This window comes from Pseudomonas aylmerensis, from assembly GCF_001702265.1.
Classification (GTDB): domain Bacteria; phylum Pseudomonadota; class Gammaproteobacteria; order Pseudomonadales; family Pseudomonadaceae; genus Aquipseudomonas; species Aquipseudomonas aylmerensis.
This window is the reverse complement of the sequence record NZ_MAUE01000005.1, coordinates 1-57,671: the sequence shown is the minus strand read 5'-3', so window position 1 is coordinate 57,671 and position 57,671 is coordinate 1. Positions and strand designations below refer to the sequence as shown.

Annotated in this window: 46 protein-coding genes, 1 tRNA gene, 1 rRNA gene and 2 pseudogenes (1 of these 50 running past the window's edge); 21 read left to right on the top strand and 29 right to left on the bottom strand. The window is 62.2% G+C overall.

Annotated elements, in window-relative coordinates:
• The 8 genes in view from sctR to BBG20_RS03990 are tightly spaced (at most 34 nt apart) and all read right to left on the bottom strand, a layout consistent with a single transcriptional unit that may run on beyond the window.
• A protein-coding gene (gene sctR, locus BBG20_RS04025; protein ID WP_065900470.1) for a type III secretion system export apparatus subunit SctR crosses the window boundary here: on the bottom strand, window positions 1-368 show its 5' portion. 286 nt of this gene lie to the left of the window's left edge; only the first 368 of its 654 coding nucleotides appear in the window; it begins with the start codon at window positions 366-368; its stop codon lies off the left edge, out of view.
• Window positions 365-1,378 (bottom strand): FliM/FliN family flagellar motor switch protein, encoded by a 1,014-nt coding sequence (locus tag BBG20_RS04020; protein ID WP_065900468.1) that lies wholly within the window; start codon window positions 1,376-1,378, stop codon window positions 365-367. The genes sctR and BBG20_RS04020 overlap by 4 nt, the downstream gene beginning before the upstream one ends.
• Window positions 1,372-1,833, bottom strand: a complete 462-nt coding sequence (locus BBG20_RS04015; RefSeq protein ID WP_065900466.1) for a type III secretion system HrpP C-terminal domain-containing protein — start codon at window positions 1,831-1,833, stop codon at window positions 1,372-1,374. The genes BBG20_RS04020 and BBG20_RS04015 overlap by 7 nt, the downstream gene beginning before the upstream one ends.
• The gene (sctO, locus tag BBG20_RS04010) at window positions 1,830-2,258 is read right to left on the bottom strand and encodes a type III secretion system stalk subunit SctO (protein WP_065900464.1); all 429 of its coding nucleotides are present in this window, start codon (window positions 2,256-2,258) and stop codon (window positions 1,830-1,832) included. Before sctO ends, BBG20_RS04015 begins: the two co-directional genes overlap by 4 nt.
• Window positions 2,245-3,603, bottom strand: a complete 1,359-nt coding sequence (locus BBG20_RS04005; protein WP_065900462.1) for a FliI/YscN family ATPase — start codon at window positions 3,601-3,603, stop codon at window positions 2,245-2,247. The genes sctO and BBG20_RS04005 overlap by 14 nt, the downstream gene beginning before the upstream one ends.
• A complete protein-coding gene (locus BBG20_RS04000) occupies window positions 3,600-4,499 on the bottom strand; it encodes an FHA domain-containing protein (RefSeq protein WP_065900895.1) in 900 nt (299 codons plus the stop codon). Before BBG20_RS04000 ends, BBG20_RS04005 begins: the two co-directional genes overlap by 4 nt.
• A 34-nt stretch (window positions 4,500-4,533) precedes the next feature.
• Window positions 4,534-6,627, bottom strand: coding sequence for a type III secretion system export apparatus subunit SctV (gene sctV, locus BBG20_RS03995; RefSeq protein WP_065900460.1), 2,094 nt, complete (start codon window positions 6,625-6,627; stop codon window positions 4,534-4,536).
• On the bottom strand, window positions 6,624-7,688 hold the full coding sequence (locus BBG20_RS03990) for a TyeA family type III secretion system gatekeeper subunit (protein WP_065900898.1): 1,065 nt from the start codon (window positions 7,686-7,688) through the stop codon (window positions 6,624-6,626). The genes sctV and BBG20_RS03990 overlap by 4 nt, the downstream gene beginning before the upstream one ends.
• 271 nt (window positions 7,689-7,959) lie before the next feature.
• On the opposite strand from BBG20_RS03990, the gene BBG20_RS03985 reads away from it, so the two are divergent.
• Window positions 7,960-8,511, top strand: a complete 552-nt coding sequence (locus tag BBG20_RS03985) for an RNA polymerase sigma factor (RefSeq protein ID WP_065900458.1) — start codon at window positions 7,960-7,962, stop codon at window positions 8,509-8,511.
• 43 nt (window positions 8,512-8,554) lie between these two features.
• On the opposite strand, the gene BBG20_RS03980 is transcribed toward BBG20_RS03985, so the two are convergent.
• Window positions 8,555-9,751 carry an MFS transporter gene (locus BBG20_RS03980; protein ID WP_065900456.1) on the bottom strand — a complete coding sequence of 399 codons (1,197 nt, stop codon included), beginning with the start codon at window positions 9,749-9,751 and terminating at the stop codon, window positions 8,555-8,557.
• A gap of 271 nt (window positions 9,752-10,022) precedes the next feature.
• Between BBG20_RS03980 and BBG20_RS03975 the strand changes: the two genes are divergently transcribed.
• The 4 genes from BBG20_RS03975 to BBG20_RS03960 all read left to right on the top strand — a co-directional run bounded on the left by BBG20_RS03975 (window position 10,023) and on the right by BBG20_RS03960 (window position 12,306).
• A tRNA-Met gene (locus BBG20_RS03975) sits at window positions 10,023-10,099 on the top strand.
• A gap of 111 nt (window positions 10,100-10,210) precedes the next feature.
• Complete coding sequence (locus tag BBG20_RS03970; RefSeq protein WP_065900454.1) at window positions 10,211-10,537, top strand: DUF2388 domain-containing protein; 327 nt, start codon at window positions 10,211-10,213, stop codon at window positions 10,535-10,537.
• Window positions 10,538-10,596: 59 nt separating this feature from the next.
• Window positions 10,597-11,430, top strand: coding sequence for an EamA family transporter (locus tag BBG20_RS03965; protein WP_065900452.1), 834 nt, complete (start codon window positions 10,597-10,599; stop codon window positions 11,428-11,430).
• Between the two features lie 96 nt (window positions 11,431-11,526).
• Window positions 11,527-12,306 carry a PhzF family phenazine biosynthesis protein gene (locus BBG20_RS03960; RefSeq protein ID WP_065900450.1) on the top strand — a complete coding sequence of 260 codons (780 nt, stop codon included), beginning with the start codon at window positions 11,527-11,529 and terminating at the stop codon, window positions 12,304-12,306.
• Between the two features lie 52 nt (window positions 12,307-12,358).
• Here BBG20_RS03960 and BBG20_RS03955 read toward each other — a convergent pair whose 3' ends face one another.
• The gene (locus tag BBG20_RS03955) at window positions 12,359-16,696 is read right to left on the bottom strand and encodes an AvrE-family type 3 secretion system effector (protein WP_065900448.1); all 4,338 of its coding nucleotides are present in this window, start codon (window positions 16,694-16,696) and stop codon (window positions 12,359-12,361) included.
• A 236-nt stretch (window positions 16,697-16,932) separates the two neighbouring features.
• On the opposite strand from BBG20_RS03955, the gene ggt reads away from it, so the two are divergent.
• Entirely contained in the window at window positions 16,933-18,762 is a 1,830-nt protein-coding gene (gene ggt, locus BBG20_RS03950; protein ID WP_065900446.1) for a gamma-glutamyltransferase, read from the top strand.
• Window positions 18,763-18,784: 22 nt separating this feature from the next.
• Window positions 18,785-19,507, top strand: a complete 723-nt coding sequence (gene pgeF, locus BBG20_RS03945; RefSeq protein WP_065900445.1) for a peptidoglycan editing factor PgeF — start codon at window positions 18,785-18,787, stop codon at window positions 19,505-19,507.
• Window positions 19,508-19,528: 21 nt separating this feature from the next.
• Here the strand turns inward: pgeF and ddlA are convergent, their stop codons facing one another.
• Window positions 19,529-20,623, bottom strand: coding sequence for a D-alanine--D-alanine ligase (gene ddlA, locus BBG20_RS03940; RefSeq protein WP_065900443.1), 1,095 nt, complete (start codon window positions 20,621-20,623; stop codon window positions 19,529-19,531).
• A gap of 44 nt (window positions 20,624-20,667) precedes the next feature.
• Complete coding sequence (locus BBG20_RS03935; protein ID WP_065900441.1) at window positions 20,668-21,306, bottom strand: LysE family transporter; 639 nt, start codon at window positions 21,304-21,306, stop codon at window positions 20,668-20,670.
• A gap of 139 nt (window positions 21,307-21,445) precedes the next feature.
• Here BBG20_RS03935 and BBG20_RS03930 point away from each other — a divergent pair, with 139 nt between their 5' ends.
• Complete coding sequence (locus tag BBG20_RS03930) at window positions 21,446-22,255, top strand: AraC family transcriptional regulator (protein ID WP_065900440.1); 810 nt, start codon at window positions 21,446-21,448, stop codon at window positions 22,253-22,255.
• A 36-nt stretch (window positions 22,256-22,291) separates the two neighbouring features.
• Here the strand turns inward: BBG20_RS03930 and BBG20_RS03925 are convergent, their stop codons facing one another.
• Entirely contained in the window at window positions 22,292-23,650 is a 1,359-nt protein-coding gene (locus tag BBG20_RS03925) for an MFS transporter (protein ID WP_107338956.1), read from the bottom strand.
• A 122-nt stretch (window positions 23,651-23,772) separates the two neighbouring features.
• On the opposite strand from BBG20_RS03925, the gene BBG20_RS03920 reads away from it, so the two are divergent.
• Window positions 23,773-24,657, top strand: a complete 885-nt coding sequence (locus BBG20_RS03920; RefSeq protein WP_065900436.1) for a LysR family transcriptional regulator — start codon at window positions 23,773-23,775, stop codon at window positions 24,655-24,657.
• Between the two features lie 40 nt (window positions 24,658-24,697).
• Here the strand turns inward: BBG20_RS03920 and BBG20_RS03915 are convergent, their stop codons facing one another.
• From BBG20_RS03915 to BBG20_RS03905, 4 genes and pseudogenes are all read right to left on the bottom strand, one after another.
• Window positions 24,698-25,276, bottom strand: a complete 579-nt coding sequence (locus BBG20_RS03915) for a flavin reductase family protein (RefSeq protein ID WP_065900434.1) — start codon at window positions 25,274-25,276, stop codon at window positions 24,698-24,700.
• 59 nt (window positions 25,277-25,335) lie between these two features.
• A pseudogene (locus BBG20_RS33445) lies at window positions 25,336-25,764 on the bottom strand (methyl-accepting chemotaxis protein); the annotation flags it as partial.
• A gap of 111 nt (window positions 25,765-25,875) precedes the next feature.
• Window positions 25,876-26,562 (bottom strand): annotated as a pseudogene (locus BBG20_RS33440) (PAS domain-containing protein); the annotation flags it as partial.
• A gap of 194 nt (window positions 26,563-26,756) precedes the next feature.
• The gene (locus BBG20_RS03905) at window positions 26,757-27,089 is read right to left on the bottom strand and encodes a DUF2790 domain-containing protein (protein WP_065900430.1); all 333 of its coding nucleotides are present in this window, start codon (window positions 27,087-27,089) and stop codon (window positions 26,757-26,759) included.
• 225 nt (window positions 27,090-27,314) lie between these two features.
• Here BBG20_RS03905 and BBG20_RS03900 point away from each other — a divergent pair, with 225 nt between their 5' ends.
• From BBG20_RS03900 to BBG20_RS03890, 3 genes are all read left to right on the top strand, one after another.
• Window positions 27,315-28,634: an OprD family porin gene (locus BBG20_RS03900; protein ID WP_065900893.1), complete on the top strand. Its 1,320-nt coding sequence runs from the start codon at window positions 27,315-27,317 to the stop codon at window positions 28,632-28,634.
• A 341-nt stretch (window positions 28,635-28,975) separates the two neighbouring features.
• Entirely contained in the window at window positions 28,976-29,650 is a 675-nt protein-coding gene (locus tag BBG20_RS03895) for a heavy metal response regulator transcription factor (protein WP_065900428.1), read from the top strand.
• Window positions 29,647-31,083, top strand: coding sequence for a heavy metal sensor histidine kinase (locus BBG20_RS03890; protein WP_065900426.1), 1,437 nt, complete (start codon window positions 29,647-29,649; stop codon window positions 31,081-31,083). Before BBG20_RS03895 ends, BBG20_RS03890 begins: the two co-directional genes overlap by 4 nt.
• Here BBG20_RS03890 and BBG20_RS03885 read toward each other — a convergent pair.
• The 4 genes from BBG20_RS03885 to BBG20_RS03870 all read right to left on the bottom strand — a co-directional run bounded on the left by BBG20_RS03885 (window position 30,998) and on the right by BBG20_RS03870 (window position 37,533).
• The gene (locus BBG20_RS03885; protein WP_065900425.1) at window positions 30,998-34,153 is read right to left on the bottom strand and encodes a CusA/CzcA family heavy metal efflux RND transporter; all 3,156 of its coding nucleotides are present in this window, start codon (window positions 34,151-34,153) and stop codon (window positions 30,998-31,000) included. The genes BBG20_RS03890 and BBG20_RS03885 overlap by 86 nt on opposite strands.
• 18 nt (window positions 34,154-34,171) lie before the next feature.
• Entirely contained in the window at window positions 34,172-35,278 is a 1,107-nt protein-coding gene (locus tag BBG20_RS03880) for an efflux RND transporter periplasmic adaptor subunit (protein WP_065900424.1), read from the bottom strand.
• Window positions 35,279-35,296: 18 nt separating this feature from the next.
• Window positions 35,297-36,517 carry a TolC family protein gene (locus BBG20_RS03875; protein ID WP_065900423.1) on the bottom strand — a complete coding sequence of 407 codons (1,221 nt, stop codon included), beginning with the start codon at window positions 36,515-36,517 and terminating at the stop codon, window positions 35,297-35,299.
• Between the two features lie 110 nt (window positions 36,518-36,627).
• Window positions 36,628-37,533 carry a cation diffusion facilitator family transporter gene (locus tag BBG20_RS03870; RefSeq protein WP_065900422.1) on the bottom strand — a complete coding sequence of 302 codons (906 nt, stop codon included), beginning with the start codon at window positions 37,531-37,533 and terminating at the stop codon, window positions 36,628-36,630.
• A gap of 253 nt (window positions 37,534-37,786) precedes the next feature.
• Between BBG20_RS03870 and BBG20_RS03865 the strand changes: the two genes are divergently transcribed.
• Window positions 37,787-39,157, top strand: coding sequence for a GntT/GntP/DsdX family permease (locus BBG20_RS03865; protein ID WP_065900421.1), 1,371 nt, complete (start codon window positions 37,787-37,789; stop codon window positions 39,155-39,157).
• A 3-nt stretch (window positions 39,158-39,160) separates the two neighbouring features.
• Here the strand turns inward: BBG20_RS03865 and BBG20_RS03860 are convergent, their stop codons facing one another.
• Window positions 39,161-40,450: an MFS transporter gene (locus BBG20_RS03860; RefSeq protein WP_065900419.1), complete on the bottom strand. Its 1,290-nt coding sequence runs from the start codon at window positions 40,448-40,450 to the stop codon at window positions 39,161-39,163.
• A gap of 185 nt (window positions 40,451-40,635) precedes the next feature.
• On the opposite strand from BBG20_RS03860, the gene BBG20_RS03855 reads away from it, so the two are divergent.
• The 4 genes from BBG20_RS03855 (at window position 40,636) to BBG20_RS03840 (ending at window position 45,936) form a co-directional block, all read left to right on the top strand.
• Window positions 40,636-42,054 (top strand): short-chain fatty acid transporter, encoded by a 1,419-nt coding sequence (locus BBG20_RS03855; protein ID WP_065900417.1) that lies wholly within the window; start codon window positions 40,636-40,638, stop codon window positions 42,052-42,054.
• A 218-nt stretch (window positions 42,055-42,272) separates the two neighbouring features.
• On the top strand, window positions 42,273-43,973 hold the full coding sequence (acpA, locus tag BBG20_RS03850; protein WP_065900415.1) for an acid phosphatase: 1,701 nt from the start codon (window positions 42,273-42,275) through the stop codon (window positions 43,971-43,973).
• Window positions 43,974-44,095: 122 nt separating this feature from the next.
• Window positions 44,096-45,265 (top strand): hypothetical protein, encoded by a 1,170-nt coding sequence (locus tag BBG20_RS03845; protein ID WP_065900413.1) that lies wholly within the window; start codon window positions 44,096-44,098, stop codon window positions 45,263-45,265.
• Between the two features lie 146 nt (window positions 45,266-45,411).
• Window positions 45,412-45,936, top strand: coding sequence for an SET domain-containing protein (locus BBG20_RS03840; RefSeq protein WP_065900411.1), 525 nt, complete (start codon window positions 45,412-45,414; stop codon window positions 45,934-45,936).
• Here BBG20_RS03840 and can read toward each other — a convergent pair.
• Window positions 45,933-46,577, bottom strand: a complete 645-nt coding sequence (can, locus tag BBG20_RS03835) for a carbonate dehydratase (RefSeq protein ID WP_025856499.1) — start codon at window positions 46,575-46,577, stop codon at window positions 45,933-45,935. The two genes, BBG20_RS03840 and can, sit on opposite strands and share 4 nt — an antisense overlap.
• A gap of 153 nt (window positions 46,578-46,730) precedes the next feature.
• Between can and BBG20_RS03830 the strand changes: the two genes are divergently transcribed.
• A complete protein-coding gene (locus BBG20_RS03830) occupies window positions 46,731-47,135 on the top strand; it encodes a serine kinase/phosphatase (RefSeq protein ID WP_065900409.1) in 405 nt (134 codons plus the stop codon).
• A gap of 81 nt (window positions 47,136-47,216) precedes the next feature.
• Here the strand turns inward: BBG20_RS03830 and rimI are convergent, their stop codons facing one another.
• Complete coding sequence (gene rimI, locus BBG20_RS03825) at window positions 47,217-47,669, bottom strand: ribosomal protein S18-alanine N-acetyltransferase (protein ID WP_003188286.1); 453 nt, start codon at window positions 47,667-47,669, stop codon at window positions 47,217-47,219.
• Window positions 47,662-48,405: an energy transducer TonB gene (locus BBG20_RS03820; protein ID WP_065900407.1), complete on the bottom strand. Its 744-nt coding sequence runs from the start codon at window positions 48,403-48,405 to the stop codon at window positions 47,662-47,664. Before BBG20_RS03820 ends, rimI begins: the two co-directional genes overlap by 8 nt.
• A gap of 187 nt (window positions 48,406-48,592) precedes the next feature.
• Between BBG20_RS03820 and mksB the strand changes: the two genes are divergently transcribed.
• Genes mksB through mksF form a run of 3 tightly spaced genes read left to right on the top strand, consistent with a single transcriptional unit; the run spans window position 48,593 to window position 53,419 of the window.
• The gene (gene mksB, locus BBG20_RS03815) at window positions 48,593-49,885 is read left to right on the top strand and encodes an Mks condensin complex protein MksB (RefSeq protein WP_065900405.1); all 1,293 of its coding nucleotides are present in this window, start codon (window positions 48,593-48,595) and stop codon (window positions 49,883-49,885) included.
• Window positions 49,875-50,582: an Mks condensin complex protein MksE gene (mksE, locus tag BBG20_RS03810; protein WP_065900403.1), complete on the top strand. Its 708-nt coding sequence runs from the start codon at window positions 49,875-49,877 to the stop codon at window positions 50,580-50,582. The genes mksB and mksE overlap by 11 nt, the downstream gene beginning before the upstream one ends.
• Window positions 50,579-53,419, top strand: coding sequence for an Mks condensin complex protein MksF (gene mksF / locus BBG20_RS03805; RefSeq protein ID WP_065900401.1), 2,841 nt, complete (start codon window positions 50,579-50,581; stop codon window positions 53,417-53,419). Before mksE ends, mksF begins: the two co-directional genes overlap by 4 nt.
• Window positions 53,420-53,591: 172 nt before the next feature.
• Here the strand turns inward: mksF and BBG20_RS03800 are convergent, their stop codons facing one another.
• The 4 genes from BBG20_RS03800 to rrf form a co-directional block, all read right to left on the bottom strand.
• Window positions 53,592-55,895, bottom strand: a complete 2,304-nt coding sequence (locus tag BBG20_RS03800) for a PqiB family protein (protein ID WP_065900399.1) — start codon at window positions 55,893-55,895, stop codon at window positions 53,592-53,594.
• Entirely contained in the window at window positions 55,888-56,511 is a 624-nt protein-coding gene (locus BBG20_RS03795) for a paraquat-inducible protein A (protein WP_065900398.1), read from the bottom strand. The genes BBG20_RS03800 and BBG20_RS03795 overlap by 8 nt, the downstream gene beginning before the upstream one ends.
• Window positions 56,498-57,157, bottom strand: a complete 660-nt coding sequence (locus BBG20_RS03790; RefSeq protein ID WP_065900397.1) for a paraquat-inducible protein A — start codon at window positions 57,155-57,157, stop codon at window positions 56,498-56,500. Before BBG20_RS03790 ends, BBG20_RS03795 begins: the two co-directional genes overlap by 14 nt.
• A gap of 232 nt (window positions 57,158-57,389) precedes the next feature.
• Window positions 57,390-57,505: ribosomal RNA gene (rrf, locus tag BBG20_RS03785) — 5S ribosomal RNA — on the bottom strand.
• Window positions 57,506-57,671 lie beyond the last annotated feature (166 nt).

Here is a 57,671-nt window from a genome sequence, read left to right as displayed (position 1 = left end):
GTGTTTTCCAACAGATGCGTCAGCACGTCCGGGTCCACGTTGCGCAGCATGAAGGCGCGCAACGGCTTGATAGCCTCTCCTCCGGTCTGCAGTACCGTTTGCACATTGCTCATGTCCAACGGCGACGCCTTGACGCTTTCGGCGATTTCGTACCCAACCGGCGCCATGATAAATAGCGTCGCTGCCAAGGCGATGCCATTGATGGCCATGCTCGGCGGCACCTGCTGCACACCGATGGCGTTTCGGGTAATCATCAGCACGATCACAATCTTCAAGAACGATGTGCAGATGACCAGCAGCATGGGCATCAACGACAATGCACCTAGAAATAGCGCAAGAACGAGGGGATCGAGCCCCTGGAGTATCATCGGCCGAACAACACACGGGATAACTGCAACCCCAGGCGCCCGTCGACTTCCACCAACTGCCCCTGGCCAATAGGCCGATCACCGTAGTAAAGACCGGCCATGCCAGGCGCGTAGCCGCTGATGCCCAGTACCGAGCCGGGGCCCAGGTTTCGCAGCTCGCCCAGCGTCAGGTTCAACGTCCCGCAGCGCACATTCAGCGCCATGCTCAGCTCATCGAATGGCTCATGGCCGAAGACATCCACCACCGGCTCATCTTCCTCATACCCCGAGTAATGGGGCGCTGCAAACTCTTCGTCCACGGACGTGTCCTCAATAGAAGTAAGGGTCAGACACAAGGGTCCGCAAGCATCATCAATGCACCCATGCAGCCTCTGTTTTCCAACCTGTATGTAGCCGTTGCCCTGGGCTTGAAAAAAACTCTGCTCCAGCAGCAGCACATCACCGGTACGCAGGCCACGCGCCTGGGCTATCGGCAATTGCAAACGCCCAAGGGTCACCGCGAGTGCCAGTTGGAACGTTGCCGGCATGGGTGCGGCAGTGGCGCGCCACGGTCCCGCCTCGCATAACGCCAGGAAGCTCTGGGGCGCCAGCCACATATAGCTCGCGACCCGTGCGGCCCCCAGGGTTACGCTGAGTCGGCAACCAAAGCCCTTGGGGCGATCGGTCTCCAGCAATCGCATGTAGCCCAATAACGCGCTCACCTGCGGGCTCAGGTGATGCTGGAACAGTGCCCAGAACCACGAATCCGGATCGTTGCCGGAGGGCGCCAATGTCACTGGGCACTCCCCCAGCAAGCTGAGCAGCGGCCCCGCTTCCGCAAGCGCCAGCACGCCACACACGGTTTCAAAGCACACCGCCTTGGCCCCTGCGGACGCGCGCCCCGGCTCCAGCCGCAGCTCACCGTCCTGGCCGGCAACCTGGAACGCCAGGCACAAGCCGCGCCCCAGTCGATGGCGTGCGGCAACGGTATCGCTCTTGATCAAAGGTAAGGTCAGCAGCGGCACTAGCATGCGCACCCGGCGTCAGGCACAAGCAGATTGACCGGCAGCCCCAGCGCGCCCGAAAACCGCTCCTCACACTGTTGTCGCACACCACTGAGCCAGCGGGCCGTGGCGTCATGCTCCGCTTCCAGCTCGATGGTCCAGGCACTCTGCTCACGGTGCACGCTGGCCTTGATCCGCCCCAGCCGGGGCAGATACAACACGGCCTGCAGTGGCCACTGGGCCCCGGCCTGTATGCGCGGTGCCAGTTGTTCGGCGAGGGCCTCGATCATGGCGACACTGGCCGGTGTCTTGATTCCCGCCAGGGACGCTCCCGACCCGGTGCCTTCATCGTTATCGGTAAACAACTGAGCGAACAGTCGACCCTGCTCCCACTCCACCGCACCGGTGGCCCGTGGCTCACGTTCCTCACGCGCGTCACGTGGACGTGGCCGCTCGCTGGGTTTATTTGAAACCTGGTTCATATCGGCTCCTGAGCCAGTAAAAGAGACAACTCCTGAAGTTTCTCCACTTGCCGCAGGCATTCGGTGACCTGTTTCTGTGCCGTGCCGACACGGCTTTGCTTGTCGTCCTGCTGGCCCCGCAACGCCTCCAACTGGCCCATTTCTCGCCGGGTACTGGCCGATAACGAGCGCTCCTGCGCGCCCCAGGATTTCAGGGCCTTGAGCGTCATCACTTGGCCTTGATGCCGACTGAGCAACTCGGCACTTTGCCGGGCCTCCTCCAGTCGCGTGTGCTCAAGCGCATCCTGGGCCTGTTGGATATGCGCAAGCAGGGCCTGCTGGGCGCGCTTGGCCTCGCGCAGCGCTCGCTCGGCCCGATCGGCGCGATGCCGGCGCAGGCGCCGCAACGTCTCGACGTCCGCTTGCAACACATCAGAATGGGACATGGGTAGTCAGCTCCTTGAGTTGCTCCAGCGTCACCATCATCGGCGTGGGCTCGCGCAGATCCTGGCGCAGGAAGCCATCGACCGCCTGGCGGCTGTCCACCGCCAGGTCGGTAAGGGCATCACTGCCGGGTTGGTACTCACCCAGCTTGAGCATCAGTTCGATCTGTTGATAAGCCGACAACAATCGGCGCAAACCGGTACCGGCCTGGATGTCTTCAGGTGTCGCCACGTTGCTTAAAATCCGCGAAAGGCTCGCCAGCACATCCACTGCCGGGTAATGCCCGCGCTCGGCCAATTTGCGTGACAGCACGATATGGCCGTCGAGCAGCGAGCGCACTTCATCGGCCACCGGATCGTTCATGGAGTCCTGCTCGATCAGCACCGTATAGATCGCCGTGATCACGCCGTCACGCGTCAGACCGGCGCGCTCCACCAGCCGTGGCAGCAGGCTGTACACCGAGGGTGGCAAACCGCCGCGCCCCAAGGGTTCGCCGGCAGCCAGGCCGATTTCGCGCTGGGCCCTGGCAAAACGGGTCAGCGAGTCAATCAGCAGCAATACCCGCTGCCCCTTGCGCCGGAACCCTTCGGCCAATGCGGTGGCCGTGAAGGCTGCGCGGGCGCGCTCCATGCTGGAGCGATCGGACGTGGCACACACCAGCACCGCTTTGGCGCGCAGTTGATCATCCAGTTCGTGGTCGAGAAACTCACGCAGCTCGCGACCCCGCTCGCCGATCAGGCCGAATACGATGACATCGCACTCCACGTTACGGGCGATTTCGGCCAGCAAGGTGGTCTTGCCGCACCCCGCACCGGCGAACAGGCCTACACGCTGACCTTCGCCAAGCGTCAGCAAGCCATCGATCGAACGCACCCCGGTCGCCAGTGCGCGGTGGATCCTCGGCCGTTCGGTGGGCAATGGCGCTTCACACAACACGGCACTGGTGTCCGGCAGGTCAGACTCGACAAACGCACTGGGGCCCTCCCCCGCAATCGGTCGACCGAACCCATCCAGCACCTGCCCCAGCAGGGCATCGCTGACCTGCACCCGATGCGATACCCCCAGGCGCTCCACGCTGGCGCCCACCTTCACGCCTTCAAGGTTGCCCAAGGCGCTGAGTACCGCGTCCTGGTTATCGAAGCCAATGATCTCGGCCAGCATGAATTCCCCCGGGTTTTTCTCCACCTGGCACAAGTCACCGATACGCGCCTGGGGCAGCCGGCACTGCAGCAGCATGCCGTTGACGCGCTGGATTCGCCCGCGCACCGTCACTGGTGCAAAGTTGCTCAGTGATTGCGCCTGGCGCTGCTGCCAAACGTCGAGCCGCGCTTGCAATTCCGTACTCACCAGCGCACCTCGTAACGCTGCACACCATCGAAGACCACCTTGCTGTTGTCGATCAGCACCAGTCGCAACCCTTCCACTTCATCACCGACAAACAGCCGGCTGCCCTCGTCCAGGACCACATGGCCATTGGGCCCTCCGACGATCTGCACAATCCTGAACGGCAGCGCCGAGTCACGTGCCCGCACACGGCTGATCACCGGCACCGCGCTGTCGAACTGCTCACCAAAACGGGCGAGCATGCGCGCCACCAGTTCCACATCGTCCTGGGAGACATCCCCATTGAGCGCGACCTGGCCATTGATCACTTGCAAGCTGACTCGCTGGCCCAACTCACGCTCGCTGAGCATCTTCAGCAGCTGCTGGCGCACTTCAAACGGCGATGCCAACTCGTGTTTCTGAACCACTGGCGGCATCAAGGACGCCTGTGCATCGTGCTCCCCGGTGGGGAGCATGCTCATCACCGCGATGATCACCGCCACGACCAGCACCAGGCTGATCAAGCGCTTTTGCTGCGAATGGGATATGGACGACAACTTCAGCGCCGGCACGGGTTCAGTGGCGGGCGGCGGTGGCGCTTGCACGGGGGCTGCAGCCTGCGGCCAGGGCTGATCGGCCAAGGTGACACACAAGCGCACGCCTCCGACCGAAAACGGAACCCCCGGCACCAGGCTCGCAATCTGTGCCAGTACCTGTCCTTCGGCGCTCTGCAACAGCCCGGCCTCGGCCTGCACCGACCACTGGGCATCGATAAGCCGCAGTCGCGCATGCTGCTCGACCACCTCGGGATCATTGAGTACCAGGTCAGCGTCCAGATGGGCACCGATGCTCCACTGCTCCCCAAACAGCGGCAAGGCAGCACCCTGGCGCTGTCCATCAAGCACGCGTAATTCAAACATCACCGCCCCCTCCACGCTGGCCAACGCCAAAGACTCATGCCACTGCACCACGCATGAGTTCGTCCTGGCCCAGGTCGATACGTCCCAGCACTTTGACTTTGGAGGTGCTGCTCAACTCGGCAAACGACAGCACCGGAACATGGTTGAATTCTTCCAGCAGCAGAGTGCGCAAAGGGCTGCGCAGGTCCTGCGCAACCAGCATCACACTCTTGCTTTTTGCTCTTATCGCAAAGGCCTGATTGAGCAGGTTGATCAACGCCGCGCTGTATTCGTCCTCAAGGGCGAAGAACACGCCGGTCTGGGTTTGGCGAAGCGCCTCGCGCAGGATGTTTTCCGAATGCGGCGAGAGCAGCCAGGCATGCAGCCCGTCGGCCTCTCGGTACTGATGGAAGATCTGCGCCTTGAGGGCGATGCGCGCATAGTCGGCCAGGGCTTCCGGTTCACGCTCATGCTGGCCGTACTCGATCAGTGACTCGACAATCAGCCGCACAGCCCGCAGTGGTACGCCTTCGCCGGCCAGGCGTTGCAACACCGCCGAGAAACGCGACAGCGGCATGATGCGCTGCAGCTCCTGCACCAGCTCCGGCTGGTTATGCTCCAGCCAGCCGAGGATCGACTTGCTCTCCTGGATCCCCAGGAACTGCGGCCCGCTGAGCATCATGGCTTTTTTCATGCGCTCGAGGATCAGCTCCGTCGACGTGAAGCGCTCCAATTGCGGGTCATCCAGCAACGGATCATCGGGCGCCAGCCAGACCCAGCCCTGTTCATCGCGATCGACCAGCCCCGGTATCCCATCAGCCGGCTCAACCGTCAGCGCCTGGCTGTCGACCGCCAGGCGACTGACGACCGAAGCCTTGACCATCGGCACTTCATGCACACAAAACCGCATTTCATCGTTGGCCAGGGTGTCATCGAGTTCGACTTCAAACGGCGGCAACGTCAGGCCAATGTTGGCGACCAGTGAATTTCGAGACTGGCGGATGCCATGGATAAGCTCGGTGACTTCGGGCGTCCCGCGCAGCGCCGCGGGAAATTGCAGCAGATAGGGTCGTGAAGGATCGAACCCGCGAAGATCCTCCTGGCCATTTTCTTCGGGACGAACCGCCGGAGCCGCCTCAGCGGCAGGCTTCGCCTCTTGCTGACGCTTGCGCATCAGGTAATAACCCAGGCCGCCGGTGATCAGCGAAATGAAGATAAATACCCCAGTCGGCATACCGGGGACAATTGCAAACGCGAGCATGCCCACCGACGCAATCATCCAACTCTTGGGCTCACTGGTCATTTGCCGGGCGATTTCGGCACCCATGTTACTCACCCCCCTGCGTGCATCCGGCGCCACGCGGGTAATGATCATGCCGGCGGTCAGGGAGATCAGCAGCGCCGGGATCTGTGCAATCAGGCCATCGCCGATGGTCAACACCGAGTACAACGCCATCGAATCAGCGGCACTCAAGCCGTGCTGGAACATACCCGTGGAGAAGCCGCCCAACAGGTTGACGACCACGATGATCAAACCGGCGACGGCGTCACCCTTGACGAACTTCATGGCGCCATCCATGGCCCCGAACAGTTGGCTCTCGCGGGACAGCTGCTCACGCTTGTCGCGTGCCTGTGCTCCGTCGATCAGGCCCGCGCGCAGGTCACTGTCGATCGACATCTGCTTGCCGGGCATTGCATCCAGGCTGAAACGCGCCGCGACCTCGGCGACCCGCTCCGAGCCCTTGGTGATCACGAGGAAGTTGACCAGGGTCAGGATCAGAAAGATCACCATCCCCACCGCCAGGTTGCCCCCCACCACGAAATTGCCGAAGGCCTCGACGATGTCTCCGGCGTCCTGTTCCAACAGGATCAGGCGCGTGGTCGCAATCGACAGCGCCAGGCGAAACATGGTGGTCAACAGCAGGATCGACGGAAACGAGGAGAACGCCAGGGGCCCCGGCAGGTACAGCGCCAATACGATCAACAGGCAGGAAATGCAGATATTCAGCGCGATCAGAATGTCCACCAGCCAGGTAGGCAGCGGCACGATAAAGATGAAGACGATGGCCAGGACCACGACAGCGCCCAGCACTTCGGCGCGCTGGGCAACTTTAAGCAATACACGGTTGATGGCCAGCAGCACGGTCACGCCAGGGACCTCGGCACCACGGTAAACCGTGTGCGCCCGCGCAGGTGCAGGTCCAACTCGTCCATCACGGCCACGAACCGTTGCAGGGTGTCCTGGCGTACTTGCCTGTCAGGCCACAAGGCCAAGGGCAACTGTTTGAACAGCGGATGAAGCGCGTGAAGGGCGACCAGTTGACGCAAGGCCGGACCACCGCCCAGGTCATGGCCCAAGGTCAGGAGTTCAGTGGAGTCGATGCCGCTGCCGGCGTAAGTCAGCATGCGCTGCAACAGCTCCACCGGGTCATGCGCGATGGCCAGGCGCTCGATCAATGCCCGACAACCGGCCCACACGCCATTCAACTGCCCGCAGCTGTTCAGACTCAGCAACAAGGTGCGCAACAACGGCGGGGGCCTCGACGACACCAATGCCGCAATATCATCCGCCAAGGCCTTGCACATCGCCTGGAGGCCAATGTGAAACCGCTCGCCACCGTAGAGCCTGAGCAGTTCCTTCATCATCAAGGTCGGGGATTGCCGCACGACCACGCTGGCGTAGTAGAGCATGCGCAGCTCCTGACGCGCCTGCGGATCGAGACCGGCCACCTGCAATGACAAGGCGGTGTTCAGGCCCGCCTGGATTTCGCCTTTGAACCCGACCTCCAGCCTGGCAATGGCATCGCGCGCCAGGGCCGCCTCGGTCGGGCGCGCTTCAGCGTCCGCCTGGGCTGCCACATGCTTGAGGACCACGAACGCGCGTGCAGGGTCTCCGCCCGTGAGCGCGAGCAGCTTGCTCACCGCAGGCTGTTGTTGCAATTGCAGCCTGAGGCGACGCGAAATGGCTGCCAGGGTCGCCTGGGCCGGGTGCCCCAGTTGTTCATAAAGCTGAATGATCTGTTGGACCGGGGGCACACGCGTGCCTATCTTCCGCTCGCCCAACAAGCGCTGATTGACTTCCACTTCCTGACTGAACAGATACGCGAGTTCATCCACCCCTTTGTCGGACACCGGCACGGAGGTCTTACTGATGACGGGCGACTCAAGGCGCGGGATGGCGTGCACATCGCTTTTGGAATTGACGTCTATGGGCATAGTGTTCAGACCGGCACAGGAAGAGTGTTTCCCTGTGTGGCGAAACAGATGCATACGGTTCCATTGCATTCCACATCAACGCGCACTTGAAAAGACTTGCACAAAGCCTCGTCGAGAAGTGCAAGAACTTGCTCAAAATCGACTCAATTCAAGATATTTCTATATATAAATCAATGCTTTATTAGGTTTTTCATGATTGGCACAGGCAGTGCTAATGGGTTCCTGTCGACATCCTTTCGACTGCGTCTACCCAAAGGAAAACATCATGAATATCCCTATTGATGCTTTAGCTCATCTCGTTGGCAGCTCGCCTCAATTCATGCTCCACCTGACCGACGACCAGCAAAAAAAACTCCGGCGTTTCATTCACAAGCGTGTGCTCAATCCGGAAGATGCGGACGACCTTCTGCAATTGACCTACCTTGAGGCCTGGCGCAATCGCGAACGGTTCAGCGGCACGGCAACCCTCAGCACCTGGATGTGCGGCATCGCGCAGAACCTGATCCGCAATCACTTTCGGCGCATGTATGCCAAGCCTGTGCATTGCGAATTCGATGAGTCGCTGTGGCATGGCCAGGAAGAAAACAACAGTCTGGATTGGGAGTTCGAGGTCAACCGCCGCCTGGAAAATACCCTGAGCGCGATTGACCACCTGCCGCCCGAAATGCGTAAAACGCTGTACGCCTCGCTGGAAACCGACGGCAGCTACCAGGACACTGCCGACGTGCTGGACATTCCGATCGGTACCGTTCGCTCACGCCTGTCGCGGGCACGCGAACAACTCAAACGCGTCACCCGCAATTCGACCTACCCGTAGCACAAGCCTGGTGTTGGGCGGCAGGGATATCTGCCCAACGCCCTCAGGACTTGCGGGTACGCGGCAGGAAGATCGCCAGCAGCCCGAACAACGGCAAGAACGAGCACAGCGTGTACACGTACTCGATACCATGAATGTCTGCCAAGTGCCCGAGCAGCGCCGCGCCGATCCCACCGAAGCCGAACATCAGCCCGAAGAACACCCCCGCAATCATCCCCACATTGCCCGGCACCAACTCCTGCGCATAGACCACGATGGCCGAGAATGCCGAGGCCAGCACGAAGCCGATGATCACGCTGAGCACGCTGGTCCAGAACAAGTCCACGTGAGGCATCAACAAGGTAAAGGGCGCCGCGCCAAGGATCGAAAACCAGATCACCGCCTTACGGCCGATCTTGTCGCCAATCGGCCCGCCAAAGAACGTCCCCGCCGCCACTGCACCGAGAAACAGGAACAGATGCAACTGCGAGCTGGCGACCGACAGGTCGAACTTTTCGATCAGGTAAAAGGTGAAGTAACTGGTGATGCTGGCCATGTAGAAATACTTGGAAAACACCAGCAGGCCCAGCACCACCAACGCGCTCATGACGCGCTTTTTCGACAGGCCATGAGTGGCCGCCTGGCCGGCCTTGAGCTTGAACAGATTGAGGTGGTTGCGGTACCAACGGCTGATGGCATACAGCACCACCAGCGCAAAAATTGCGAACAGGCCGAACCACGCCACATTGCCTTGCCCGAAAGGGATGATGATCGCTGCCGCCAGCAACGGGCCGAATGCAGAACCGGCATTCCCGCCAACCTGGAACGTCGACTGCGCCAGGCCATAGCGCCCGCCCGAAGCCAACCGCGCCACACGGGAGGCTTCCGGGTGAAAGGTCGAGGAGCCGATACCGATCAGGCCGGCCGCCAGCAATATCAGCGGGAAACTGCCCACCTGGGACATCATCAGAATGCCCACCAGGGTGCAGATCATCCCGCATGGCAATAGAAACGGCTGCGGATGCCGGTCGGTGTAATATCCCACCCACGGTTGCAACAACGACGCGGTGAGCTGGAAGGTCAGGGTAATCAGCCCGACCTGGGTGAATGTCAGGCCGTAGCTGGCCTTGAGCATCGGGTAAATAGACGGCAGCACCGACTGGATCAGGTCGTTGATCAAATGGGCCAGCGCCACCGCGCCGATGATGCGCATCACCAGCGGGCTGGTCTGTCCGGTGGTCGTGGGGGTGTTCAAAGCCATGGGAAGGTTTCCGTACCGCAGGGGGAAGTGCACAGGTGCAGGTGCGACAATGTGCCACTTTTGCCGGTGGGAAGGCTATCCCGTTAGCACGCTAACGACTGCGTGCCCCCTGACAGTCGTCAGCGCGACGGATGCACTGCACGCCACCGCGAATTGGCGCACCACTCGTCGCCAGATCCGCCCATTCAGGTTAAACAGTTGAAAGCGTAGATAAAAATTCAAAATAAACGCTTGACGCATTGTCGTTCTACGCGAATAATGCGCGCCACTTGGCTACATAGCTCAGTTGGTTAGAGCATAGCATTCATAATGCTGGGGTCCGGGGTTCAAGTCCCTGTGTAGCCACCAAGTACTAAAAACGGCTTACCGAAAGGTAGGCCGTTTTTTTATGCCCGCAGAAAAGCACGGCCAACTGCTAAGATCCCGCCCTCTCCCAGCACTAAACGGAATCAGTGTTCGATGGCCGCCAAGTTTCTGCTGCTTGCACTCGCACGCTCAACCCCGCCCCTGCTCGCGCATGCTGCCGAGGGCAGAAGCCCGTTGGAGCGTGCCACGATGGTGACCACGGGCGTGCCGTGCCTGCTCACCGCCGGCACCACGTGGCTGACCTCCAAGCCGTTCGAAAGGCTCGCCGCCGCCAAGCGCGATGCCCTGGCATTCATCGGCTCGGATGGCGATATCCGTAGCGCGCAGTTTGAACTCGCGGTCAGGGCCGACCACGCGTCCTACCCGGCGCCGCACATGAATGACATGCAACTGGCCCAGGCCATTGCCGTGACCTACTGACAAGCAAACGGGAGAGCCCACATGGCGATGGCAATGCTTGATAACACAAGCCGCAACTCATGAGCCTCGACGTCTTCGCGATCATCATGCTCGGCGCGGCGCTCCACGCTACCTGGAATGCCGTGGTCAAAGGCGGCACAGACAAACTGATGACCACCTGCATGATCGCGTCCGTCGCGTCGTTGATTGCGTTGGCTGTCGTCCCCTTCCTGGCGCTGCCGGCGAAGGAGAGTTGGCCGTTCATTGGTGCCTCGGTGGTTTTGCAGGTGGTGTATTTCGTACTGGTCGCCTCGACTTATCGCATCGCCGACATGAGCCAGACCTACCCGATCATGCGTGGCACCGCGCCGTTGCTGGTGGCCGTGGTCAGCGTGTTGGTGTTGGCCGAGCCATTATCGGCGTCTGCCTGGCTCGGGATTGCGGTGATTTCCCTCGGCATCTTGAGCATGGCTGCCGGCCCTTCGGCCGGGCAGAGAAAAGGGTTGATCCTGGCACTCATCAACGCCGGCGTGATCGCCGGCTACACGCTCATCGATGGCTGGGGTGTGCGTCAGTCCGGCGCGCCAGCGGCCTACACACTGTGGATTTTCCTGCTCACCGGCCTCCCGCTTGCCGCCTGGGCGTTAGTCACCCGGCGGGCGGAGTTTTGCCGCTACGTCCTGCGCAATGGGCGACTCGGCCTTGTCGGCGGAGCCGGCACGCTGGCGTCCTACGGACTGGCCCTGTGGGCGATGACGCAAGCCCCCATCGCCACTGTATCGGCGCTGCGGGAAACCTCGATCCTGTTTGGCGTGGTGATCTCGGCGTGGGTGCTCAAGGAACATCTCACGCGAGTGCGCATCGTCGCCGCGTGCATCATTGCCGCCGGCGCAATGGTCTTGCGCCTGGGCTGAGCGGGTGCATGCGCGCAAAAAAACTGCGCATCTGTATTTTGACGCTCTCCTGAGCCACTGTTAGTGTCCAGCCTCCCCACACACGGAGTGCCCCGGATGAAACTGGATATCTACCAAGTCGACGCCTTCAGCCAGCACGTCTTCGGCGGCAACCCGGCGGCCGTCTGCCCGCTCACCGAATGGCTGCCCGATGAGCAACTGCACAACATCGCCGCCGAAAACAACCTGTCCGAGACGGCGTTCTTCGTGCCCCGTGGCGAGTTCTACGAGTTGCGCTGGCTGACCCCGGAAGTCGAAGTCGACCTCTGCGGTCATGCCACGTTGGCGGCGGCGTGGGTGCTGATCCATCAATTGGGGAATGCGCCTGACGTGCTGCGCTTTGCCACCCGCAGCGGCGAGCTTCGGGTTACGCGCAATGGCGACGAACTGGTGATGGACTTCCCGGCCAAGCAGCCGCAGCGCTGCGAACCGCCCAGCGGGATGTTGAGTGCATTGGGGATCGAGAACGCGCACGTATTCGGCACCGATGACTACCTCGTCGTGGTCGACGATGAGGCCCAGGTCGCCGCGCTCACACCAGACTTCGCACGCCTCAAGGGCCTGCCCAAACGCGGCATCGCGGTGACGGCCCGAAGCACCCGGTTTGACTTTGTCTCGCGCTGGTTCGGCCCGAACGTGGGCATCAATGAAGACCCGGTTACCGGCTCCACGCACACCTCGCTGGCGCCACTCTGGGCCGAGCGCCTGGGTAAACAGCAACTCACCGCCGAACAGGGGGGCAAGCGTCGCGGCCAATTGCGTTGCGAGCTCAAGGGCGACCGAGTGATTATTTCCGGCAAGGCCGCGCTGTATATGCAGGGCACTCTTTACCTGTAGAAAAGCACGGGGCATGGCGCAAGCCGGCATTGCTTGAGGGCTTGCGCCTCGTTTACCTCACGGCCTGCGGCGTCCTGATGCGCTGGCTGGCCAAATCAAGGGTCAGATCGTGTCGGGGCAAACGGCTCAACGTATCGTTGAGGTTCATCTTCAAGGGTTTATCCGGATTCACGCCGTACTCCAGATCGACGTTGACGTGTTTTTGCGTGTGGCTGAGCGCAGCGCTGCTGGAAAAGCTGAGGTTCGTCATCGCCGGTAGCGACATGCTATGGGACTGGGTGGCGGTGTAGCTCATGCTCATACTTTTTACGCGTAGGTTGTTGCGGTCATTGAGTGCGTGCTTGATCAACGCCTCGGTGCCTTTACCCGCAAGGTGGCTGTGCTCGATCGCGCGCAGCACCTGCGGCTTCAACTCCATGCCAAGTCGCACTGAAGTGCCCTCCCCATGCTGCAGCTGATCGAGCACCTGGGCAAAGTGCGGGTCGTCCCTGGCCCACTGTTCGATGGCCGCTTTGTTGGCCGGCGCGACATCATCCAACCAGGCATGCTGCCCGTTGTCCCGCAAGCCCACACGTGTGACGGAAGACTCCACCGATGCCAGCTGGCGCAGCCCGCTTTTCATCAGGTCCCGTTGGGTCAATAACTTATCCAACGACTGGCCAATCGCGTGGTAGGCGTCCGCCTTGGTCGCCAGGGGCGGATGAGTCGCCAGAAACCCCTGCAAGCTGGCCAACTGTTCATCCGTCGTGGCCCCCGGCCGTTCCGTAGCGGCCAAGTCCTGTCTGAATTGCGGCGAATACCGCGAAAGGCTGCGTCGCAGGTCATTGATCTGCGATTGAGTCACCGCGTGTGGCGGCTTGAAAGAGAAACTGAATGCCTGTGATTGGCTCCGATCAAATTTCACCATGACCGATATTTCCGGCAATGCAAAAACGGCAGCAGCTGGCCCGCCAGTTTCAACCCTGCCCAACGCCAGCGCATTCAAAGGCGCAACGTTGGCACCCACGCCACCCTGCCTCAGCCATTGTGCGCTGCGTCCCTCGGCGTGACTGGTGCCCGCCGCCGTGCGCATCGTGGACTGACTCTTGTCCGCATGCGCAAGATTGAGGTTCGCCAGCCCGCCGATACCTGCGCGTATCACTGAGTCCAGCTCGGCAATATTCTCCTGGGGGTTGTAGAGCACACGCAACTGCGCGAGTCCATCCAGGTTAACGTCACCACTCAGCTTGGAGCTGTGCCCGGCAGCGTGCTGCTCTCCCAGCGCCAGCAAATCTTGGAGACCACCCGATGGGTGGGTGAGGATCGACATCAACTTGCCGAAGTCCGCCTCCCTCACGTCAAAACTGATGCTCGAACCGGTGTTTTTCGCAACCGCTGCCGTCAATTCCCCCGCGACTCTCAAACCCGGTCCGTACGCTTGGGTGCCCCGCCCCACCGTCACCCCTGAAGCCACCGAAGCGGCCAACCGCCGTGTGTCGTCCATCGAGATCTCGACCCTGGTGCCTTTATCCGTGCGACTGATGCTGACGCCGTTGGTATGGGACTTGGAGGCGCCCAGGAAAAATTCCACGGGGGCGACGGGTTTTATCCCCGTCACCATCAAGCCCAGGCTTTTGCCCTGGGTGCGGCTGGAGCCAAGGGTTTGACCACTCTCCAGTCGTTGCACTTGCTGCGTCAGTGCGTCCTTGAGGGAAGCATCGACGGGCAATCCGAGCAGCGTCGAGAGGTGCCAATGCAAGGCGGATCCCGGTGTACCCAGGTCCTTGGCCAATAATTTGAAGTTGTCGTAGAGGGTCTCTGCCTGCGCGTAACTGACGACGTTCTGACGTGGCAATTGATGCAACGGGCTCTGGTCAAAATCCTTGATGACCGCGCTCACAGAGCCTTCTATGCGCTTCAGGGCGCTTGGGCTGTATCCGGAAACGCTGTCGAGTTCCTCCGCCAGATCAGTCAGTTTCCTCAGCGTGTTGGCGTGATGAATCAGGTCGCCTTCGACGAGGGCGCCAGGGTGAGTGAGGTCTCGCTTACGCTCCGGTTTCCACTGGGGCAACGTCAAGTCTTGCCCCTCGAGATTGGCCAGTAGCGCAGCGGTGGTTTTTTCCGATGAGGGTGAGACCCGTATGAACGCCTGATGCAGTTGATGCAGCGTCGATTCCGGGTTGACCACTGTCCGGCTCAGTGTGGGCCGCGAGTCAAACGCCAGCCCATGCACATCGCCTAAAAGGCGTGCGCTGGCCTGGCTGCTCGCTTCGACACGGGCCAACGCCTGGCTGATCTGGTTGGCCAACGCCTGGCGCGGGCCGGGTACGCTGAGCGCGACGAGGCGCGCGCTCAGGTCAGCCGCAACCGGCTTGCTCTTCGACAGGGGCTTGAGCCGCTCGTGCAGTTGCTTATCGTCAGCGTAGACGGCCTCCAGCCCGCGACGGCCGCTGATACGGTGCTGAATATCCTTGCCTGTGTGGCTGAGGGACTCCAAAGGGTGAAAGTGCGCCTTGATCCCTTGAAAAAAACTGCGCTTGTGCGAAATCCCCTCACGGGTTTGCCCCATCACATAACTGCTGGCCGTCAATGCCCCGCCTGGAAACTGCGCGCGCATTTGAGCACTCGCCAATGTATCGCCCAGCAACGGTACCGCTGTCACCGGTAGCAACGGCCCCCCCTTCATTGACTCTGGGCCCGAGCGATCCAATCGATGGAACTGCTTATCCCAGCCGGCAACCAAGTGCTTGTCAGCCCCCATCCGCAAGGACTCCAAGGGGCGCCCCTCGGGCAGCTCAACCCTGGTCCAGCGATGCGCCCCCCTGGCGCTGCCTTGCCAAACCTCGCGATCAACCCTGAACAACTCGTCAGCCTGGCTGTGCGCGTAGAGATGCCCTTCGTGATCCAGCGCCAGTGCTTTTATCGCAAGCGGCGGTGACAGCCGTAATGGGGTGACGACACCCTCCTGATGAACCTGGAGTTCGTTGTCTTGATTGGCCGTTACGAAATGACGGCCATCAGCGACTGCAAAGTGGGCGATGGGGCTCTGACTTTTTCCAGCGAGTACCTCATCAAGTGACACGTGAGGACGGGGCTTGGGAAGAGCGGCCAAGTCGTGGCTGGCGCCCTCGAAAACCGGATCACGCACTTTCTGGATCGCCACCGCTTTCAGTTGCCCCTCTTGCAGCACATAGGCACGTCCATCCAGGCCACGCTCCAGACGCTCGACGCCCGGCTGCCGGGCGTTATCCCATTGCTGTGCACCCGCGTTCCAGCTCAACAGCCGGCCTGAATCAAGTGCGACCTTGCCCCGCAGCCCGAGATCGATCGAGGCCGCGAGTGCCTGCTGGCTGGGCAAGGGCAGACCTTTCTCGATGCCCTTGACCAACACGTCACTGAGGTTCCAGTGCGGGCGCAATGCGCTTGATTCATTCAAGGGCGAACTATGCAGTTGCTCGCGGGCATCGCGAACCTGGGCGTTGAGTTGCCCTGCATCATCATGAAAGAAACCTTCGACTCTGACACTGCCCTTCAGCGCCTGCTCCAGTGCTTCGACCGATTGACGCGCCATCGGCAGCACGCCGCCCCTGGCCTGACGCATATCTGCGCGCAGCAGTTCGCCGTCAGTCGTCGCGCCATACAGGGTACTACCGGCCAGCCCGATTCGCGCGAGCGGCACAGGCACGCCGGCCTCATCGAACGGACGCACAGCCGGCGCGCCGGTGCCCTGAATGTGCAGGGCAGAGACGCCCTGGACCTGGCTCAATATCACCGAACCCTGGCGCTGCGCACTGCTGTCCAGTGAGCCCTGAGGTGTCTTCAGCAACTGCCCTTCCCAGGTCAAACCAATGCGGCTGTATGCACGTGCATCGGCGTCGGGCAGCCAGGACAGCGTGATCGGTTCAAAGCGATAAAGACGCTCGTTATCCAGGCGAAACTGCTTGCCCTCGACAGTCGTGTGGATCCCGCTGACGCTTGCCAGGTGCGCGCGGCCGGGGTTACTCAAGGACGCTACCGAGCCTGCACCGCCGGCCGGATCGGCGAGACTGCTCTTGAATACCGCCGCGACAGCCAGCGTGGACTGAATATGAAACAGGTACTGTCGCTCATCTTTGAAACGCACCGTATTGCCGCGCTCAGCAGAGTAGCCATCGGCGGTATAGCGTTTGCCTGGCGCGTTGAGATGACGGGCGACATCGCGGCCTGTGGCTGTACTGTCAGCCTGGAGTTGCCCGCCTTTGATGCTGACGTCGAACACCATCGAGGCCGGATTCAGCGTTTGATAATGAACCCCCTGCATTTCCGGCAGTGAGGTCGGGCTCGGGCCTGGCGGCGCTTCTCCAATCGACCTTACTGAGCGCTCGACAACGCTCTGGTGCAGCCTGAGCAGACCGTCTAACCCACGATGCATAACGAGCGCCTCAAGCGGATGAGTGAAAACTACCTAGTGAACACCTTCAACCATTGGTTCCAACGACAGCAGCACCCTCCTGAGGAACACATTCAACTTTCGTGCAGGCCGAGATAAAGACATCCGGTGACACACCGGCAACGAGCGGGCTCTTCAGAATTTTCAGTCAATCCAGCACGCCTCCAACTCACCGCTGCGGTAAAGTCCCCCCACAGGAAAACCAGATCATTCTCAAAATGAACGGAGTTCAGCGCGTGTTTTTGATTTCCCGCCGTCAACTGTCAGTGATTGCCGCCGCTCTCGTCCTGGCGGCCTGTCACACCCCCGTCAGCGAGCAACCGCCGGCACCGGAGTTGGGCTCGGGCTACCGCACCGACCTCACCCCCCAACACGCCGAACGCCATATGGCGGCAGCCGCCAACCCGCTGGCGGCGCAAGCCGGGCGGGAGATGTTGCGCCAGGGTGGTTCGGCCATCGATGCGGCCATTGCGATGCAGGCAGTGCTGACGCTGGTGGAGCCGCAGTCCTCGGGTATTGGCGGCGGGGCGTTCATCATGGTGTGGGACGGAGATAAGGTGCACGCGTATGACGGTCGTGAAACGGCACCGGCCGGGGCGACCGAGCGGCTGTTCCTGAAAGCGGACGGTACGCCGATGACCTTCACCGCGGCGCAAATCGGCGGGCGCTCGGTGGGCACGCCGGGGGTACTGCGGGCACTGGAGATGGCGCACAAAAAGACCGGGCACCTGCCGTGGGCCAAGCTGTTCGAGCCGGCGATCCGCTTGTCGGAACAGGGCTTCGCGATTTCCCCGCGCTTGCACGCGTTGATCGCGGCCGACCGTCATATCCCCCGGTCGCCGGAAATGGCCGCGTACTTTCTGAATGCCGATGGCACGCCCAAGGCCACCGGTACGCTGTTGAAAAACCCGGCGCTGGCCAACGTCTTCAAGCGCATCGCCAAGGAGGGCCCGGACGCGCTGTACCACGGGCCGATTGCCGATGAGATCGCGCGCAAGGTCCAGGGCAATCGCAATGCCGGCAGCCTGTCGGTGGCAGACCTTGAGGGCTATACCGCCAAGGAGCGCACGCCCCTGTGCAGCGACTACAAACAGTGGACCGTGTGTGGCATGCCACCACCGTCATCGGGCGGGATCGCCATCGCGCAAATCCTCGGTACATTGCAGGCACTTGAAGCCCGCGATCCGGGCCTGGCCATCGCACCCATGACGCCGGTGAAAAGCACCTCGCCCGCAGGCCTCGAGCCAACGCCCGAAGCCGTGCACCTGATTGCCGAGGCGGGTCGCCTGGCCTTCGCAGACCGTGGTTTGTACGTCGCCGACGCCGACTTTGTACCGGTGCCGGTGGCCGGTCTTGTCGCACCGGACTACCTGGCCAAACGCGCAGCATTGATCGGCGAACGCAGCATGGGCATCGCCAAACCCGGCACGCCTGCCGGCATCCAGGTCGCCTACGCGCCGGACCGCTCGCCGCTGCGCATCTCCACGTCGCAAGTGGTGGCGGTGGATGACCTGGGTGGCGCCGTGTCGATGACGACCACCGTCGAGGCGGCGTTCGGTTCCCATCTGATGGTCCAGGGCTTTTTGCTCAACAACCAGATGACCGATTTCTCGTTTATCCCCGAAGAACACGGCCAGCCGGTGGCCAACCGTGTCGAGCCGGGCAAACGCCCACGCTCGGCCATGGCCCCGACGCTGGTATTTGATCGCAGGAGCGGCGAGTTGCTGGCCGCCGTCGGCTCGCCCGGCGGCTCACAGATCATTGAGTATGTGAGTAAATCCCTGGTGGCGATGCTCGACTGGAAACTTGACCCGCAGGCGGCCATCAGCCTGCCGAATTTCGGCAGTCGCAATGGCGCCACCGAACTCGAACAAGGACTGTTCAGCCCGGCGTTGAAACAAGCGCTGAAGGACAAGGGCCATGCATTGAGCGAGATCGACATGACCAGCGGCATCCAGGCCATCGTCCGCACGCGCGACGCCCAGGGTAAGGTATCGCTGAGCGGCGGCGCCGACCCTCGGCGCGAAGGCGAAGCGGTCGGCGACTGATTTATTGAGCGGAGAACAGCCCTTGCAACAGGCAAACAATCTCGGCGCCATTGCCGGCGTCGACCACGGTTTCTGTGCGATCAATGACCCGGGGCGCCCGGACGAGGTGTTCATCTGCAAGCAGGTGCACAGCGCCTCGGTGATTGAGTGGCAGCCGGGCCAGGTGGCCAATACCATCGAGGCTGACGCTGTGTTTACCCACACGCACCAGCCCATCGCGGTGATCACCGCCGACTGCCTGCCCATTCTGTTCGCCTCCAAAGACGCTCAGCAGGTAGCGGCAGTGCATGGCGGCTGGAAGGGCCTGCAACGCGGGATTATCGCCAACGCGGTGCAGCGCTTTGCCGCCGCGGGGATCGCGGCGGATCAACTGCAGGTGGCAATCGGGCCGTCGATCAAACCGTGTTGTTATGAGGTGAGCGAAGGGTTTATCGCCCAGCTCCAGGCGGAGCAACGGCACCTGTGGCAGCACCGCCAGGCACCGTGGAGCAGTGTGCAACCGGCACCGCGGCAGACACCCGAAATTGCCCCGCCCGCCGCAAGGCAAGGCGACAGCGCGTGGTTTGACTTGAGCAGGTATGCGCTGATGTTGCTGCAGGCGGCGGGGGTCAAGCGCGAGCAGATCGAGGTCAGCGAGGTGTGCACTTACTGCACGTCGCCGACGTTTGCCAGCTACCGCAGAAGGACACATCATCCGGAGGAGGCGAAGACCTTGATCTATTCGTGGATCGCGCGCCGCCCCTGACCACCTGATAGCCCGCGGCGCTCAACGATTGATCTTCAGCCCCTTGCGCGCTGCATGCCGCTCCAGCGCCAGCTCGATCAACCGGCTCACCAACTCGCTGTAGCTCATCCCCGCCGCCTGCCACAGCTTGGGGTACATGCTGATGCGGGTGAAGCCCGGCAGCGAGTTGATTTCGTTGATCAGCACCTCACCGTCTTCAGTGAGGAACACGTCGACGCGGGCCAACCCGGCACACCCCAACACTTCGAAGGCGTCGATGGCCAGGCGGCGGATACGCTCGCTGGCGTCGTGGCTGATCTCCGCCGGCACCACCACTTGGGCGGCCTGGGCGTCGATGTATTTGCTGTCGTAGGAATAGAAACCGTTGCTCACCACAATCTCGCCGCAGCCGCTGGCGATGGGGTTGTCGTTGCCGAGCACGGCGCATTCGATCTCGCGCCCCTGGATGGCCGACTCCACCAGGACTTTCTCGTCAAACCCCAACGCCAACTCGACGGCGGCGTGGTACTCGGCTTCATTGCCGACCTTGCTCACGCCCACCGAGGAACCCTGGTTGGCAGGCTTGACGAACATCGGCAGGCCGAGCTTGCGCACGGCGGCATCAAATGCGGTGTGCGCGGCGTTGCGACGGGTCAGGGTAATGAACGGGGTGACGGCAATGCCGGCATCGCGCAGCAGGCGCTTGCTGATGTCCTTGTCCATGCACACCGCCGAGCCGAGCACGTCGGACCCAACAAAAGGCAGGTCGGCCATGCGCAGCAAGCCTTGCAGGCAACCGTCTTCGCCGAGGGTGCCGTGGACGATGGGGAAGATCACATCAATGTGTTCGAGCAGGCCGCTGCCGGAGGTTTCCACCACTTGCTGGCTGGCCTTGCCGGGCACCACCGCCAGTTCGCGGTTGGACTGGTTGAGCGCGATGAGGGCGGGGTTTTCCTGGTTGATCAGGAAGTTCGAGGTGTCGTTGAGGTGCCAGTGGCCGGCCTTGTCGATGCCGATCAGGACCGGCTCGAAACGCGTGCGGTCGAGCGCATCGACGATGTTGCGCGCCGACTGCAACGAGACCTCGTGCTCGGCCGAACGCCCCCCGAAAATAATACCTACGCGCACCTTGCTCATGAACCGGCCTCACTGTTGAAAGTAAGGCTTCTTACCACGGGCGGTCAGCGATTCGCTACCAGATGTGCACCGAACAACACGTAGCAACCGCCGGCAAAACGATCCAGCCATTTGCGCGAACGGCTGTAGAGGTTGGCCATGCGCTCGCTGGAAAACACCAGGGCCACGCTGCTATACCAGCTGAATGACAACGTGGCCATGGTAATCACCGCCAGGGTCAACAGCATCGGCGAGGGCGAAGGCGGCATGGTCGACGCAAAGATGGTGGCGACGAACAGCGCGGCCTTGGGGTTGGACAGGTTGCCCAGCAGGCCCAGGCGCCAGGCGGAAAACAGCGAGCGCCGGGGTTCGTCTGCCAGCAGGTTGTGGCCCATGGCCGGTGCCGAGCGCTTGAACAGCTTCAGCCCCAGGTAGATCAGGTAGCAGCCGCCGATGATCTTGAACGCCAGGTACAGCATCGGCGCAGCGGTGAACAATGACTTGATGCCCAGGCCACCCGCCAGGCCCCACATGATCGTGCCGGTGGCCACGCCCGCCGATGCCACCACGCCATGACGACGCGAACAGCTGGCGGCCAACTGTGCGGTGTTGAAGAAGTTGGGGCCGGGCGTCACCACCGCCACGGTCCACAGTAGGGCCAGCGAGACCAGCGGCGCCACATAGGCGGGGTCGAAAAAATCCATCGGGGCAGCTCCATCAGTGCAAGGCACGAGCCAGGATCATAGGCCTCGCCCGGCACCTGCACAATCGTACAAGACCCCGGCAGACAAGGAATGCAGACTGGGTTAACGTGTTTCCATCCCTTTTTTGTGACAAGCCATCATGGGCAAACCGACTCCTATCCTCGACTGGCTGCACCGCGCGCCGCACGCCAGCGGCCTGGACCGTATCGAGGCGTACTTTGCCGGCTTCGCCTTCGACCCGCATCGCCATGACACCTATGCCATCGGACGCACGCTGTTCGGTGTGCAGAGCTTTCACTACCGCGGCGGCATGACCCACAGCATGCCCGGCACAACCATGGTGATTCACCCCGATGAAACCCACGACGGGCGCGCCGGCAGCGAGGAAGGCTTCAAGTATCGGATGATCTATGTGGAACCGGCGCTGATCCAGCAGATCATCGGCGGCAAGCCGTTGCCGTTCATTCCTGGCGGATTGTCCAGCGACCCATGGCTGCACCGTGCCAGTGAAGTGCTGCTGCAAAGCCTGGACTGCCCGATCGACCCGCTGCAGGAACAGGACGCGATGTTCGACCTGGCGCAGGCCCTGAGCAATGCCTCAGGCGCGATTGCCAGTCGCAAGACGTTCGATTACGTGGCCGCCGAGCGCGCGCGGGAGTTTATCCACAGCGCGCTGGGCCGCAGCATCACCCTGGATGAAATCGCCGAGCACGCCGGTCGCGACCGCTGGGCGTTATCGCGGGATTTTCGCCTGTTGTTCGCCACCAGCCCGTATCGCTACCTGACCATGCGCCGCCTGGATCTGGTGCGCAGCCTGTTGGCCCAGGGCCAGTCATTGGTGGACGCGGCGTTGACCGCCGGGTTCACCGACCAGAGCCATATGACCCGACAATTTCGCAGCACCTACGGCATGCCGCCCTCGCGCTGGGTGAAGATGCTCGGGCGCTGAGGCCTGACCTGGAATACATCCGCGCCTACCGTTGAACTACGTGGTTTCCAGCAACGCGTCCGGCTTCGATGCGCGCGCTCTGAGCCCCAGTGCCAGCAGCGCCCCGGCCAAGGCAATCGCTGCACTCCAGCCCATCGCCGCTTCGATCCCCGCCGCCTGGCTCGACCCGGCATTTGCCACCGACACCAGCACCGCCAGGCCCAGCGCCCCACCGATCTGCTGGCTGGTAGACGCCATTCCCGCCGCCACGCCTTGCTCGCCTGGCCGGATGCCCAGCCCCGCAGCGACCCACATCGCGGTCCAGGTCATGCCCTGGCCGATGCTCAGGATGAAAATCCCCGGCAGCAGCGACCAGAACCCCACCCCTGTCGGCAACGCCCAGCACACCAGCGCAATCCCCACGGCACCGGCCAGCTGCCCGCAGACCAACGTGTTGCGTAACCCCAACCGGGCGAGCGAACGCTCCGCCAGCCAGATCCCGAACGTGCACACCAGGGTCGCGGGTAAAAACGCCAACCCTGCCTGCAGCACGCTGTAGCCGTAGACCTGCTGGTAATAAAGCGCGAGAAAGTAGTACTGCACGCCAAAGCTGCTCATGAACACCGCCGTCAGCACCATCGCCATGCGCAACTCGCGGTAGGCAAACAAACGCAGCGGCATCAGTGGGTCGCGGCCGCGATGTTCGATCCAGGCGAACAGGCCGAGCAGCGCCAACGCCAAGCCCAGGCAACCCAGTGTGGACGGCGCCGTCCAGCCCCATTCAGGCCCCTGCACCAGCGAAAACACCAGCAAGGTGCCGCCAACGGTCACGGTCAACGCGCCGCTCACATCAAAGTTGCGTCCGCGCGCACGCTCGCCATCGGCGGGGATCCAGTAGCGCGCCGCCCAGGCGCAACCGCCCGCCAGCGGCACGTTGACTAAAAACACCGCCTCCCACCCCCAGGCCTGGGTCAGCACGCCCCCCAGCAGCGCGCCGAGCGCCAGGCCTGCCGCCGACGCCGCGCTCCACACGGCAAACGCGCGGTTGCGCGCCGGCCCCTCGGCGTAGTGGGTGTTGATCAGCGCCAAGGTCGCCGGGAACAACAACGCCCCGCCCACCCCCTGCACGGCCCGCGCCAGCACCAGCAACACGGCGCTGCCACCGAGCACCGCAGCCAAGGAGGCCAGCGCATACAACGACTGGCCGACCCGATACAGACGGCGCTTGCCAAGCAAATCCGTGGCGCGCCCGCCGAGTAGCAGGAAACCGCCAAACGCCACGCTGTAGGCACTCACCACCCACTGCAATTGCGCGGCGGAGAAGTTCAGATGCGCGCCAATCTGCGGCAGCGCCACGAACACGATGGTCGCATCCAGCGCAATAATCAGTTGCGCCGTGGCCAGCAGCATCAGCATCCAGCCTGAGGGTCGAGAGGGAGACATCACAGCGTCCTGTCCGAAAATGAGAAGCCGCCAGTGTCTTTTATGCGAAACAGATGATAAATAGCGCAATCACTCTTTCAGTAATGACTTTAATCATGGATCTGAACGCTGTTCGTCTGTTGGTCCGCGTGGCCGAAACCCGCAGTTTCACACGCGCGGCCGCAGACCTGGGGCTGACCCAGTCGGGCCTGTCTCGCGCCATTTCGCGCCTCGAACAGGAACTGGGCGTACGCCTGCTGCAACGCAACACCCGCAGCGTCAGCCTGACGCCCGACGGGCAGATGCTCTACGAGCGCAGCGCGCCGCTGTTGGCGGAATTGGCCGAGGCCGAAAAGCTGATGCTCGACCGCCGCAGCACCCCTTCCGGCCTGTTGAAGATCAGCACGCCCTCGCTGTTCGGGCGCAAGGTGGTCATGCCGGTGATCGGCGAACTGACCTTGCGTTACCCCGCGTTGCGCATCGAAGCAGTGATGACCGACCGCCTGGTGGACATCGTCGATGAAGGCTTCGACGCCCTCCTGCGCACCGGCGAGATCCACGACCAACGCCTGATCGCCCGCCCGCTGGCGCCGTTGCGCTGGATCACGGTCGCCTCGCCGGCTTACCTGGCGCGCTTCGGTACACCGCAGAGCGTCGACGAACTCAAGGACCACAACTGCCTGACCGTGCGCAATCTGCGCAACGGGCGCATGGTCGATTGGCAGTTCATGCTCGATGGCAAGGTGCAGGACGTGAGTGTCGAAGGGCGGCTGATCTTTGATATCGGTGATGCACTGGTCGACGGCGCCGTCGGTGGCTTCGGCATCGCCCAGGTCATGGACTTTGCCGTGCGCGACGACTTGGCCGCCGGGCGCCTGGTGCCGCTGCTGGAAAACTTCGCGGGCCGCCGCCGGGCGATCTCGCTGGTTTACCCGCCGTCCCGACAGTACTCGCCAAAACTGATGGCGTTTGCCGAAGCCCTCGGCCAGGCGCAATGGTAACCCTGCAGGCGCGGGCACGCCGGCGCCTGCGGGGGCTGTCTCAAGGCAAGGTTTTACCGTCAATCGGCGCGCCGATGGTGAGGAAATGCCCGCCCGCCACATGGTGCAAGGTGCGCAGCGGATCATGCCCTTCGAAGTGCCAGCGGCCGTCGCTGAACACGCGCTCGTCGGCATAAGCCGCCACCACTTCACCCAGGAACAGGTCGTAGCCCTGCTGGTTGTGCGGTTCGGGCAGCAGGCGGCATTCCAGCCAGGCCACGCAGCCTTCCAGCAATGGCGCTTCTGTGTGTTCACCGCTGAAGGTGTGCAGGCCGTAGGCGGCAAATTTGTCCGTCTCAGAGCCGGTGGTGTTGCCGACGGTCTGGACCAGATCGACCTGGGCCACGCAAGGCACCTGCAGCACGAAAGTGCCGGCGCTTTCCAGCAGTTGACGGGTCCAGGTGGCTTTGTCCAATACAACCGCGACTTTCGGCGGCTCGAAATCCAGCGGCATCGCCCAGGCGGCGGCCATGATGTTGCGCTGGCCGTTGTGGGCCGCGCTGACCAGCACGGTAGGCCCATGGTTGAGCAGGCGGTAGGCCTTGGACAGCGGAACGGAGCGGCGGTGAGTAGGGCTCATGGAGGATCGGCTCTTCAAGCGGAAAAAACCTACGATACCTCAAGCACAAGCCCCACGGCTCAGCTCGACAACTGGTTTGCGAATTGTCCCACTGCACTGACCACTTTTTGCGCACCGTCCTGGATTTCGACGATGACCGTGCCCGCCTCCGCCGCGAGGGCCAGGCCCTGCTCGGCTTGCAGACGGCCATCAGTCATCAGGGTTACCGCATCGCGGGCCATGTCCTGGTTCTGGCGCACCACGCCGACAATCTCCTCGGTGGCTTTGCTGGTACGTGACGCCAGCTGGCGCACCTCATCGGCCACCACCGCGAAACCACGCCCTTGTTCACCGGCACGCGCTGCTTCAATGGCGGCGTTCAGCGCCAGCAAGTTGGTCTGCTCGGCGATGCCGCTGATGGTCTTGACGATGGTGCCGATCACTTGGGACTGGGCGTTGAGCGCCTCGATGCCCTCGCCGGCCTGTTGCATGTGCTTGGCCAGATCGCGCATCACATCCACCGCCTGGGTCACCACCGTGGTACCGCGCTGGGCACTGCTGTCGGTGTGCAACGACGTGCTGTAGGCAATGTTCGCAGCTTCAGCGACGGCCTGCTCCTGATTGACCTGGTCGGTGATCACCGTGGCGAACTTGACCACTTTGTACAGCCGGTCGTTGGCATCCAGCACCGGGTTGTAGGTGGCCTCCAGCCAAACGGTGCGGCCATGGCTGTCCACACGTTTGAAGCGCGCCGCGACGAACTCGCCGGCGTTCAAGCGCTTCCAGAAGTGTTGGTATTCGGCGCTGTTGTACTCTTCCGGCGCGCAGAACATACGGTGATGTTTGCCCTGGATCTGCGCGAGGCTGTAACCCATGCCGCCGAGAAAACGATCGTTGGCAGTGAGCACGTGCCCGCCCAGGTCGAACTCGATTACGGCGGTGGACCGCACCAACGCGGTGATCAGGTTTTCATGCTCGCGAGAGGCCTCGATCGTGCGGGTGAGGTCGCTGGAGTAGATCGAAAAATGCTTGATGCGCCCTTCCGAACTGCGCACCGGCTGCAAGATCGAGCGCAGCCACGCCTCCTGGCCATTGCCGCGCATCAGGCGCACGGTGCCGGCGAAATGCTCACCGCGCACCAGGGCGTTCTTGAAGCGGCGATGGAATTCATCATTGCGCACATGATCGGGCACCAGGTCTTCGATCGGGCGACCGAGAATGTTGCTCGACGCGTACACCAGTTCCTGCAGGAAGTTGGCGTTGGCCCACTCCACCCGGCCTTCGGCGTCCAGCGTCAGGCACAGCATTTCGCTTTCCAGGCTCTCCTTGACCTGTTGCAAGCTGGACAATTCTTCGCGAAGAGCCGACAGCTCCTGCTTCAAACGGGTGTTGAACATGGGGCACCGATGGTCATTTGGGGAGAGTGATCTGACCTGCATCGGCGCTGCCGGCGTTTTCTGAAGCGCTTTTTTGCGTGGGCCCCACTGTTTTTTTGGATCCATCAGCTGCCGTTATTTCGGCACACACCCATCACTTGATATTCCAGGGTATTGAGATTGCCGCGGGAGTCTTCATAGGTCATGCGCGAGGGCACGGGATTGCACGCGCGGATCGGCGGCGTCACGTTGATCACCTTGGCAATGTCCAGTTTCATGCCGTAGCGATACGCCTGCACCTCGGGCGCCGGCTTGCCGTTTTTCACCGCGTAGTCGGCCATGGCTTTTTCATTGCGCTCCATCATCAACGCAAAAGTGCGATCACCGCCGCCTTCGGCCAATGCGCCCAATGACAGGCTTGCGGTAAATACACCCAGGGCGATTGCATAAAAGTTCATCACAGGTTCCTCGACTGAAAGTTCAGTGCCGAGACTAACCAGCGAACCCTGACGCGATGTTCACCAGAACATTACTTATTTGTTAGGTGGCCACCAGTTTCCAGAATTGTAATGTTGCCGCCACCCAGTCGTTATCCACGGTTTGCAACTATCAGCCCGGGCCAGATCAATAAGAACGCCCGCCTCCATAAGAAGCTGATCACTGCCAATACCGAGGAGCGAAACATGCGGATCCGTTATTACACCCTTCCCCTGTCACTGGTCGCCACGTTGCCGCTGGCCGCCGTGGCAGTAGAAGAAAAACCCGAAGGGTTTATCGAAGGCAGCAGCGTGAACGTGCTGGCGCGCAATTTCTATTTCAATCGCGATGACCGCAAGGGCCAGTCCAGCCCCACCGGCAACGGTTACTCCGAAGCCTGGGCCCAGGGGTTCATCGGTAAATTCGAATCCGGGTTCACCCAAGGCACGGTGGGGTTTGGCCTGGATGCGTTTGCCATGGTCGGCCTGAAGCTCGACTCGGGCACCGGCCGCAGCGGTGGCAAAGGCTCGTTCGGCGTGCTGCCGGTGGACAGCGACAACCATCCCGAAGACAGCTACAGCAAGGTCGGCGGCGCGGCGAAATTGCGCGTGCTGGACACGGTAATCAAGGCCGGCGACGTATTCCCGCTGAACCCGGTGGTGGCCTATGGCGATTCACGCCTGCTGCCGGAAAGCTTTCGTGGCGTGACCGTGCAAAACACCAGCCTGGAAGGCCTGAGCCTGCAGGGCGGGCGTTTGAGCGGCATGAGCCAGCCCAGCGAAAGCGGCATGGATAAAGGCTTTGCGACGTTTTACGCAGGCAAGGTCGACTCGCCCTGGATCAGCTATTTCGGCGGCGACTACAGCCTCAACCAGCACCTCAGCTTCAGCCTCTACAGCAGCCGCCTGAAAGACGCCTGGGACCAGTATTACGCGGGCAGCGCCGCCAGCTACCCACTGACCGACGACGTCTCGCTGTTCGGCGACGTCAACCTTTACAAGGCGGTGGATGAAGGCAAAAAGCTGCTCGGCGAATTCGACAACACCATCTGGAGCGCCAGGCTCGGCGTCAAGGTCGGCGCCCACAGCCTGGCCCTGTCGCACCAGCGCAACAACGGTGATGACGACTTCGATTACCTGCGCCAGTCGGATTCGATCTTCCTCAACAACTCGATCCAGTACAGCGACTTCAACTCCCCCAAGGAGCGCTCGTGGATGCTGCGCTACGACCTGGACATGCAGCCCTTCGGCATTCCCGGCCTGTCGTTCATGACCCGCTACGGCAAGGGCACCGGCGCCGACTACAGCGACGCCAACGCGGTGTATATGCGCCGCGACGCGGCCGGCAATCCACTCACCGACCAACGTCGCTGGGAGCGGGATGTCGAGGCCAAGTACGTGGTGCAAAGTGGCACGCTGAAGGACTTGTCGCTGCGCCTGCGCCAGGCCACGGTGCGCTCCAGTGCGTTCGAATCCGACCTGGAGGAAGTTCGCCTGATTGCCGAATACCCGCTGGTGGCGCTGTGAGTCGTTACAGTCGTTCGCGGTTAACTAACATCTGTTCACAAATAGCCAGGTATCAGAACTGTAATATTGGGCCCACCTTCCCGTTAAGTTGAACTTTTTATAGTGGACTCAACGCGTCATACACCGAGCACATTCATCTCTGAAGCTTTTGTGTAGCTCCTTTGGAAAGAGATGGATTTTTAACGCCCCGGTCGGGGCGTTTTTTTTGCGCACGCCCTTATGCGGCCGATGGTCGCAGTTGACCCTGAAGCGACTTCACGGTTGAGAATTTTCCCCTACCCCGAACACGTCATTCCATAAGGACATGGACCTCCCCTCTCGTAAAAAAAGGTAAACCCCCCATGCGTATCCTTGTGGTTGAGGACGAGCAGAAAACCGCTGACTACTTGCAACAAGGCCTGACCGAAAGTGGCTATGTCGTCGATTGCGCCGCCAGCGGCATCGATGGCCTGCACCTGGCCAGGCAGCACACTTATGAACTGGTGATCCTCGACGTGAACCTGCCCAACACCGACGGTTGGGAGGTGCTGGAACAGCTGCGCCGCGACGGCAATCAACGCGTGATGATGCTGACGGCACGCGGCCGGCTGGCCGACAAGATCAAGGGCCTGGACATGGGCGCCGATGATTACCTGGTCAAGCCCTTCGAGTTTCCCGAACTGCTGGCCCGTGTGCGCACGTTGCTGCGGCGCAGCGAGCACATCCCGCTGCCGGACGTGTTGCGTGTCGCGGACCTGGAGCTGGACCCGCGCCGCCATCGCGCCTATCGCGGCAACCGGCGGATCGACCTGACCACCAAGGAGTTCGCCTTGCTGCACGTGTTGATGCGCCAGGCCGGCGAAGTGATGACTCGCACGCAGATCATCTCCCTGGTGTGGGACATGAACTTCGACTGCGACACCAACGTAGTGGAAGTCTCCATCAGTCGCCTGCGCGGCAAGGTCGATGACCAGAGCGAGGTCAAACTGATCCACACCATTCGCGGCGTCGGCTACGTGCTGGAGGCACGCCCATGAGGACCAGCAGCCTGTCGATGCGCCTGGGCCTGACGGTCAGCCTGATGGGCGCCGGCCTGGTCGTGCTGTTGGCGACCCTGGCTTACCTGGCGCTGACCCACGAGCTGGACAAGCTCGCGCGCAAGGGCCTGGAAAACAAACTGGAGCAACTGGAACACAGCCTCGGCCAGGACCTCAAGCCGCACGATATTGCCGCCCGCCCCCATTCGCTGCTCGACCTGGTGATGGGCCACGACAACATCTACCTGACCATTATCGGCGGCGCCCCCGATGCACCGGTGCTGCTCAGCGTCGGTGCCAAGCCCCAGCAACCGCTGTTGCTCGACGTGCCCGCCGGCAAGACCCTGGCCTACCTCAATTGGGTAGATGGGCGCGGCAATCGCATCCTCAGTGCCACGCGGCTGATGCCGTTGCGCAGCGGCGAAAATGTGCGCGTGCTGCTGTCGCTGGACCGCTCCGATGATGAGGCCCTGCTCAGTGCCTACCTGCGCTCCACGGTGATCGCGCTGCCGATGCTGCTGCTCCTGATCGGCATGGGCGCCTGGTGGCTGGTGCAACGTGGGCTCGCGCCGCTGCAGCAGTTCAGCCGCGTGGCAGCCAAGGTCAGTACCCAGGACCTGACGCACCGTTTGTCGCTGGACAACCTGCCCAAGGAGTTGGGCGAGCTGGCCGAAGGCATCAACTTCATGCTGCATCGCCTCGACGCCGGTGTGCAGCAGCTGTCGCAATTCTCCGATGACCTCGCCCACGAACTGCGCGCGCCACTGACCAACCTCATGGGCAAGGCCCAGGTGACCCTGTCCCGCGAGCGTCCCGGCGAGGCCTACAAGGCCGGGCTGGAATCCTGCGCCGAGGAAATGGAACGCCTGTCGCGCATCGTCTCCGACATGCTGTTTCTCGCCCAGGTCAGCCACCCCGCTGCACGGGCGGGTTTCGACGCGGTGTCGCTGGGTGCCGAAGCGCAGCGGGTCATGGCGCTGTTCGCCCTGAGCGCCGAAGACAAACGCGTGACCCTGAGCCTGCGCGGCGACGCCTGGATCAAGGGCGATCGCCTGATGATCCAGCGGGCGATTTCCAACCTGCTGTCCAACGCGATTCGCCACACGCCCGAGGGCTCCACGGTGTTGCTGCTGGTGGAAAGCTACGATCACAGCGTCTCGCTGTCGGTGGGCAACCCCGGCCGTGGCATCGAAGCTCACCACCTGCCACACCTGTTCGAACGCTTTTACCGCGCCGACAGCAGCCGTACCCGCGCCGAGGGCGGCACCGGGCTGGGGCTGGCCATCGTGCAGTCGATCATGCGCCTGCATCAGGGGCACGCCGACGTCAGCAGCCAGCCCGGGCGCTTTACGCGCTTCGACCTGGTGTTTCCTCTTCCTTGCGATGCGCCCACTGGTACAGCGCCGGCAGCACCAGCAAGGTCAGTAGCGTAGAAGAGATAATCCCGCCGATCACCACCGTCGCCAACGGGCGCTGCACTTCGGCGCCGGTGCCGGTGGCCAGGGCCATGGGGATGAACCCGAGGGAGGCCACCAGCGCAGTCATCAACACCGGGCGCAAACGGGTCAACGCGCCTTCGTGGATCGCCACCGACAACGAACGCCCCTCCTCGCGCAGGTTACGGATGAAGGCAATCATCACCAACCCGTTGAGCACCGCCACGCCGGACAAGGCAATAAAGCCCACCCCCGCCGAGATCGACAGCGGAATATCCCGCAGCCACAGCGCCATGATCCCACCGGTCAAGGCGAACGGAATCCCGGTGAACACCAGCAGCCCGTCCTTGAGGTTGTTGAACATCATGAACAGCAACCCGAACACCAGCAGCAGGGCGACCGGCACCACGATGCGCAAGCGCTCGGAGGCTTCCTTCAACTGCTCGAACTGGCCACCCCAGGTGGTCCAGTAACCCGCCGGCACTTTCACCTGCGCGCTGATCGCCGTTTCGGCCTCTGCCACGAACGAGCCAATATCACGCCCACGCACGTTGGCGCTGACGATCACCAGGCGCTTGCCATTTTCGCGGCTGATCTGGTTCGGGCCGAGGACCAGGTCCAGGCTGGCAACCTGGGACAAGGCGATAAACCCCAACTGCCCGGCCGCGTTACCCGCCAGCGCCGGCACCGGAATCAACAGCCGCGACAGGCCGTCGATATCGGTGCGCAGTGCGTCGGACAAACGCACGACCATGTCAAAACGTCGGTCACCTTCGTACAACGTACCGGCCTGGCGCCCTCCCACGGCAACCGCAATGGTGTCCTGCACGTCGCCGACATTCAGGCCAAAGCGCGCGGCCTTGTCACGGTCGATATTGATGGTCAGCACCGGCAGGCCGGAGGTCTGTTCCACCTTCACCTCCGAGGCGCCCTCGAGCTTTTGCAGGGTCTCGGCGATTTCCCCGGCCGTCGCGTTCAGCACCGCCATGTCATCGCCGAAGACTTTCACCGCCACGTCGCTGCGCACCCCGGATATCAGCTCGTTGAAACGCAGCTGGATCGGTTGCGACAGTTCATACGCACTGCCCGGCACAATCGCACTGGCGCGCTGGATATCGGCGATCAGGGTTTCGCGGGACTTGTTCGGGTCCGGCCATTGGTCCTTCGGCTTGAGCATCACATAGCTGTCGGAAATGTTCGGCGGCATCGGGTCCGAAGCAATTTCGGCGGTGCCGGTACGCGCAAATACCCGCAGGATTTCCGGCACCTGGGCCATCAGGGTTTTTTCCAGTTGCTGCTGCATCTGCACCGATTGCGTCAGGCTGGTGCCGGGCACGCGCAAGGCCTGCTGGGCAAAGTCGCCTTCGCTGAGGCTGGGGATAAATTCGCTGCCCATGCGGCTGGCTACCCAGCCCGAGGCGAGGATAGTCAACACGGCCAGGCCGAACACCAGCGGACGACGCCCCATCACCCAATCCAGGACTGGCGCATACGCCCGGCGCGCGGTGCGCATCACCAGGTTTTCTTCCTCCTTGACCTTGCCGGTGACGAACAGGGCAATCGCAGCCGGCACAAAGGTCACCGACAGCATCATCGCACCCAGCAAGGCAATCACCACGGTGAAGGCCATGGGGTGGAACATCTTCCCGGCCACGCCGGTGAGGGCGAAGATCGGCAGGTACACGACCATGATGATCAGTTGCCCGAAGATCAACGCGCGGCGGGCTTCCTTGGCAGCGGCAAACACTTCATGCAGGCGCTCGCTGCGGGTCAGCAGGCGGCCGTGACGCTGCTGCGCATGGGCCAGGCGGCGGATGGCGTTTTCGACGATCACCACCGCGCCATCGACAATAATGCCGAAGTCCAGCGCACCGAGACTCATCAGGTTGGCGCTGACCCGGTTGGTGAACATCCCGGTAAAGGTGAACAGCATCGCCAAAGGAATCACCATCGCGGTGATCAGCGCCGCACGGATATTGCCCAGAAACAGGAACAACACCGCCACCACCAGCAGCGCACCTTCGAAGAGGTTTTTCTTGACGGTGGCGATGGCTTTTTCGACCAGGTTGGTGCGGTCATACACGGTGACGGCCACCACCCCTGCGGGCAGCGAGCGATTGATGCTCTCGAGTTTTTTCGCCACCGCCTGGGACACGCTGCGACTGTTTTCGCCGATCAACATGAACACCGTGCCCAGCACCACTTCACGGCCGTTTTCGGTGGCCGCGCCGGTGCGCAATTCACGGCCGATCTCGACCTGGGCGACATTGCGTACGCGGATTGGCGTGCCCTCCACGCTCGTGATGACGATATTGGCGATGTCGTCGATGGACGCCACTTGTCCCGGCGCCCGGATCAACAACTGCTCGCCGCTGCGCTCGATATAACCGGCGCCGACGTTGGCATTGTTGCGTTCAAGCGCCGTGACCAGGTCGCTCAAGGTCAGGTTGTAGGCCGCCAGGCGCTTGGGGTCGGGGGCGATCTGGTATTCCTTGGCAAAGCCGCCGATGGTGTTGATCTCGGCCACACCGGGCACGTTGCGCAGTTGCGGCTTGATGATCCAGTCCTGGATCACCCGCAGGTCCGTCGGCGTGTACGGCGTGCCGTCTTCCTTGAGTGCGCCGTCTTCGGCCTCGACGGTCCACAGGAAAATTTCGCCGAGGCCGGTGGAAATCGGCCCCATCGCGGTCTCGATGCCGGCCGGCAATTGTTCGCGGGCGGTTTGCAGGCGCTCATTGACCAACTGGCGGGCGAAGAACAGGTCGGTGCCGTCCTTGAAAATCACCGTCACCTGCGACAGGCCCGAGCGCGACAGCGAACGGGTCTGCTGCATGCCGGGCAACCCGGCCATGGCGGTCTCGATGGGAAAGGTGATGCGCTGCTCGGTTTCCAGCGGCGAAAACCCCGCCGCCGCCGAGTTGATCTGCACCTGCACGTTGGTGATGTCGGGCACCGCGTCGATCGGCAGTTTCTGATAGCTGGCGATGCCGACACCGGCCATCAACAGCACTGCCAGCAGCACGATGATGCGCTGCTCGATGGCGAATTGGATAAGGCGCTCAAACATGAGAAATCACTCGCGGGATCAATGGGCGTGCTCGGCCGAGCCCTTGCCCAGTTCGGACTTGAGGATGAAGCTGCCAACCGTGGCCACTTGCGCCCCGGCATCGAGGCCTTGGCGCACTTCGACGTAGCCGTTTTCACTCAGGCCGAGTTCGAGATGGCGCGTGATAAAACCGTCCGGGGTACGCACGAATACCGACGGTTTGTCCTCGACGGTCTGGATCGCCGTTTGCGGCACCGTGACCTTGGCCTGGTAGGTGTCGGTGACCAGTTGTACCGTCACGAACAACCCAGGACGCCAGGCGTCGTCGGGGTTGGGCACCGTCACACGTACGGTGGCGGTGCGCGTCTGCTCGCCGAGTAAATTGCCGACATAAGCCACGCTGCCGAGTACCTCGGTGCCCATTTCGGTGGAGCTGACTTTCACCGGTTTGCCGAGCCGGACCTTGTTCAGATCCTTGGGAAACACGCCGAAGGTAACCCACACCTGGGACAGGTCCGAGAGGGTGAACGCGTTGCTGGTTTCGCTGACTACCTCGCCGACACCCAGGTGTTTTTCCACCACCACACCGGCGAAAGGCGCCCGCAATTCATAGCGGTTGCCGCCCACCAGCACGGCGCTGCCGCTGAGGGCCGTCATCTTCTGGCGGGCATTGTTCAGGGCGATTTCGGCCTCTTGCAGGGTCTGGCGCGCCAGCAGGTAGTCCTGCTCGGCGGAAATCTTGTCCTGCCACAATTGCCGCTCGCGCTGGAAGGTCGTGCGCGCCAGTTCGACCCGCCGCTCACTGGCGGCCAGCTCACTGCGCTGATCGGAAATCTGCTGGCTGGCGATCACCGCCAGCAGCTCGCCTTTCTTCACCGATTGCCCGAGATTGACCCGCACCGACTCCACTACCCCGGCCGCACGCGGCACGATATGCGAGGTGCGGTCCTCATCGAAACGCACCTCTCCCGGCAGCGTCAGCAAGGTGCTGATCTGTCGGGGCTGGGCCTGGGCGAGCTGTATGCCGGCAGCTTCGATTTGCTGCTCGGTGAGTTCAAGTTTGCCTTCCTCTTCCTCGGCGCCGGCCACGCCAGACAGCATCAGGCCCAGGGCGACGGCAAGCGCCACGCCGTGTCGTTTGTTCATAAGCCACTCCAGAAAAAATCAAAACCGGGCGAGGTCGCCGTAAATCCGTTCGATACGCACCCAGGCCTCGGTGGCCTGGGCGGTTGCCGTGAGGTATTGGGTGCGGGCCGCAATCAGCGTGCGCTGGGCGTCCAGCACCTCGAGGAAGTTGAACTTGCCCATTTCAAAGCCCCGCGTGGCACTGTCCACCGCGCTTTGCGCAGCCGGCAGGATCTGCTGGTTGAACGCGCGCACTTCGGTATTGGCGGTGTGCCACAGGTCCAGGGCCTGGCGGATTTCGGTGCGCAAGCGCAGTTCGGCGGCGTTACGCAGGTCGCGGGCCTGGTCGGCGCGGCGGCTGGCGGCGAGGACATTGCCCTGGTTGCGATTGAACAGCGGGATCGGCATCGACACGCCCACCAGGTTGACCCGCTCGCGCACGCTGGCGTCGTACTGGCTGCCGATGGACACATCCAGGTCGGGAATACGCTGGGCTTTTTCCAGGCCCACGCTGGCTTCGTTCTGCAGGATCTGCAGTTCGGCCAGGCGCAACTCGGCGGTCTGTTCCAGGCGTGCGAGCAATTGATTCGCGGAGGGTAATGAAGGGGTGGACTGAGGCTGTGTGGCGACGGCCTGGAAGTCGGTCGACGCGCTGCCGGTACTCGCGGCCAGACGGCGGTAGGCGTCGGTGAGGCCCATCTGCGCGCGGTTGAGTTCGAGGCGGATCTCTGACAGTTGCACCTGGGCGCGCGTGGCCTCCACCGGCGACGACTTGCCAGCGCTGACGCGGCCGTTGGCGACCACCAGGCCGCGCTCGGCCAATGCCATGGAACGTTGCGCCAGGTCGAGGCGTTCCTGGGCGCGAAGGGCGCCGTAATAGCTGTCGATCACCTCGGCGCGCAGCGTGTTGCGCCGCTGCTCCAGGGTCAGCGCCGCGGCGTCCTGGCCGCGCGTGGCCACGTCAATGCGCGCACCGCGCTTGCCGCCCAACTCGAGGGTCTGGCTCAGTTTTATCGTGGTGGTGCGCGTATCGCGCCGCGTGTCTTCGGCATCCCAGGACGCCACCGGGTTGGGGATCAAGCCCGCCTGCTGGCGACCGCCTTCGGCGATGTCGATGTCCCACTGCGCGGCGGCAAGGTCAGGGTTATTGGCGAAGGCGGTTTGCAGGGCTGCATCGAGGGTGAGGGTCTGCGCCTGGGCCACCGCAGCGACGCCCCACAACGCCACCGCTCCCAACAGTGTTCTAACAGAAATTGCCATAACGAAAGTTCCACGCCCATGAAGTCGCTGAGGTTTCCCAGCGGGGGGCAATGTAGCTTTCGGTACTTATCAGGGCGGTGGGCAGAACATTACAAATCCGTTAGCCAGGATCAGGCGTGCACCTCGTCATGTTCGTCGTGCACAAAACCGTCGCCTTCGACTTGGACGGTAGCGTGGGAAATATCGAATTGTTCATGCAGCATTTCCGTCACCTGGCTGAGGATCTTGTGCTCAGTGTCCAGCGCCAAATCGGTCACCAGATGTGTGCTCAGCACGTTTTTGCCGCTGGTCAGCGCCCAGATGTGCAGGTCATGCACATCCTTGACCCCGGGAATGGCGCGAATGGCCTGCTCCACCTGGTCGATATCGATACCGTCCGGCACGCCTTGCAGCAGTACGTTCATGCTTTCCTTGAGCAAGCTCCAGGTGCGCGACAGTACCCAGAAGCCGATGGCTGCCGCCACCAGCGAGTCGACCCAACCCCAGCCCGTCAACATGATCACCACCGCCGCGATCATCACGCCGATGGAGCCGAGCATGTCGCTCCAGACTTCCAGATAGGCGCCCTTGACGTTCAAGCTCTCGCCGCTGGCAGCGCTGAGCAGGCGCATGGCGATCAGGTTGACGATCAGCCCCAGCACCGCAATCACCAGCATGCCGGTGGACTGGATTTGCGCAGGCGCCTGTAGGCGTTGATAGGCCTCATACAGAATGTAAAAAGCCACGGCGAACAACAGCAGCGCGTTGAAAGCGGCTGCCAGGATTTCAAACCGCGCATACCCAAAGGTGCGCTTACGGTCGGCGGCGCGCTTGGCGACCTGAATGGCCACCAGGGAAATCGCCAGGGCCAGGGCGTCGGTCATCATGTGGGCGGCGTCGGACAGCAGCGCCAGGCTACCGGTGACAAAGGCGCCGATGACTTCGGCAATCATGAAGCTGGTGGTCAGCCCCAGGGCGAACCATAACTTGCGCTCGTGGCCCGCGCGGACTTGGGCGTGGCTGTGTCCTGCACTCATGAGCAACCCTCGTGATGTTGGTGGCGGCAGGCGCTGGCGTGCCGGCTCCCACAGGTGTGTGGATGAGCATAGAGCTATAGGCCCGACTCATTGCCATAGGTTGCACAATTGTCATCGGCGGGCCATTGGCACGTTACTGTCGAGCGCACCAAAATCGCACAGGTACGCTCTGGAACCGTTGTATCAGGTATGCTTTTCGAGCAGGAAACAAAAAGAAACAATTTCCCCAACCTGTTCGATAAGGAGTCCCGTTTTGGAGTTATCGACTGCCGCGTGGATGGTTCACGACACCCGCCTTATGTTCTGCGTCCTGTTGGCCATCGCCAGCATCATCGTGCTGATCAGCGCGACCAAGTTGCCACCGTTTCTGTCGATCCTGATCGGCACCTTTATCGCCGGGGTCGGTGCCGGACTGCCGCCGGAAGAAGTGGCCAAGGCCTTCAGCAAAGGCGCCGGCGCGATCCTCGGTGAAGCCGGGATTATCATTGCCCTGGGCTCGATGCTCGGCGCACTGATGGCGGAATCCGGCGCCGCCGACCGCATCGCCACCACGCTGCTGGGGTTGGGCAAGGGCAAGTCGCTGCCATGGGTGATGGCGCTGGTGGCGATGGTGATCGGCCTGCCGCTGTTCTTCGAAGTGGGCCTGGTGATGATGGTGCCGATCATCTTTGTGATGGCCAAGCGTTCGAACCAGCCGCTGCTGAAAATCGCCATCCCGGCGCTGGCGGGCATGACCACCCTGCACGCCTTGATGCCACCGCACCCCGGGCCGCTGATTGCAGTGAGCGCATTGCACGCCGACCTCGGCCTGACCATGCTGCTGGGCTTCTGCCTGGCGGTGCCGGCGGTGATCCTCGCCGGCCCGCTCTACGGCAACTGGCTGTCCAAGCGCCTGCACGTGGATGAGCCGGCCGACATCGGCGCACTGTTCAGTGCACCGCCCAAGGCGCCGCGCCAGCCGAGTTTTGGCGTGTCGCTGTTGATCATCCTGTTGCCGGTGATTCTGATGCTCGGCAGCACCTTGGCCAAAGTCGCCCTGCCGGCGGAAAGCACGGTGGGCCTGACCCTGAAATTCCTCGGTGAACCGCTGATCGCCCTCGGCCTCGCGGTGATAGCCGCCGTGATCTGCCTGGGCTGGGCCGCCGGCATGCCGCGCGCCGAAGTCGGCAACACCCTGCGCAAGGCTCTCGCGCCCATCGCCGTGCTGCTGCTGACCATCGGCGCCGGCGGCGGCCTCAAGCAAACCCTGCTCGACGCCGGCGTCAGCCAGACCATCAGCAAAGTCGCCGAAGGCGCCCACATGCCGTATCTGGTGCTGGCCTGGTTGATTGCCGTGGCGTTGCGCCAGGCCACCGGCTCGGCGACGGTCGCCACGACCACCACGGCCGGTATCCTCGCGCCGATGATGGCCGGATTGGCCGCCACCCAGAGTTCATTGGTGGCATTGGCGATTGGCGCCGGCTCGGTGTTCTTCTGCCACGTCAACGACGCCGGGTTCTGGATGGTGCGTGAGTACTTTGGCCTGCAGTTGAAGCAGACGATCTGGGTGTGGTCGGTGTTGCAGACGATTGTGTCGGTCGTCGGCCTGATCGGTACCCTGCTGCTCTGGCACTTTTTGACCTGAGTTTCAGCCAACCAGGGTGTGGCGCTTGCCAAACAGCGCCACACTTCCCACCCCCACCGCGCCCATCACCACGCAATACCCCACGCAAATCCACGGGCTGGTCGGCATCAGCGCAATCAGCAGCAGCGGCGTAGTGCTCGCCCACAGTGCATAGGCGATGTTGTAGGTGAAGGAAATTCCCGACACCCGCACCGGCGCCGGAAACAGCCCGACCATCACCGACGGCACCGCGCCCACCACCCCGCAACTCAAGCCCGCCACGGCGTAGGCCGCGCCGAGCCACACGCCCCCGTTGATCAGGCTGGCGTAGAGCAGCGCGACCCCCAGCGGCAGCAACACGCTGTAGACCCGCACCGCGCGCCAGGCGCCGATGCGGTCCACCAGCAGGCCGGCGAGGATGCAGCCGATGTTCAGGAAGACGATGCCCAGCGCGCTCAAGGCGAAGGTGTGGCTGGGGCTCATGCCAAAGGTTTTCTGCATCATGGTCGGGGTGATGACCACCAGCACGACCACGGCCGAGGTGAGCACGCAGGTGAGGACCATCGCTGGCAGCAGCACGGCGCGATGGTCACGCAATACCGTGCGCAGCGGCAGTTCGGCAGCCGCGTGGCGGCGGGCCTGCATTTCGAGGAATACCGGGGTTTCACTCAGCCAGCGGCGCAGCCACACGCCGATCACGCCGAACACACCGCCGAGCAGGAAGGGAAAACGCCAGGCGTAGTCGAGGATTTCGGCCGGGGTGAAGACTTGTGCCAGCAGCGTCGCGGTCAGCGCACCGAGCAGGTAGCCAAAGGTCAGGCCGGCCTGCAGGAAGCCCAGGGCGTAGCCGCGATGATGCGGCGGCGCGTGCTCGGCGACGAACGTCCAGGCGCTGGGGACTTCACCGCCGACCGCGGCACCTTGCAGCACCCGCAGCACGAGCAGGATCAGCGGCGCGAAATAACCGATTTGCGCGTAGGTGGGCATGATCCCGATCAGCAGGCAGGGCAAGGCCATCATCAGGATGCTCAGGCTGAACACGCGCTTGCGCCCCAGGTGATCGGCAAAGTGCGCCATCAGGATGCCGCCCAGCGGGCGTGCCAGGTAGCCGGTCACGAAGATCCCGAAACTTTGCAGCAGGCGCAGCCACTCGGGCATTTCCGGCGGGAAAAACAGCTGGCTCAGGGTCAGCGCGAAGAATACGAAGATGATGAAGTCGTAGATTTCCAGCGCGCCACCGAGGGCGGCCAGGCCCAGGGTTTTGTAGTCGGAGCGGGAAAAACGCTGCGCCTGTGGAGAAAAGGTGGCAGTCATGTGATGGCTCGGCAGGCAAACAAAATGGCGTGCAGGTTATGAGCTGGGCCGGATGATGGCAATCGCGGTAGATATATTTGTTTTCCTCATGGATCGATGAAGATAACTGCATTCCCATATGAATGGCCGTAGCGGAACATGCCGTAAAACTGCCAACACCATAATAAATACAAGAGGAAAGACTCGTGGCCGATGCTATCGAAGAAAGCCGCTATGCCCGATTTGCCCTGCGTTGTTCCAATTTCGCCGAACGCTGGTTCCCCGACTCCTGGGTGTTCGCCGCCCTCGCCGTGATCATCGTCGCCGTGGCGACCCTGGGCATGGGCGCCGCGCCGACCGAGGCCGCCAAGGCGTTTGGTGATGGTTTCTGGAGCCTGATTCCGTTCACCATGCAGATGGCCTTCGTGGTGATCGGCGGCTACGTGGTTGCCAGCTCGCCGCCGGCGGTCAAGCTGATCGACCGCCTGGCGCGCATCCCGAAGAACGGCCGCTCCGCCGTGGCCTGGGTAGCGTTGATTTCGATGGTGGCGTCGCTGCTCAACTGGGGCCTGTCCCTGGTCTTCGGCGGTTTGCTGGTGCGCGCACTGGCGCGTCGTACGGACTTGCGCATGGACTACCGCGCAGCCGGTGCGGCGGCCTATCTGGGCCTGGGCGCGGTGTGGGCGCTGGGGCTGTCGTCGTCGGCCGCGCAACTGCAGGCCAACCCGGCCAGCTTGCCGCCGTCGATCCTGTCGATCACCGGGATGATCCCGTTCACCGAGACCATCTTCCTGTGGCAATCCGGCGTGTTGCTGCTGGCGCTGATCGTGGTCTCGCTGATCATCGCCTACGCCACCGCCCCGGGCCCGAACAGCGCGCGTGACGCCAAGGCCTGCGGCGTCGACCCGGCCTTCAACCTGCCCAAGCCGCAGCCTCCCACTCGCCCGGGCGAATGGCTGGAACACAGCCCGTTGCTGACCATCCTACTGGCGCTGCTGGCGGCCGGTTGGCTGTTCCATGAGTTCTCGACCAAACCGGCGATCAGCGCGATTTCGGGGCTGAACACCTACAATTTCCTGTTCATCATGGTCGGCGCCCTGCTGCACTGGCGCCCGCGCAGCTTCCTCGACGCAGTGGCCCGCGCCGTGCCGACCACCACCGGGGTGCTGATCCAGTTCCCGCTGTACGGCTCGATCGCCGCCCTGATGACGGTGGTCAAGGGCGGCGACGGCCAGACCCTGGCGCACCATATCTCGACTTTCTTCACCTCCATCGCCTCCCATGACACCTACGCCCTGCTGATGGGCGTGTACTCGGCGGTGCTGGGCTTCTTCATCCCGTCGGGCGGCGGCAAGTGGATCATCGAAGCGCCCTACGTGATGCAAGTGGCCAATGACTTGCAATACCACCTGGGCTGGTCGGTGCAGATCTACAACGCGGCCGAGGCGCTGCCAAACCTGATCAACCCGTTCTACATGCTGCCGCTGCTCGGGGTATTGGGGCTGAAAGCGCGAGACTTGATCGGCTTTTCGTTCGTGCAACTGCTGGTACACACGCCGCTGGTGTTGTTCCTGCTATGGGCGCTCGGGACGACACTGAAATATCTCCCCCCTGTCATGCCGTAGGTCACAGCTACAAGCTACAAGCCTCAAGCCTCAAGCCGGTAGCTTGTAGCTTGTAGCTTGTAGCTTGTAGCTTGTAGCTTGTAGCTTGCAGCTTGCAGCTTGTAGCTTGTAGCTTGTAGCTTGTAGCTTGCAGCTTGCAGCTGCCTTAATTCCGTCACATTGCGTTGCTACCGTCCTGCGAAATATCTTGCAACAATCTCCAGCGAGGACTCCCCGCAATGAGTGACGAGCACGAAGACCGCCCTGCCCCAGATTCCGCAGCCCAACCGCCGGTAGACACCAGCCGCCGGCGCTTCCTTGGGGGCGCGGCGGTATTGGGGGTCGGCGCGACCTTGAGTGCTTGTGGCAATACCGGCGAAGCCCCGGGCAAGCCGGTGACGCGGCCACTGACCCCGCAGGAGTTGGATAAGGCGTTGCGCGACCAGGTGAAAACCGTGGTGGTGATCTACGCCGAGAACCGCAGCTTCAACAACCTGTTTGCAGATTTCCCCGGCCTGGAGAAGCCGCTGTCGGCCCTTTCCGCCGCCCAATACCAGCAGCGCGATCGCGATGGCAGCCTGTTGACCACCCTGCCCCCGGCTTGGGGCGGCGTGCTGCAAGTCGGCCCGCAAAGCGTGGACGGGGTGACTTATCCCAACGAGGTGCAGTTCCAGGAAAACCTGCCCAACGCGCCGTTCGCCCTCAAGGGTCCGAACGCCGAGGACCTGCCCCTGAGCCTGGTCACCCGCGACTTGTGGCACGTGTTCTACCAGAACCAGATGCAGATCAACGGCGGCAAGAATGACGGTTTCGTCGCCTGGGGCGATTCCGGCGGCCTGGTGATGGGCCATTACGCGCAGAGCCGCTATTCCCTGCGCCTGTGGGACGTGGCCAAGGAGTTCGTGCTCTGCGATAACTTCTTCCAGGGCGCGTTCGGCGGCTCGTTCCTCAACCACCAATACCTGATCAGCGCGACTGCGCCGTTTTATCCAAATGCCGCGCAGTCGGTGGCCAAGGCGCAGATTGCCACGCTGCAAAGCGAGGATCCCACCGACCCGCGCCTCAAGCCGCTGGACAAGTCCCCGGCCAGCGCCATGACCGGCCCGCCGCAGTTCGGCCCCAGTGCGCTGACGCCGGACGGCTACGGCGTGAACACCTTGGCTCCGCCCTACTGGCCGACCTGGATCCGCGACCCGGAAAACCCGGACTATTCCAAACCCGACCTGCCCAACGTGCTGGTGCCGCAAACCCACGAGCACATCGGCGACAAGCTGTCGAAAAAGAACATCGACTGGGCCTGGTACGCCGGCGCCTGGCAGGCCACGCTGGAGCAGTTCAAGGATTCGGGCGGCATTCCGAAAATCCCCAACTTCCAGTACCACCACCAGCCGTTCAACTACTTCAAGCAGCAAGGCCCCGAGCACCGCACAGAGCGTGACAAGCGTCTGCGTGACGGCGGCTTGGGCGATGAGTCCAGCACCAACAAGTTCTTCGCCGACGCCCAGGCGGGCAAGCTGCCGGCCGTGAGTTTCTACAAGCCCCAGGGCAACCTGAATATGCACGCCGGCTATGCCGACGTGGCCTCGGGCGACCGGCATATCGCCCGTGCGTTGAAGGTGCTGCAGGAAAGCCCACAGTGGAAAAACATGGTGGTGGTGGTGACGGTCGATGAAAACGGCGGCTGGTGGGACCACGTGGCGCCGCCCAAGGGCGACCGCTGGGGCCCGGGCACGCGGATTCCAGCACTGGTGGTCTCGCCTTTTGCACGCAAAGGCACGGTCGACCATACGGTCTACGACACCGCGTCGATCCTGCGGCTGATTACGCGGGTTTTCCAGTTGGAGACGCTCGACGGTCTCAAGCAGCGCGATGACGCGATGATCGCCCGCGGCCAGAAACCCATGGGTGACTTGAGCAATGCGTTGCAGTTCAACGTGTAGGTTTCTTATCCAATAGCGACACGCCTGGCGATTTAGCACGCGTTTTCCTGGTCAGCCGCTACTGTTTGAAGGGTGGCGCTTTCATCCCGCGCAGACGGGCCTTCGCTGACAAGGAATCAAGCATGTTTAAACCGACCAGGCTGTCCTGCACCCTGGCCGCACTGCTGGCGAGTGCGGTCGTACAGGCTGATATCGAGGTACCACTGGGCAGCACGCAACGCGTCACCCAGTTGTTCGCCTTCCCCAACAATTGCAACGTGATCTGCTTTCGGCCATGGACGCTGGAGCAGACCGTGGAGCATTACCTGAACCAGAGCCTGCAGCGTGACGGTTACAGTCGGGCCAAGGTCAGTGTGAAGACCCATGACGGCCAGGTCTCGGCCACCTTCAGCGGTGTGCCCGACGACTATGGCAAGCCACTCACCGCGCTGCTCGACACCGCCGACCTCGCCTACCAGGGCGCCAGCAAGCTCAACAGTGACGGCAAGTGGGCCTACAACTGGTACCTGTTCCTGCCGCTGGGCATGGCCCTGGAAAAGCGCAAGAGCATCGAGTTGCTGCATTTCCCTCCGGATTACTCGCTGACCCAGGCCCAGGACTACCTGGAATCGGCCACCTCCGACCGCTGGGCCACGTTGCTCACCGACAATGGCGTGCCGGCCGGCGAAACCCCGGCCTACCAGACCATCATCGATATCGCGCCCATTGCAGCCCCGTCCACGGCGGGCAAGGACCTGGAAAACGTCTACGGCTACTTCACCGACTACCAGACGCGCATGGTCCGGGAGCTGAGCCTGCCGGCCAACGGCTCGTTACCGATGGTGGCGTTCGGTTCGCCGGTGCGCGCCTGGATCAAGCAACAATACGGGCCGTCCGTGGCGGTACTGGGCCTTGTGCAGATCAGCCCGGCCGCTGGCAAGAGTGTCTCGGTACTGGGCGCCAATCACCCGAGCTACATCTGGTATGCGGCGGACCCCGCCAGCTATGACGGCAATGAACAGAAAGCCGATGAAGCCGGCCTGACGGTGATGGGCCAGGACCTGAGCGCAGCCTGCTGGCAGGCCGGGATGGGCCAGAAACCGGCGAGTGATCCCAATGTGCTGCTCAAGGCCTGCATGAACACGTGGCAGGTCACGCGTAAGGAGCAGACGTGCGAGCTGTTCTATACCTCGGTGCGCAACCTGTCGCCGGAAAAGGCGAATGCCAAATGCGCCACGCCCGCGATCAAAGCCCAGCTCAGGCAGCTGAAGAATGCCGCCCCCGCCCCGGAAATCAGCGTCCCCGCCCTATAAAGCGCACAAAAAAAATCCGCTGGCTACTGTCAGGTTTGACAGTAGCCAGCGGATCGATCTTCGGCGAATCTTGTGCCGCCCCCATCTGCTGCAAGACTGGTAGTCAGCCACCATCCGCAGGTCCATGCAGCCCACCAAGGAGAGTCATGAAAACTCAGGCCATGGATAAGGCTAAAACGGCTGCAAATGACTGCCTGTACCCCTTCAAGACACTGCTCGTTGAGCAAGGCTATCCGTCGTATCGGCATTTCCAGGTCATGCAGGGTAGCGACAGTACCGGCAGCGGGGTCAAGGCACGCATCGCGTTTGACGGCCGCATGCGAATTGCCCAGGTCTCCGGCTACGCCGTGAGCGAGCGGCGCCCGCACACGTTGCAACTGTCGCCGCGCATCCATTTATACGACTGCTGGTTCTGCGGCCTGCTCAGGCACTCGTGCAATCCGAATGTGTTTTTCGACACCACCTACCTGGAACTCTGGACCGTACAGCCCATAGGCGCCGGCACCCCGTTGACCCTGGATTACGCCAGTACCGAGGATGCGTTGTTCCGGCAGTTCAAGTGCCATTGCGGCGAACTGAACTGCCGGGGCTGGATCACCGGTCGCGACGAACCCCTGAATGCCGAGGGCCAGCAGTTCATGGTGCAGTGGCGCGAGCGCAAACGGCCTTAGGCTTCGCCCAAGGGGCGCAGGCGATACTGCGGCGGCAGTTGCTCGAAACCACTGATGGTGGTGTTCAAGCTCTTCCAGCGGCCGTCCTTGATGCCATAGATGCAGCCATGGATCGACAGGCTCTGCCCACGGTGCCAGGCATTTTGCACAATGCTGGTGTGGCCGACGTTGGCGACTTGCTGGATCACGTTGAGCTCGCACAGACGGTCGACGCGCTCCTCTTCGGTGGGCAACTGCGCCAGCACGTCACGGTTTTCGTAGTAGAGGTCGCGAATGGTGCGCAACCAGCCATCGATCAGGCCGAACTGGCGGTCCTGCATCGAGGCGCGCACGCCGCCGCAGCCATAGTGGCCAGTGACGAGGATGTGTTTGACCTTGAGTACGTCAACGGCGTACTGGATCACCGACAGGCAATTGAGGTCTGTGTGCAGCACCACGTTGGCCACGTTGCGGTGCACAAACAGATCGCCCGGCAGCATGCCGACGATCTCGTTGGCCGGTACGCGGGCGTCGGAGCAGCCGATCCACAGGTATTCCGGGGTCTGCTGGCGGGCGAGCTTGGCGAAGAATTCGGGATCTTCCTGTTTGATCGCATCCGCCCAGCGTTCATTGTTATCAAGCAGGTCTTGTAGTTCGTTCATCAGGGAAAGCCTCAGGAATGATGCGCAGCTTTGACAGACGACCGCTCGTCCGGGTCACGCCGCCGCGAAAGAATACCGATTGCCAATTAGCTTGAATCTTTAGCGAACGACGCCTGTCCACACACTATAAGCCCCACAGCATGAGGATTGGCCATGACTGAATCACGACGTCCCTACGGCGCTACGCAGCCGGAACCGATTGATGACAACGAAGACCGCATGGGCGAGATGCGCGAGCTGGACTTTGACCAGGAAGAGCCGACGGCGGAGATCGGCGAGGAAATCCCCCGCCGTGAGCGTGAGCACCTGATGCCCGACGAGCGGGTGCGCGAGGCCGGGTTGACCGGGGCTTCAACCGATGATCATGAGTCGACGGACGATGATATGAGCCCGGAAACGCTGATCCATGAAGACGGCGCGCGGGATGCCCGGGAAGCCGGCGAAGGTGAGCAGGCGGATTGGGACCTGAGCATCGTCGATGAAGACGAGATTGGCGGCGGCAATGGCCTGGATGAGGCTGAGCTGGCGGATATCGACCCGGTAGACGGCAACCGCTGATACCCCGTCAACCTGTAGGAGCCCGGCTTGCCGGCGAGGGCGTCGTTGAGACCGCCATCGCCGGCAGGCCGGGCTCTTGCATCAATCGACCAGGGTGCAGGCCATCACGACCGCATCTTCACGGCCACCCACGGCCGGGTAATAGTCCCGACGACGGCCGATTTCATTGAAGCCATAGCGTTCATACAGGCGAAACGCGCCGGTATTGCTGTCGCGCACTTCCAGGAAACATTCGCGGGCATTGGCGGCATAGGCGCGGGACATCAGGTGTTCCAGCAGCGCCAGGCCGAGGCCACGCCCCTGGTTTTCCGGCTTGACGGTGATGTTCAGCAAATGCGCCTCATCGAGGATGATCTGCACCACGCCGTGGCCCACCTGCTGCTCGCCTTCGAACATCAGCCAGATCTGGTACTTGCCCAGCCCGTCGAGAAAGATCCCGCGGGTCCAGGGGTGGCTGAACGCCGCGTATTCGATTTTCAGCACGGCGTCGAGGTCAGCCTCGGTCATCGGGCGGAAAGATAAAGCCTCACTCATCGGTTGTTTTCCAGCGCGCCATCAGCCGGCGCATGGCTTGCCAGACATCAGCCTTACGCTGTGGCTCTTCCATTAATAATTCCAGGCCCGGCAGGGCCCACACGGAGCCCAGGCCTTCGACCTGCAGCTCGCGGTACCAGGACTCGGCATTCGCCTCGCCGGCAAATCGTACGGCGGGCAGGCCGATCAGCCACAGGCACACGCAGGGTTCATCCTCCAGGCGCGCCGAGACAAAACCCTGGACAAAATCCCGCGCGGCTTCCGGGCCCTGGTCCATGGTGCCGCGTACCAACAGCGGCCAGCGCACCGGATCGCCGACGATCTGCGGACTGTCGGGCAGGCCGGCGGCGCGCAGCATGTCCTTGAGCAGCATGTAGGCAGGATCGCGCGTCTGGAAACGCTCGCCGGTGGGCAATTCCACCAGCAGCAGGCAACGCCCGGCGCGCAGCAATTGCAGGGCAAAACGCGGCGGCGGAACCACCGCAGCCTTGACCACCGGCGCGGCTTCTTCGGCCACCACCGGCTTGGCCACCGGTGACGGGCGTGGCACTTCGATCTTGGCCCGCTCGACCGCCGGACGCGCCTCGGGAGCGGGCTTTACCACCGCGACCGGCGCGGCAGCCTCCTCGCCGGACGCTTGCAAGGCCTCATAGGGCTCGAACGCCTCCAGCAGCTCGGGCCGCGACGGCGCGGCAAACGGCAGTTCGGTGCGGGGCAGCCAATTGACCACCTGCATGGCGGTCAAGTAAGCGCGACGTCGGGACTCGATAAGCACAGCTCGGCCACTTGTGGATAAGTTAAGAGCGGGGATTCTACCGCTGTTCGGTAACAATCGCCCACTGCGCACTGACCGGCTGTGGATAAATCCCGCGTCCGATGCAGTACAATCGCGACTTTTAATCGCCAACCAGCCGGCCATTCCCATGATCGAACCCAAGCGCGTCCTGCGCGCCCTCGCCGAACACTGGGCCTTACTCGAGCCACTGTGCGAACACTTCGACCAAGGCACCCTGAGCCTCGGCGAGCTGCGCGCGCAACTGGCCGCCCAACAACTGGACAGCACGCCCCAGGACATCACCAGCCTGCTGGACGTGTGGATTCGCCTGGATATCCTGGTGCCTGTCGCCAAGAGCCCGAACCGTTTCGAGCTCAACGCCCAGATCCATGACTTCCTCGCCTATCTTCGCAAGGAGCACCGGCTTGGCCTGTGCCTGGAAATCGAAGCCTACCTGCGCCACCTCGAGCGCCTGGCCGGTTACATCCAGGACGCCTTCGACATCCGTGATGGCCATGACCTGGCCCGCCAACTGCGCCTGCTGGATATGCGCGTGCGCGACGTGCTGAAAAAACTCGCCAACGACGAACAGGCCCTCGCCGCCGTGGCCGACCGCGCCAAGACCAGCGACCGGCAGATCCCGTTGCGCCAGCGCTACGCCGAAGTACTGGCGACCTGGGATGAATACGTCGAACCGATGATCCAGCTGGTGAACGCCGACGGCGCCTTCGAACAAGGCGTGCGCAAGGTCGAGAACGTGCTGTTGCGCATGCTCACCGAGCAGCAGCGCCTCGGCCACCTGGTGGACGACGACATGCTGCTGCGCACCCACGCGCGCATCCTCGAAATGCAGACCAGCGCCCAGCTGACGTTGCGCCATGCCCGCGAGCTGCTGCTGCCGCTGCGCGAAGAAGCGCGCCGGCACAACGCCGTGACCCGTGGCGCGGCGCTGGCCTTGTCGGCCATCCGCCGCAAGGGCCTGGACGCCGTGCCGCAGGCGGCGATGCCGATGTTTACCCGGCCGCAAAGCACCTTCCTCGGCAGCGCCAGCCAGGTCGAGGCCTATGTGTATGCCCTGGCGAATTTCGAGCCGAAACCGGCGCGTTTCCCCAAGGCGCACAAATCCCACAAGGGCGACGCCCAGCGTGCACCACGTACGGTCAAGGAAATGCTCGAGCGCTGCGAAGACGCGCTGCCGATGCCGGACCTGATGACCTGGCTGCTGGAGCAGGAACCGGACGGCGCCACCGACGAATTGCTGTACTGGTTCTCACGCCTGTCCCGCGAAAAACGCTTCAAGCGCGAACGCCTGGAACGCCGCGATTACCACACGCACGAGCACCAGGTCAGCCTGCGCTCATTCGCCCTGCTCCCGGCCACGCCTGACGCCGCCGAGAACTCTGCGAGCACCGCTAATGTAAGGACTTCGCATGCATCTTGATCTATCCGAACTGTCCCAGCTGGCGCCGATCTTCCGCGAGCTGTTCAAGGGTTACCACGTCAGCCGCCGCGACCCGGAACTGTACGCGCAACTGTCGAACTTCCAGGACCAGTACCGCACGCTGTTCAAGGCCCTGGGCTTTGAGCTGGTGTGTGACACCCGTGGTTTCTACTACTTCGTGCCGGATTCGGCGATTGCCAGCGCACAGGTTAACAAGACTGCCCAGCGCCTGGCGTTGTTCACCTTCATCATCGTCGAGCACCTAGCCGACCAGGGCCGCGACCCGATTGCCGTGCTCGACGGTGGCAGCCTCGGCCGCGATGAGCTGCCATCGCTGCTGGAGAAGTACCGCGACCTGTTTATCCAGGCCGAAGTGCAGACCCAGGAAGAACTCGAAGAAAAAATCATGCGCCGCATGACCCAGCTGGGTTTTGCCAGCGAAGACAACGGTATCTATCGCTTCCTGCCGCCGATGCACCGCTTCCTCGATGTGTGCCTGTCGGTGCAACAGGACCGCGACCTCGCCGCCAGCGTGCACAGCGTGTTGCCGCTGCCGGCACCGGTGATCATCGACGAAGACAGCGATGAAAAACTGCTGAAGACCGATGACCCGCTGGACCTCAGCGACTTTGCCGACGAAAGCGAAGAAGACGCCCTGGCCCGCGCCATTGCCGAAGAACAGGAGATCGATGCATGAGCAAGGAACGCTACGGCATCCGCCGCTTTGCCCTATTGAACACCGCCGGCTACAGCTTGGGCCTGTTCCCGCTGGAAGAGCCGCTGTCGGTGTATGGCGCGAACAACCTGGGTAAATCCGCCTCGATCAACGCCCTGCAGTTCCCGATCCTGGCGCGCATGTCGGACATGAGTTTCGGCAAGTACACCCTGGAACAATCGCGGCGCTTTTACTTCGCCACCGACACCAGCTACATCCTCGTGGAAGTGTCCCTGCCCCACGGCCCTCACGTGATCGGCGTGGTCGGGCGCGGTCCGGGCGGCGGTTTCGGTCACCAGTTCTTTGCCTATGCCGGCAAGCTCGACCTGGCGCATTACCAGAAGAACGATACCTGCCTGCGCCAGAAAGAGCTGTTCACCAACCTTGAGCGCGAAGGCCTGAAAGCCTACGAACTCAAGCCGGATGAACTGCGCCGTTTGCTGGTCGGCGGTCATACGTCGATCCCGCTGGACCTGACCTTGATCCCGCTGCGCTCCACCAGCGAGCAGAGCCTGAAGACCTTCCGCGCGCTGTTTATCAACCTGCTGCACATGCGCGAAATCACCGCGGCCAAGCTCAAGCAGCTATTTCTCGATGCATTCGAACACAGCTTGCGTTCGGGCAGCGTGGACTACATTGCAGCGTGCGAAGAAGCCTTCCGCGACGTGCGACGCATGGAACAGGACTACCACTCGCTGGTGGCCGCCGGCCCGCTGGTCGAGGCGCTCTCCAATGGCGTGAAACAGCGCGACATCTTGCGCGGCAAGCTGCATCGGCTGTCGCCGCTGCTGGACTCGCTGCTGGGCACCTGGTCGGACTACGCCAGTGCACGCAAGGAAGAGCTGACGATCCAGGCCGAACACTACCGCAACGAGCAGGATGCGCTGCAGAACGACCAGCGTGGCGGCACCCAGGAGCTGATGCGCCTGGAGCGCGAGATCAGCGGCATCCAGCGCTGGCTGGGTGAGCTGTCGGTGCTCAAGCATCGCTTCGCCCTGGTGGATGACGTCAAGGTGCTCGAACAGCAACTGCTGGCGGCCAAGGATGCTCACGACGAACTGGCGGGCGCCCTGGCGCAGTCGCGGCAGTTCAGCGCCGAAGACCTCGACGAGCGCTTGCGCGACCTGGAAAAACGCCTGAAGTCGGTCAAGCAGCAGCTCGATCATGCGGACAACAACAGCTACGCCAAACTGCGCGAAGAATTCTCACAGCAGGATGTCGAGCGCCTGATGCGCCTGTTCAACAGTTCGTTGTTCAGCCTGCCATTGGGTGAGCATGGCATCACGCTGGACGAGGACGGGCAGTGGGTCAAATCCCTGGAGCTGATCCTCGATGGCTTCAAGGGCGAGCGCTTCGAAGTGCCGGGCCTGTCCATCGACATCTCGCACATCGAGCCACCGGCCTTGCAGGCCCTGGCGGATCGCGCGGCATTGCGCGACCAGAAAGAGCGCCTGGAAAAAGAACTCAAGCAACTCAAGACCCAGCAGGCCGTAGCCTCTGACCGCGCCGCGAGCAAGACTCAGACCGAGGCGCTGTATCAGCAGGTGCTGGACGCGCAGAAGGCGCTGGAAGACTTCCGCCGCGCGCAAACCCTGAGCGCCGAAGAAGACGAGAAACTGGAAAGCCTGGCGCAGATGGAAGCCGCGCAGGATGAGCTGAAGCGCTCCAGTGATGCCTTCACCGAGCGTGTCCAGCAACTGTCGGCCAAGCTGCAACTGGTCGGCCGGCAAATCGGTGATATGGAAGCCAAGCAACGCACCCTCGACGACGCACTGCGCCGCCGCCAGCTGTTGCCAGCAGACCTGCCATTCGGCACGCCGTTCATGGACCCGGTCGACGACTCCATGGACAACCTGCTGCCGCTGCTCAATGACTATCAGGACAGCTGGCAAGGCCTGCTGCGCGCTGATGGCCAGATCGAAGCGCTGTACGCCCAGGTGCGCCTCAAGGGCGTGGCCAAGTTCGACAGCGAGGATGACGTCGAACGTCGCCTGCAACTGCTGATCAACGCCTATGCCCACCGCACCGACGAAGCCCTGACCCTGGGCAAGGCCCGCCGTGCGGCGGTAACCGACATCGCGCGGACCTTGCGCAATATCCGCAGTGACTACGACAGCCTGGAACACCAGTTGGCGCTGTTCAACCGCGAGATCAACAAGCGCCAGGTGTCCAACCTGCAGAGCTTCCGCATCGTGCTGGCGCCGAACAAGGAAGCCCTCAAGCATATCGACCAGATCATCCACAGTGCCGGTCAGTATGAAGAAGGCGAGACCCTGTCGGTGTTCGACCTCAGCCAGAGCGCCGAGCAGGACAACAAGAACGAAGAGGCCAAGGAATACCTGGCCCGCCTGGTGGCCGCCAACCATAACCAGTTGGGCCTCAAGGACCTGTTCGAACTGGCGTTCGAGATCACCAAGGTGCATGGCCAGCCGGTGATCCACACCGACATCGACGGCGCGGCATCCAACGGCACCACCATGACCATCAAGGCGCTGACCAACATGTACTTGTTGCTGCACTTGATGGACCGTGACCAGGCCGGGCGCGTGCGCCTGCCGTACTACCTCGACGAGGCCGCGGATATCGATGAAAAGAACCAGGCGGCGCTGCTCGAAACCAGTCTGCAATTGGGCTTTGTGCCGATCCTTGCCAGTGTGAAACCGCAAGTGTCTGCGCAAGTGGCGATCGACCTGGAAGGCGGCAGCGGGCCGAATGGGATCTACATTGATGAGGCGGACTGGAAGTACATCCGTCGTCACGATGTGGTGAAGGCGACGGTGAATGTGCAGGCGGACGAGCCGGAGCTGGATGAAGTCTGATCGGCTGCAGTGAAATGCAAAAAGGCCGCGATCTTATGGATCGCGGCCTTTTTTTTGGTGTTGCTGAGGGCCTCATCACGGGCAAGCCCGGCTCCCACAGTTGACCGGGTTTTCCTATAAGAATGCAGTCGAATGTGGGAGCCGGGCTTGCCCGCGATAGCCTCGCCTCGGTTTACTTGCCGAGCGGAATTTTAGGCGCCCAAGTCAGCCATTCCTCTTCGAACTTGTCGAACAGCGGGAAGGTTTGCTGCGGCCGTGCAGCGTTGCCCATGCGCTCGCCGTCCGGCGTGGCGAAAGCGATACCGCCGGAGACCAGGGTCTCCAACGACTCGGTGCGTACCGTTGCGCCTTTGAACAGGCCAAAATCGAGACCGAAACCGCTGGTGTTCCAGAAGCGGCTGCCACCGCGTACCAGCGGCGCGTACTTCGGCTCGATCAGGATGTGGATCAGCACGCGGTCGGCGGTCTGGCCCAACTCGTAGCCGGTGACTTTGCCCACGGTGACTTCGCGGTAAGTCACCGGTACGCCTTCCTTCAACGAACCACGCCGTGCGGCACTGAGTGTCAGGCTCAGGCCTGCCTCTTGGTGGGCCGCTTCAGGCGGCTGATCCAGCGCGACAAAGCTCTTCTGTGGACCGGCATTTTTCGCCGCTGGCTGCACCTCGATGTACTGCCCGGTAACCAGGGTTTCCAGGTTGGAGGTTTTCATCAGGCCCAGCTCAGGCTTTACCACCCAGAACTGGCTACCGACACGCGCGATGCGATCCGCCACTTGGGTGATGCGCGCGCTGAGCAGCACCGACTGCATATCGGCGCTCAGGTCGACGCTCTCGATCTTGCCGACATCCAGGCCTTTGAAACGCACCGGCGTGCCAGGACGCATGCCGTCGGCGCGGTCGACCTTGATGGTCACCAGGGTGCCGCGTTGATTGGCGGCCTCGCGATCGGCAAAGAGACGGAAGCGCGGGATGCGTTTTTTCAGCGGCACATTGGGTTCCGGGGTTTCGAAGGCGATACCGCCGGCCATCAAGCTGGCCAGGGATTCACTTTTCACCTGGATGCCGCCAGTGAGCCCGCCGGTCAGGGTGACGCCGCTGGCATTCCAGAAACGCGTCGAGCCGTTGACCAGGTTTTCGTATTCCTTCTCGATATGAACGCCGATCACCAGTTGCTTGTTCTTGCGCGAGAACTGATAGCTCTGCACCGAACCGACCTTGACCTGTTTATAGAGAATCGGGCTACCGACATCCAGGGAACCGAGGTTGTCAGTGAACAGCACCATGTGCAGGCCTGGAGAGCGCAGGTCCAGCGGCGGTGCCTTGGCCCGCGCAACGAATTCGCGTTGCGGCGCGCTGCCTTTGTCACCAGGGCGAATGGCGATGTAGTTACCCTTGACCAGGGCTTCCAGCCCGGTGATGCCCGCCAGGGAGATGGAGGGTTTGACCACCCAGAACTGGGTGTCCTGCACCAGGTAGTCTTCGGCCAATGGGTCGAGCGTCAACTCGGCATTGGCGCTGGACAGGTCCGGATCGATCTTCAAGGTTTTCAGGCTGCCGACCTGGATGCCTTTGTACATGACGGGCGTACGGCCAGCCTGCAGGCCTTCGAAGTCGGTGAGCTTGACCTTGACCTTGATGCCAGCAGCGGCGGCGTCGAAGTCTTCATACAAGCGGAACGGCAGGCTCGGATCAGTCGCCGGGCTGTCCTTGCGGTTCTCCGGCGTGGCGAAGGCAATACCGCCGGCGACGATACTGGAGAGCGACTCACTGCGTACTTTCACGCCGGAAAGGTTGGCGTCGATGCTGATGCCGCTGGCGTTCCAGAAACGTGTGTGTTTGCGCACCAGGCTCGCGTAGGTCGGCTCGATGTAGACCTTGATCTCTACGGTGCTCTGGTCCTCGGAAAGCAGGTAGCTTTTGACCTGGCCAACCTGGATCTGTTTGTAGAACACTGGACTGCCACGGTTCAGCGAGCCGAGGCGATCGGCCTTGATGGTCAGGTGCAGGCCGGGCTTGGCGTCTGACAACGGCGGCTCTTCGGAGAGCGCCTTGAATTTGCGCGTGGGCTCACCATCACCCGGGCTGGCGGCGATGTAATTACCCGACACCAAGGTTTCCAGGCCGGTAATACCGGCGAGGCTGACACTCGGCTTGACCAGCCAGAAGCGCGTATTGGTCTTGAGATATTGGTCGACGTCCTTGTTCATCTCGATGGTGGCAATCACCCCACGGTTACTGCCCTCGTCGTCCAGGGCCAAGGTCTTGACCTTGCCCACGGACATACCTTTGTAGACCACTTCCGTTTTGTTGGCCTGGATACCTTCGCCACTTTCAAAGCGCACCTGGATCTCGATGCCCTGTTGGGAATAGGCGCGCCACCCCAACCAACCGCCGATGATCAGGGCAATCAGGGGTAACACCCAAATGGCCGACCAGTTGGAGGCCGGGCGGGTTTTAGCTTTAGGCAAATCACTCATGGTCGTCGTCCGACTCCGTGTTATCCCAAATCAGTCGGGGATCGAAAGTTACTGCGGCAAGCATCGTCAAGATCACCACACTGGCGAACGCCGCGGCGCCGAGGTTTGCCTCGACACTGGCAAGTCGCCCAAAGTTTACAACCGCCACCAGAATGGCGATCACGAAGATATCCAGCATGGACCAACGTCCAATGAATTCGATGAAGCGGTACATCACAATGCGCTGTTGCGCGGACAGCGGCTGGTGGCGCTGTACGGAGAACAGTAGCAGGCCAATGCCTACCAGCTTGAACGTGGGCACCAGGATACTGGCGATAAATACCACCGCCGCAATGGGAAACATACCGTGCTGCACCAACTGGATCACACCGGCCATGATGGTACTGGGATCACCCTGGCCGAGGGAATTGATGGTCATGATAGGCAGCAGGTTGGCGGGGATATACAAAATGGCCGCCGTGATCAACAACGCCCAGGTGCGGGTGAGGCTGTTTGGACGCCGGGCATGGATCAGCGCACCGCAGCGAGTGCAGGTTTGCTCATCGGTGTCCGCTGCCTGTTTGTTCAACTCGTGGCATTCGGTACAAATCAGAATGCCTGCATCAATCGCCCGCATGATCATCCTCTCCTGACAACGCTTGCCAGATCTGGTGGGGCGACATCACCACCTCAAGCAGTACCTGAACCATTAATAGACTGACAAAACACACGAGCCCCAAGCCGACCGTGATAGAGGCCATGTCGGCGAGCTTTACGATCGCCACCAGTACGCCCATCAGGTAGACCTCCAGCATCCCCCAGTCTTTGAGGTGGTGGTAAATGCGGTACAGCAACAGCCCATAGCTGCGGCCCACCTTCCAACGAATGCTGAGCAGGACTGCGAGCTGGCAGAGCAGCTTGAGCAAGGGAATCCCCATGCTGCACAGGAAGACAACGGCGGCGACACCTTGCATGCCGGTATCAAACAAGCCGACCACGCCACTCCACACGGTGTCTTCCGAGGACTGCCCGAGTAGATTGAGCTGCATGATGGGCAAAAAGTTCGCGGGGATGTACAGCAACAGCGCCGCGAGCACCAAGGCGAGACTTCGCTCAACGACATTGTGGCGGTGAGCGTACAGCTCGTAACCGCAACGCGGGCATTGGGCTTTTTCGCCAAGGGCAAGCTTGGGTTTGCGCATCAGCAAGTCGCACTCATGGCATGCCACCAGGTCGTCCAGTGGTAAATCCGACACCTCAGGGGCATCAACCGGATCGGGCATAGATAGGGCTCTGACTCTAAAAAAGGTTAGGTGCCTATTCTAGTGGTCTGGTTCAGAAATAACTGTGCAAATTTGTCGGGGCTTGGGGACCCACATAGACATACCGGATAGGGGGAGTCGCGGGGTTAGGACGGCTTGAGCTGATGGCGGGGGCTGCGGCCACCCACTTACTTTTCGACCGCCCAAAACAAAACCCCTGTCTGCGTTAGCAAACAGGGGTTCTGGAATTTAATCTTGACGATGACCTACTCTCACATGGGGAAACCCCACACTACCATCGGCGATGCATCGTTTCACTGCTGAGTTCGGGATGGGATCAGGTGGTTCCAATGCTCTATGGTCGTCAAGAAATTCGGGTACTGAGTCGTGACCATGTGGCCTCGCTTCAGCAAATTGGGTATGTGATAGCTTTCGGTGTTTTGTGAACGTCGAACTTTCGGTTCATTTCGTCTTCACACACCGCAATCTGGTGCTCTTATGCCTTTCAGCTCGAAGCAAGCAAATTGCTTGGGTG

Excerpts from the sequence above, each read along its gene's own strand:
- BBG20_RS04020 (WP_065900468.1), bottom strand. The coding sequence starts at position 1,378 with ATGCTAGTGCCGCTGCTGACCTTACCTTTGATCAAGAGCGATACCGTT.
- BBG20_RS04015 (WP_065900466.1), bottom strand. The coding sequence starts at position 1,833 with ATGAACCAGGTTTCAAATAAACCCAGCGAGCGGCCACGTCCACGTGAC.
- sctO (WP_065900464.1), bottom strand. The coding sequence starts at position 2,258 with ATGTCCCATTCTGATGTGTTGCAAGCGGACGTCGAGACGTTGCGGCGC.
- BBG20_RS04000 (WP_065900895.1), bottom strand. The coding sequence starts at position 4,499 with ATGTTTGAATTACGCGTGCTTGATGGACAGCGCCAGGGTGCTGCCTTG.
- BBG20_RS03985 (WP_065900458.1), top strand. The coding sequence starts at position 7,960 with ATGAATATCCCTATTGATGCTTTAGCTCATCTCGTTGGCAGCTCGCCT.
- BBG20_RS03980 (WP_065900456.1), bottom strand. The coding sequence starts at position 9,751 with ATGGCTTTGAACACCCCCACGACCACCGGACAGACCAGCCCGCTGGTG.
- BBG20_RS03970 (WP_065900454.1), top strand. The coding sequence starts at position 10,211 with ATGGCCGCCAAGTTTCTGCTGCTTGCACTCGCACGCTCAACCCCGCCC.
- BBG20_RS03965 (WP_065900452.1), top strand. The coding sequence starts at position 10,597 with ATGAGCCTCGACGTCTTCGCGATCATCATGCTCGGCGCGGCGCTCCAC.
- BBG20_RS03960 (WP_065900450.1), top strand. The coding sequence starts at position 11,527 with ATGAAACTGGATATCTACCAAGTCGACGCCTTCAGCCAGCACGTCTTC.
- BBG20_RS03955 (WP_065900448.1), bottom strand. The coding sequence starts at position 16,696 with ATGCATCGTGGGTTAGACGGTCTGCTCAGGCTGCACCAGAGCGTTGTC.
- ggt (WP_065900446.1), top strand. The coding sequence starts at position 16,933 with ATGAACGGAGTTCAGCGCGTGTTTTTGATTTCCCGCCGTCAACTGTCA.
- ddlA (WP_065900443.1), bottom strand. The coding sequence starts at position 20,623 with ATGAGCAAGGTGCGCGTAGGTATTATTTTCGGGGGGCGTTCGGCCGAG.
- BBG20_RS03935 (WP_065900441.1), bottom strand. The coding sequence starts at position 21,306 with ATGGATTTTTTCGACCCCGCCTATGTGGCGCCGCTGGTCTCGCTGGCC.
- BBG20_RS03930 (WP_065900440.1), top strand. The coding sequence starts at position 21,446 with ATGGGCAAACCGACTCCTATCCTCGACTGGCTGCACCGCGCGCCGCAC.
- BBG20_RS03925 (WP_107338956.1), bottom strand. The coding sequence starts at position 23,650 with ATGCTGATGCTGCTGGCCACGGCGCAACTGATTATTGCGCTGGATGCG.
- BBG20_RS03920 (WP_065900436.1), top strand. The coding sequence starts at position 23,773 with ATGGATCTGAACGCTGTTCGTCTGTTGGTCCGCGTGGCCGAAACCCGC.
- BBG20_RS03915 (WP_065900434.1), bottom strand. The coding sequence starts at position 25,276 with ATGAGCCCTACTCACCGCCGCTCCGTTCCGCTGTCCAAGGCCTACCGC.
- BBG20_RS03905 (WP_065900430.1), bottom strand. The coding sequence starts at position 27,089 with ATGAACTTTTATGCAATCGCCCTGGGTGTATTTACCGCAAGCCTGTCA.
- BBG20_RS03900 (WP_065900893.1), top strand. The coding sequence starts at position 27,315 with ATGCGGATCCGTTATTACACCCTTCCCCTGTCACTGGTCGCCACGTTG.
- BBG20_RS03895 (WP_065900428.1), top strand. The coding sequence starts at position 28,976 with ATGCGTATCCTTGTGGTTGAGGACGAGCAGAAAACCGCTGACTACTTG.
- BBG20_RS03890 (WP_065900426.1), top strand. The coding sequence starts at position 29,647 with ATGAGGACCAGCAGCCTGTCGATGCGCCTGGGCCTGACGGTCAGCCTG.
- BBG20_RS03885 (WP_065900425.1), bottom strand. The coding sequence starts at position 34,153 with ATGTTTGAGCGCCTTATCCAATTCGCCATCGAGCAGCGCATCATCGTG.
- BBG20_RS03880 (WP_065900424.1), bottom strand. The coding sequence starts at position 35,278 with ATGAACAAACGACACGGCGTGGCGCTTGCCGTCGCCCTGGGCCTGATG.
- BBG20_RS03875 (WP_065900423.1), bottom strand. The coding sequence starts at position 36,517 with ATGGCAATTTCTGTTAGAACACTGTTGGGAGCGGTGGCGTTGTGGGGC.
- BBG20_RS03870 (WP_065900422.1), bottom strand. The coding sequence starts at position 37,533 with ATGAGTGCAGGACACAGCCACGCCCAAGTCCGCGCGGGCCACGAGCGC.
- BBG20_RS03860 (WP_065900419.1), bottom strand. The coding sequence starts at position 40,450 with ATGACTGCCACCTTTTCTCCACAGGCGCAGCGTTTTTCCCGCTCCGAC.
- acpA (WP_065900415.1), top strand. The coding sequence starts at position 42,273 with ATGAGTGACGAGCACGAAGACCGCCCTGCCCCAGATTCCGCAGCCCAA.
- BBG20_RS03845 (WP_065900413.1), top strand. The coding sequence starts at position 44,096 with ATGTTTAAACCGACCAGGCTGTCCTGCACCCTGGCCGCACTGCTGGCG.
- BBG20_RS03840 (WP_065900411.1), top strand. The coding sequence starts at position 45,412 with ATGAAAACTCAGGCCATGGATAAGGCTAAAACGGCTGCAAATGACTGC.
- can (WP_025856499.1), bottom strand. The coding sequence starts at position 46,577 with ATGAACGAACTACAAGACCTGCTTGATAACAATGAACGCTGGGCGGAT.
- BBG20_RS03830 (WP_065900409.1), top strand. The coding sequence starts at position 46,731 with ATGACTGAATCACGACGTCCCTACGGCGCTACGCAGCCGGAACCGATT.
- rimI (WP_003188286.1), bottom strand. The coding sequence starts at position 47,669 with ATGAGTGAGGCTTTATCTTTCCGCCCGATGACCGAGGCTGACCTCGAC.
- BBG20_RS03820 (WP_065900407.1), bottom strand. The coding sequence starts at position 48,405 with ATGCAGGTGGTCAATTGGCTGCCCCGCACCGAACTGCCGTTTGCCGCG.
- mksB (WP_065900405.1), top strand. The coding sequence starts at position 48,593 with ATGATCGAACCCAAGCGCGTCCTGCGCGCCCTCGCCGAACACTGGGCC.
- mksE (WP_065900403.1), top strand. The coding sequence starts at position 49,875 with ATGCATCTTGATCTATCCGAACTGTCCCAGCTGGCGCCGATCTTCCGC.
- mksF (WP_065900401.1), top strand. The coding sequence starts at position 50,579 with ATGAGCAAGGAACGCTACGGCATCCGCCGCTTTGCCCTATTGAACACC.
- BBG20_RS03800 (WP_065900399.1), bottom strand. The coding sequence starts at position 55,895 with ATGAGTGATTTGCCTAAAGCTAAAACCCGCCCGGCCTCCAACTGGTCG.
- BBG20_RS03795 (WP_065900398.1), bottom strand. The coding sequence starts at position 56,511 with ATGCGGGCGATTGATGCAGGCATTCTGATTTGTACCGAATGCCACGAG.
- BBG20_RS03790 (WP_065900397.1), bottom strand. The coding sequence starts at position 57,157 with ATGCCCGATCCGGTTGATGCCCCTGAGGTGTCGGATTTACCACTGGAC.